The organism is Bacillus sp. ABA4_010, assembly GCF_056159105.1.
This window is the reverse complement of sequence record NZ_JBSWUN010000003.1, coordinates 2,476,490-2,533,206: the sequence shown is the minus strand read 5'-3', so window position 1 is coordinate 2,533,206 and position 56,717 is coordinate 2,476,490. Positions and strand designations below refer to the sequence as shown.

The window sequence follows — 56,717 nt, the reverse complement described above, 5'->3', positions numbered from 1 at the left end:
TGTTTTTAATTGATACATCCAAACTCGAAAAAAGCGTGACGTACGAAACGCTTATGGCTGTTCCGCGTTTGTTGAAGCGAAATTATTTCGATTTTTCACAGTAAAAAAGTGAATTTTCCTTCTTAATAAGAGGGGAGATTCACTTTTTTATTATGTACATTTCATTCACAAGCGGTTCTTTACACCTCCTAAGTGGATGCATAGAGGTTCATGTAAATAATTTGGCATGACCGCTCTTTGGTCATGTCGAATGTTCTAAATCGATTTATATAGTTGCTTTGCTTTTCGATTTTTGAAACTTTCCTACCCATTCATCCGTAAAATATTTAAAGAAATAGAAAGGAAGCTTAAAAATATGACCGTATTGCGAAAGAATGCTGCCGGCCTTTTGGCTATTCTGTTTTTATTGGCTGGCAAGCTGAAATGGGTGCTTGCACTCTTTAAATTTGCTAAACTATCAACGCTCGTTTCCATGCTCCTCTCGTTTGGTGCATATGCGATGCTGTATGGGTGGAAATTTGGGGTTGCCCTTATTTATCTTTTATTTGTGCATGAAATGGGGCATTTAGTCGCGGCGAAGCGAAAAGGCATTGCCACATCTCCGGCTGTCTTTATTCCGTTTATGGGAGCGGTCATTGGCATGAAGGAACTCCCTAAAAATGCAAAAGATGAAGCTTATATTGCATATGGGGGACCGTTATTCGGCTTGCTTTCATTTTTGCCGGCGGTACCGCTTTATATGTGGACAGAAGATCCATTTTGGGCGATGGTTGTCGGATTAGGCGCGTTGCTGAATCTCTTTAACCTTCTTCCAATCTCTCCGCTGGATGGAGGACGGATTGTGACTGTCTTATCTACGAAAATATGGTTTGTTGGACTTTTAGCATTAATTCCACTCATGATTCTCGACCCGAGCGCTATTTTAGTTTTAATTTTTATCGTTGGACTCATTACGTGGTGGCAGCGTGTACGAGAAAATTATGAACGAGCTGTTACGGAAGAAGAGTTAACGGTGTTGGCAGAAATTCAATCTGTCTATGCACGTATGGAACAAACGAAAAGTATGTATGAACCTGTTCGTTCAGAAGAATGGAACGAGTATAAAGGCCGAATGTGGGCTGCTTATCGATTAAAACGAAAACAAGTTCAGCTTCAAGCTGAAAAGGTGAAATCCTTCCATATTCCATTCATTCAAGATGAAAAGAAGAAAGAAAAAGCACGTTTGCAATTCCAACATGAACAGTATCAACAGCTGATTCGTGTATTAGAAAATGAAAATGAGTGGGAAAAAGATTACGAAGAAATGATTCAAACCCAGCAAGAGATAGAAGAAAGAAAGAAAAAAATCGAGAAGCTCAAAACGTATTATTTAACAACGCCAAAAGAGAAATGGCTTGGTTTACTTGCTTATTTATTACTGCTTGTCATATTAGGAGGATTTTATCTGTACGGAACGAATATCATGACGGAAGCAGGACCATTTATAAGCTAACCATTTTAAATAAGCTATTAAGCTGATGAGGGACCTGTCATGGGAAAGTGTACTTGTATGCTATTCCAATGACAGGTCCTTTTTAACAATTGGAGTAATTCAATCCTTTCCCAAATGAAGGAAGGGTGTCTTTTCTTTCTTATTATAAAATGAACGGTTAACATGAAAGATTATCAAGTTAACCGTTCATTTTGCTGAGGCGGTCTGAAAAGGGAGATGTAGCCTTACTTTTTCTCTGTTTTATCATTTTGATCTTTATTATGCTTATTCCCTTTACTGTTATCTCCGCTTGTAATTTCGGCTCCCATTTCGACTAATTGGTGCTGGAGCTTTGGGTTGCTTTGATTTTGACTTCCGCGGTTATATTTTTTCGTCATCGTTTGTTTCACTCCTCTTCAAAAGTAGGCAAAGCATCTAAGTTATTGGAACGATCATGATCTGGATTACTGCGGATGTATGTTTCCCCATCCTGCCTGTAAATGTATTGACACCTTCAATCAAACCGGCTTCAACTTGCTCCAGTGCTTTATCATACGATAGAATTCGTCCTGAAGATGTTTTAAATTGCTGTAAATCACTATCGGCCTTTTTTTGCACGGCAATAAAGGTTTTTTTCATCCAACGTCATCCCCTCCTGTTCTACATTAGGTTGAGGTGTTCGCGGTAAAATTATGCATGAAAAGGGTTTGAAGAGAGTAGGAGCGAATAGATGAAAAATAAGAAAGGAGTTGACAAGGATGAAGTTTGAATGGCATAAGGAAGCGAAAAAACAATGGGATGGCCGAGCTGATTTTTGGGCGAAAAACAGTCAAGAGATGTGGACGGAAGGAAGCCGAAAGACCATCATCCCGTTTTTGAAACCATACATCAAACAAGGAAGCATGATGGTAGATGCAGGATGCGGAGATGGATTTGGTTCATATTTATTGGCAAAGGAACAATATGTCGTGACAGGTGTCGATTTGTCAGATGAAATGATTGAAAAAGCGAAAGCTAACATGAAGGCCGATTCTTTAACGTTTGTACAGGGGGATTTGACGAATCTTCCGTTTCAGTCTAGCTCTGTTGATGCCGTAATGGCGATTAATTCGTTGGAATGGACGGAAAAACCGATTGACGCTTTGAATGAATTAAAACGAATTGTGAAAGAAAAGGGCCATGTATGCGCGGGAATTTTAGGACCGACGGCGCATCCTCGAGTGAACAGCTATCGCCGCCTTTACGGAGAAAAGGTTATCATGAATACAATGATGCCATGGGAATTCGAGCGATTGGCGGAAGAAAATGGCTGGGAAGTGGTTGGAGGCCATGGTGTGTATAAGCGAGGAGTCGATGAGAACATGCTCGCGAACTTATCAAAGGAGTTGCAGCAATCATTAACATTTATGTGGGTATTTATGTTGCAAAAGACATCAAGCTGACGAAACAAGTCATGTAGTATAAAAGAAAGGATTCGCATTTGATTAGAGATTTTCTCCATAACGTACACTTTGTACGGGGAGGAAATCTCTTTTTTTCGTTTACATGAAATTTACATGAAGTTAATGAAAGTTTACATGTAGTTCATTTTGGTTTAACTTTTGTTTTATATATTTATACATGTGAAACAAAACTAAATAAAACTAAAACAAAAAAACGGAGGAGAAACAATGACATTACATGTTCTCGCAAAAAGTACATTAGTTGGGGTTTTATCGTTATCTTTATTTACGGCTTGTTCACAAACAGAAACAACGTCAAACGAAGAAGGAACAAAACCAGCAGTACAGCTTTCATTAGAAGAAATTACTCAAAAAGCGAAAGAAGAAGGCGAAGTTGCGAGTGTCGGTATGCCAGATTCGTGGGCAAACTGGGGACAAACATGGAACGATTTGAATACGAAATACGGCTTAAAGCATCAAGATACAGATATGTCGAGCGCAGAAGAGTTAGCGAAGTTTGAGGCAGAAGGTGAAAATGCAACAGCGGATATTGGAGATGTTGGTGTGAACTTCGGACCGCTTGCAGAGGAAAAAGAGTTAACGTTGCCATATAAAACATCTTATTGGGACGAAATTCCAGAATGGGCAAAAGATGATGATGGGGACTGGATTGTTGGCTACCAAGGAACCATTGCTTTTATAACCGATAAAAACAATGTAAAAGATGTGCCAACATCTTGGGAAGAGTTAGCGAACGGCGATTATAAAGTAGCGATTGGCGACGTTATGAAAGGTGCACAGTCACAATTTAGTGTATTAGCTGCGGCGATGGCAAACGGCGGAGATGAAGCTAACATTGAACCTGGTCTTGAATACTTTGCGAAGCTGGCGAAGGAAGGACGTTTTTCGACAACGGATCCATCTGTTGCAAATTTAGAAAAAGGTGAAATTGATGTAGCAGTTATATGGGATTTCAATGCGTTGAATTATCGTGACCAAATTGATAAAAACCGTTTTGAAGTAAGCATTCCGGAAGAAGCATCTGTAATGAGCGGATATGCAACGGTTATTAACAAGCACGCGAAACACCCGCATGCGGCCATGCTGGCACGTGAATACATTTTATCAGATGAAGGGCAAGCAAACTTAGCACGTGGATATGCACGCCCAATTCGTGACAACGTAGAGCTTCCAGAAGATGCAAAAAGCAAGCTTCTTCCAAACGAAATGTATGAAAACGCCAAACCGGTAGGCGACTTCAAAGTATGGGAAGAAACAACGAAGAGATTGCCACAATTATGGCAGGAGAAGGTGCTTATTCATGTCAACTAATCGTGTAATTATGGTCATGCTGGATGGCCTTCGCTATGACACGGCGATTGAACAAATGGGCTATTTAGGCCATCTTGTTGAAAAGGGAGCAGCCGCTCGCTATAAAGTGAAGTCAGAAGTACCGAGTATGTCTAGACCGCTTTATGAAGTGCTACTGACAGGAACACCTCCAATTGAAAATGGCATTACATCAAATAGTGTCGTTCGGTTATCAACAGAAGAAAGCATTTTTCACTTAACAAAGCAAAACGGATTAACAAATGCAACGGCTTCGTACTCTTGGGTAAGCGAGTTGTATAATAAAGCACCATTTAATCCATATGAAGATCGCATTCAGCATAATTCGGATATGCCTATTCAGCATGGAATCTTCTATTGGGAAGATCATTATCCAGATACGCATTTGTTTGCAGACGGTCATCATTTATTAGAAACGATTCATCCGGATTTCCTTTATATTCATTCCATGAATATTGATGATGAAGGACATAAGCATACAGCAAACTCACCGCAATACCGAACAAGTGCGATTCAAGCAGATGTCATTTTAGCAAATATTATGCCTAAATGGCTTGAAAAGGGCTATCAAGTAATCATTACAGCCGATCATGGGATGAACGATGATGGTCAGCACGGCGGGATGAATGATGATGTGCGCAATGTTCCGCTTTTCATCGTATCGAATAAAGTAGCACCGGGCATTTACGAAGAAGAAGTACCGCAATTAATGGTCGCACCGCTTGTTTGTCATCTATTAAACATTGAACCATCGAGCAAGATGCATCCACTCTATTTGCCTGGATTAAAAGATTAAAAGCATTGAATTATTGAAATGAAGCGTCCTTGCATCTGTTAGGATGTCGGGACGCTTTGGATAGAGAGGGTGTTAAGAAATTGAACGCAGCGAAAAACCGTTTCGTCATTTTATCGATTATGCCAATGGCTGCATTACTTGGTGCTTTTTTATTTGTTCCGCTGTTGGCCATGATTGCAGGGAGCTTCACAAAAACAGGGGGCGGAGCATGGACGATTGGGCAATACAAAGAGATTATGACAAATGCGTATTATTATCAAGCGATTAAAAACAGTATACTTATTTCGTTGAGTGCCAGTGTTATTGGAATTATTGTATCAATTATGGCGGCTTATTCGATTACAAAATTAAAGATAGCCACCCAAAAACGTGTGTTAATGCTGATGAACATGACCTCCAATTTCTCTGGTGTTCCATTAGCCTTTGCTTACATTGTTCTTCTTGGAAACAGCGGATTGTTTACGATTTTGTTTCATGAATTAGGAATCGATATTTTTAATGAGTTCAATTTATATTCTTGGAGCGGTCTTATTCTTCTTTATGTGTATTTTCAAATTCCAATGGGCATCATGCTGCTTTATCCCATTTATCACGGAATTGCAGAGGAATGGAAACAAGCTGCCCATTTATTAGGGGCTTCAACATGGCAGTTTTGGGTGAAAATTGGTCTTCCGTTCATCTTGCCAGGTGTGGCTGGAACGTTTAGCACTTTGTTTGCGAATGCGATGGGAGCGTATGCAACGGCTTATGCACTTGTTGGAAGCAGTTTTAATTTAGTTCCAATTCGAATTGGGGCGCTCGTTTCAGGTGATATTTTCGCACAGCCTGAACTCGGGAGCGCGCTGGCGGTGTTATTAGGAGTCACCATGACATTCGCCTTAATTGTGAATGAATGGCTCATGAAAAAAGTGAGGAGAGATTTACAATGAATCGTCGAGTAAACGGACATCAAGTTGTCATAGGAGTAGTGATGGCCTATTTGTTTTTACCCCTTGCTGCCACATTGCTTTATGCACTTTCGACAAAATGGAATACAACCATTTTGCCAGAAGGGTTGACATTCAAATGGTTTGTCCAATTGTACAGCGATCCGCGCTTCATTGATTCGTTAGTACGAACACTTATCCTAACTATTGGAACAATGGTATTAGCCATTTTTATTATGGTACCGGCTGTATTTACAGTCATCGTGTATCTTCCTCGCTATGAAAAAACTCTTCAAATCCTCGTAATGCTTCCGTATGCCATTCCAGGCGTTGTTGCGGCGGTAGGGTTAATCCGAGCTTATTCAGGAGGACCTGTACCGATGCTCGTGGTATTAGTCGGTTCCTATTTCGTATCCATCTTGCCGTTTATGTATCAAGGGATTCGAAATAGTTTGCGGGCTGTACAAGGAAAGGTATTAGTAGATGCCGCTGAATTGCTCGGCGCGACAAAGTCGCAGGCGTTTTGGAAAGTTATTGTTCCAAATATTCTACCAGGAATTTTCGTCTCGTCACTGCTATCGTTTTCGATTTTATTTGGTGAATTTGTACTGACAAATTTACTTGTAGGCGGCCATTTTGAAACAATCCAAATTTATTTATACCGCCGCATGTCCGAGAGTGGTCATTTATCTAGTGCGATTGCGGTTTCTTATTTCTTACTTCTTGCTATTTTAGGAAGTGTCATAGTCATGATGAACAAAAAAAGAGAGCGACATATTAGCTAGGAGGATATCGTACAGATGAGTTATTTAACAGTTCAGCAAGTGTCTCATTCTTTTCACGAACAAAAAGTATTAAAAGAACTGGATTTATCGATTGAAAAAGGAGAACTTATTACGCTTTTAGGACCGAGCGGATGCGGAAAATCGACACTGCTTCGAACAATTGCCGGTTTAATGATTCCAGAGAGTGGCACGATTGCCATTGATGGAAAAGACGTGACAAGATTGGAGCCGAAAGAACGTGAAGTTGGCATGGTGTTTCAATCGTATGCATTATTTCCAAACATGACGGTTTTTGATAATATCGCGTTCGGTTTAAAGATGAAAAAGTTGAAACGGGATGTTATAAAAGAAAAAGTGAAAAACATGGTAGAGCTTGTTGGGCTGAAAGGAAAAGAGCAGTCATATCCGCGGCAATTGTCAGGGGGGCAGCAACAAAGGGTGGCACTTGCCCGTTCATTAGTCGTGGAGCCAAAAGTATTATTACTGGATGAACCGTTAAGTGCACTTGATGCACAAATTCGTAAAAGCTTGCAAACACAATTACGAAACATTCAGAAGGAATTAAACATGACGACGATTTTTGTGACGCATGACCAAGAAGAGGCGATGGCGATTTCAGACCGCATTTACATTATGAACGGAGGTCAAATCGCACAAGCTGGGACACCGCATGAATTATATACAAAACCAAACAGCGAGTTTGTTGCGCGTTTTATGGGGAACTACAATGTATTAACGAAAAATGATGTAGCAGAGCTTTTTGGTTCTCAGTCTTCATTTAAGGGGGAACTGTTTGCATTGCGTCCTGAAGTGATTAGCCGTCAAAAACAAGATGCCTTTTTAACAGTAACAGGAAAAGTGGTCAGTGTGTCTGTGCTTGGAAACATTATGGAATATGAAACAGCGTGCGGCGATGTCCGTTTAAAGGTGGAGGAGCTGCACAGTACGCATGGCCTCATGAAGCAAGGAGATGTACAGCAGTTTTATATAAATCCAAAGGATGTGGTGACATTACGATGATGTTATCTTCTGAAGAGAGACGACATGAAATTTTACAGTTGCTACAAGAGCATGGAAAGATTTATGTCAACCACCTTGCCCAAAGTTTAGATGTTACGCCTGAAACGATTCGAAAAGACTTGACCTTTCTTGAAGAACAAAAGCTATTAAAACGAATACATGGCGGAGCCATTCCATATACGTATCAATCCCATGAACCTTCTTTTGAAAAAAAGAGAACAATCAAGCATGAAGAGAAGAGAAAAATTGGTGAGCGTGCGGCAATGCTCATTGAAGATGGCGATATAATTGCCATTGATGTCGGAACAACAACAGTGGAACTAGCAGCTGCCATTGAAGGAAAACACGACCTCAAAATTATTACAAATTCGTTAGCGGTTGCCAACGTCCTTTGTCAATCTCTCGATCAAAATAAATTTGACGGGAAGGTCGTAGTGCTTGGTGGAACGTTGAGTGAACAACAGCAATCATTCACAGGGTCTATAACGTGTGAGATGTTGTCACAATTTCGGGTAGATAAAGCGTTCATTTCATGTGTCGGGATTACAGAGCAAGGTGTAAGTGATACAGATATAGAGGAAGTGCAAGTGTCAAAGAAAATGATTCAAGTAGCGAGGGAGTCGTTCATTTTGGCGGATTATTCAAAACTCGATACAGATTCATTTTGTATGATTGCACCTCTTACAGAGTTTTCTGCGATTATTTGTGACAAAGTGTGTACAGAAAGATGGGCAACGATTGCTGAAGCAAACGAATTAACATGGATATGTGCGGAGGAAATGGAACATGAAAGTTGATTACCATATTCACCTAGAAGAAGGGCCTTACTCAATGGGGTGGCTAACACGAACACATGAAGCATACGAGCATTTCACTTCTCCAACTGAACCGAAACATTCACGAAAATGGTTAAAGCAAGCGGTTGAAAGGCTGTACAAGCGAATGGACCGAGGGTGTTATTCAGAGGAATGGCTCGATCTTTATTTAGAAGAAGCGCTTCGTAAGGGGATAAAAGAAGTCGGGTTTGTTGATCATTTGTATCGATTTAAAGAAACGAGAACGTATTTCGAACAGTTTATGACCTTAGATGACAGCGAGCTCGGTCAGATGCAACGAAAGTGGCTCGAGCATGTTATGACTGAAACGATGGCTGATTTTTTTGATACGATTGAACACTTAAAAGAAAAATGGAAGCAAAAAGGTGTCACTTTACGTGTCGGTATTGAAGCGGATTATTTCGTTGGGGGAGAAGAACAGTTAAAAGAGCTGCTGGCACCGTATGATTGGGACTACGTCATTGGTTCCGTTCATTTTATTAACGGCTGGGGATTTGATAATCCGGAAGCAAAAGAGAAGTTTGAAGAATATGACCTTCTTGCACTTTATAGCCATTTTTTCTCAACAGTGGAACAAGCGATTCGTTCACAGCTATTTGATTTTGTTGCACACTTAGATAACTTGAAAGTATTTAAGTATCGCCCAAATGAAAGTTTGCTAGTGTCACATTATGAAAGAATAGCAAAAGCTTTAATGGAAACCAATACGGCGACTGAAATCAATGCGGGTCTATTTTATCGCTATCCAATTAAAGAAATGTGTCCGAGTCCATTATTTTTAGAAAAGCTTCTTCAAAAAGGTGTGCCGATCACTTTATCATCGGACTCTCATTTTCCAGATGATTTAGGGAAGTATGTAGCTGAACATGCAGCGATGTTAAAACAGTTAGGTGTAAAAGAAGTGGCCACTTTTGAAAGAAGAAGGCGAATCATGAAAATGATGGAATGAAGATGTAGTACTATTTACGAGAGAATAAAAGCAAAAGGAAATATTGCTGCAACCTGATTGGTACAAGAAGACAAGTAGTGTACGGTTTGGCGTGTACTTTTGATTTGCCTGCTGTCAAGCATTGACTTCCCTGTTAGTTGAAGTTTATAGTGGAGTTTAAGCTAATACTGGTATATTTCTTGATTAGGTAACTATATCGACTGATTTAGAAAGCCCGATATGACGTAAGATAGTGATGTCAAACTTTCTAACCTTTGAATGATTATTCAGGAGGTGTGAAGAGCCTCTTGCAAACGCCCTTCCATTAAATAAAGCGGTGTCGAATCATGAAGTGAAATATAGACGGGAAATATACTGCTTTTTTGTTAGGGGGAAGTAACGATGATGAGCAAATCGAAAGGAACAATTGAAGCGGAAATAAGCAAGGCTTTGACCCAATGGGAAAAAGATTTTCTTGGACGAGGGTCTGTATCGGTTAAGGCAGATATTTTACGCGATATGATTATCGTCAGTTTGCGTGGTATTTTAACACCTGCGGAATACTCGCTTTGTGAAACGAAAGAAGGAATTCTATCAATCAAAAAAGTTCGTTCGGATTTGATTGAATTAGGAATAGAAGATTTACAAAAGATTATTTTTAACATTACTGGAGTGGAAGTGAAGAGCTTTCATACGGATATCAGTACAAAAACCGGCGAACGTATTATGGTGTTTAAACTAGAGGAAGAGCTGGAGAAGAAATTTTAAAAGTGACTGTTGCAAGAAGTGCTGTTTGAAAAATTTGTTTTTTTTCAAAGGGCACTTCTTTTGTGTACAGAGATGGTAGTCAGTCTTTTCATCTTTTGTTCAGTTCAGCTATCCTTGACAAGCTTTTACGTTTACTTGAGTTGTCACAAATTAGTTATACAAAAGTCACAGATTAGTCAAACAATAAGTCGGAAGGAACTAGTGTTATTCGTTACAATATACTTGTGAAGTGGTGAACAATCACTCAAGTCATCAGATGACATGATGATATGTTTAGGGGGGATATTTATGACAGAACTATTTTTAGCAAGGCTTCAATTTGGGGCGACGACGATTTTCCATTTTTTATTCGTGCCGATGTCCATCGGGCTCGTATTTATGGTTGCTTTAATGGAAACGTTCTATGTCGTGAAAAAACAAGAGATTTACAAGAAAATGGCCAAATTTTGGGGGCATTTATTCTTAATTAACTTTGCAGTAGGGATCGTGACAGGGATTATCCAAGAATTTCAGTTTGGAATGAACTGGTCTGAGTATTCTCGGTTTGTTGGAGATGTATTTGGAGCCCCGCTGGCTATTGAAGCATTGCTTGCCTTTTTCATGGAGTCTACGTTTATTGGGTTATGGATTTTCGGCTGGGATCGATTATCGAAAAAGGTTCATTTAATGTGTATTTGGCTTGTATCGTTCGGTACGATGCTGTCCGCTCTTTGGATTTTAGCAGCCAATTCTTTTATGCAAGAGCCCGTAGGATTTGTGATGAGAAACGGCCGAGCAGAAATGACTGACTTTTTTGCATTATTAAAAAACCCGCAGCTACTAGTGGAATTTCCGCACGTTATTTTTGGAGCGTTAGCGACCGGTGCGTTCTTTATCGGTGGAGTAAGTGCCTATAAACTATTAAGAAAGCAAGAGGTTGAGTTTTTCAATAAATCCTTTAATATGGCGATGGTAGTCGCGTTAATTGCTGGATTGGGTGTAGCTTTCAGCGGTCATTCGCAAGCACAGCATTTAATGGAGTCACAGCCAATGAAAATGGCAGCAAGCGAAGCTTTATGGGAAGATAGCGGCGATCCGGCAGGTTGGACTATTATTGCTGGAATTGATGTGGAAAATCAAAAAAATAAATTTGAACTAACCGTTCCTTATGCGTTGAGTTATTTGGCGTATGAGAAATTTTCGGGAGAAGTTCCAGGGATGCTCACGCTCCAAAAGGAATATGAAGAAAAATATGGTGAAGGAAACTACATACCGCCGGTAAAAACCACCTTTTGGAGCTTCCGAATTATGGTTGGCGCAGGGCTTGTGATGATTTTAGTTGCCATGATGGGGATTTGGTTCAATTTCCGTGAAACATTAATGGAAAAGAATATCTTTTTAAAAATGATGGTAGCCCTTATCTCTTTCCCGTTTCTCGCGAATACCGCAGGCTGGATTATGACAGAAATTGGCCGTCAGCCATGGACGGTGTTTGGACTGATGACAACATCTGCTTCCATCTCACCGAACGTGTCTGTTCAATCACTGTTATTTTCATTTATTGCGTTTACGACTGCTTATTTAGTTTTAGCCATCGTACTTGTGTACTTATTTATCCGAGAAATTAAAAAGGGAACCGAGTATCATTATGCTGTAAACGATATGAACGTGTCTGTTGATCCGTTTGATAAGGAGGTCTTTCAATAATGGAATTGAGTGAGCTTTGGTTTATATTAGTGGCCGTTTTATTTATCGGATTTTTCTTTCTGGAAGGCTTTGACTTTGGAGTGGGAATGGCCGGTCAGCTTTTAGCGAAAAACGACATGGAACGTCGCATTCTCATTAATACAATCGGTCCTTTCTGGGATGCGAATGAAGTGTGGTTATTGACAGGAGGAGGGGCCATTTTTGCTGCTTTTCCTCACTGGTATGCGACGATGTTTAGTGGTTATTATATTCCATTTGTTTTTGTTCTTCTTGCTTTGATTGGTCGAGGGGTCTCTTTTGAATTTAGAGGGAAGGTTCACAATGAAACATGGACGAGAACATGGGATTGGGTGATTTTCTTTGGAAGCATTTTGCCGCCGTTTTTGTTTGGTGTCTTGTTTTCAAGTCTTCTGAAAGGAATGCCAATTGATGATTCGATGACATTGAGAGCCGGTTTTACGGATTATGTCAATGTGTATTCAGTGGCAGGAGGCGTGACCGTTACGCTGTTATGCTTCTTTCATGGACTCTTGTTCCTTACATTGCGTACAGTCGGTGATTTACAAAGACGAGCACAGCAGTTGGCAGGGAAAATCGTATATCCTGTGCTCGCTTCACTTGTTGCGTTTGTCGGGTTTTCTTATATGGAAACAGATTTGTTTACGTATAGAGGCGCAGTGACTTTGCCGATGGTTGGCTTAATCGTTGGGTGCTATGTGCTAACAATCCTCTTATTGAAAAAACAGCGTGACGGCTGGGCATTTGGAATGAGTGGAGCCGGAATTGCGTTAACGGTCGGTATGATTTTTGCTGGTCTGTTTCCTCGTGTCATGATTAGTTCACTTGACAGTATGTATGATTTAACAGTGTACAATGCGGCATCAGGTCCTTACTCGCTGAAAGTGATGACCATTGCGGCTCTTACGCTGCTGCCGTTCGTGCTTGGTTATCAAATTTGGAGTTATTACGTATTTCGTAAGCGTGTCGACGGGAAGGACATGATTTATTAATGGGTAAACAATTATTTCAATACAGCGGCATGACAACCATGCTGATGGTTCTTATCGTATTGACCATTGTTCAAGGGGTGTCTATCATTCTGCAAGCCATTTGGCTTGCAGATGTAGTCACACATCTGTTTCATCAAGGATCTCTAGAAGATGTTTCTCGTGCTATTTTGTTCTTCTTTCTTGCGTTTCTTGTGCGCTATGCGATTCATCATTTGAAGCAGAAAATCGTCTATCGATATGCTGTGAACATAGGAGCGGACCTGCGTAAAAGAGTTCTTGACAGCCTTTTTTACATGGGCCCGCGTGTAGCCAAAAAGCTGGGCACAGGAAATATTGTCACCTTACTACTTGAAGGGGTGTCTCAATTTAAACAATATGTAACGTTGTTTTTACCAAAGATGGCGAATATGCTCGTGCTTCCTGTCATGATTGTTTTGTATATTTTTATAAAAGATCGTACATCAGCCATTATTTTAGTGGTAGCGGTTCCTATTTTAGTCAGCTTTATGATTTTACTCGGCTTAGCAGCTAAGAAAAAAGCAGATAAGCAATGGAGCATGTACCGAATTCTTTCTAATCATTACGTTGATTCGCTTCGAGGACTGGAAACGTTGAAATATTTAGGGCTCAGCCGTTCTCATACCGAAAAAATTAACAATGTGAGTGAACGATATCGAAAAACAACAATCGGGACATTGAAGGTGGCGTTTTTATCATCGTTTGCGATGGACTTTTTCACGATGCTATCGGTTGCGACGGTGGCGGTGTTTTTAGGGCTCCGATTAGTGGAAGGAGAATTAATGCTTGCGCCAGCTTTGACGATTTTAATTTTAGCGCCAGAATATTTTCTTCCGATAAGAGAGATTGGCGCCGACTACCATGCAACCTTGAACGGTCAAGAGGCAGGTAGAAAGCTGCTAGAAATTATCTCTAGGCCTCGCTTTAAAGAGGAAGTGAAAAAGCCGATTCCAAATTGGGGCGAACATGAAAACATGAAACTGGCTTCCATTGTTGTCCAACATGAGAAAGAGGGGAATCCGTCACTAAATGGGGTGGATTTGTCTGTACAAGGTTATAAAAAAATTGGAATTGTTGGAGAGAGCGGTGCGGGGAAATCGACGTTAATTGATGTCATTGGCGGGTTTGTTGAGCCAGTTTCAGGGACGATTGAATTAGGGGGACAATCATTTGTTCATTTGCAAAAGGAAGAATGGCAAAAACAGCTTATTTACATTCCACAGCACCCCTATTTGTTTCAAGGTTCGCTTTTTCATAATATTACATTTTACAGTCCTGATGCTCGGGAAGAAGACGTACGTTGGGCGGCAGAGCAAGCTGGTTTATCGGAATTGTTGAACGAACTGCCGAACGGTCTGCAAACGCAAATTGGCGAGGGAGGGCGTTCCCTTAGTGGCGGGCAATCACAGCGGGTAGCGATTGCACGCGCTTTTCTTGAAAATCGCCCGATTCTTTTGCTCGATGAACCAACGGCCCATCTTGATATAGAAACAGAATATGATTTGAAGGAAAATATGCTGTCTCTCTTTTCAGGAAAGCTCGTCTTTCTCGCTACGCACCGACTTCATTGGATGCTAGATATGGATTATATTTATTTTTTAAAGAAGGGAAAGATTGTGGAAGAGGGAACACATGGTGAGTTGATGAACAAGAAAGGCCATTATTATGAGATGGTCAAAACACAAATGGGTGATTAAGAATGAAGGAAAAAGAATGGATTGTTCCATATATAAAAGAAAATGCTCGCTTGTTAACGCTCGTGATTTTATTGGGACTGTTTACAGTGTCTGCCGCCGCTGCATTAATGTTCACTTCAGGTTTTCTCATTTCAAAGGCTGCGACCAGACCGGAAAATTTATTAATGATTTATGTTCCGATTGTAGCGGTTCGGACGTTTGGAATTAGCAGAGCTGTTTCCCGCTATGTGGAGAGGTTAGTCGGTCATGATGTGACTTTGAAAATATTGTCAAAAATGAGGTTGAAAGTGTATGAGCTTATTGAACCTCGAGTGTTGTCGCCATTTTCTTCGTTTAAAACAGGCGATGTGCTCGGTCTTTTAGCAGATGACATTGAACGCCTTCAGGACATTTATTTAAAAACCGTTTTTCCAGGTCTTGTTGGGCTTTTCCTTTATATTTTATCGATTACGGCACTTGGGTTTTACTCATGGCCTTTTGCTTTAGTAATGGCCGTTTATGCAGGAGTACTATTATTTTTATTTCCATTTGTGTCGTTGCTTGTGACGAAATTAAAGGTGAAAAAACTAAAAGCCGGCCGTCACCACTTATACGGACGGTTAACTGATGCGGTGCTCGGAATAAGTGATTGGCAGTTTAGTGGGCGTCAATCGGATTTTATTAGCGAATATGAGCAAGAAGAGCATAAACTGTCACTTTTAGAGTTGAAACGTGCTCGCTTCGTCAGATGGCGGAATTCAATGGCGCAAGGAGTAGTCGCACTCATGGTTGTCACGATGCTTTGGTGGACAGCTGGAGAAAGTGCTTCTGGTCAGTTAGCCTATACGCTTATTGCGGCATTCGTTCTCATTCTTTTTCCGCTCACAGAAGCTTTTTTACCGCTGGCCGATGCCGTCAGTGAAATCCCAGCATATGAAGATTCGATGGAGCGACTGTCTCGTTTATCGTCGTCAGCTGTTAATTCAAAATCACCAGTCCCTTATTATAAAGAGACTTTTAGAAAAGAAAACGGAACGATGCTGGAATTTCACGATGTCTCTTTTCAATATGAGGACCATCCAACTATTAACCGAGTAACCTTTTCGTTAAAGAACGGTGAAAAAACCGCCTTGCTTGGACCGAGCGGATCGGGAAAAACGACAATTTTAAAGTTAATTGAGGGAGTGTTGTCTCCAACTGACGGAGCCGTTACGATGAATGGAGTGGCAACTGAGAGAATGGGTGAGGATATATCGAATTGGGTGGCGGTGTTAAATCAGCAACCACACTTATTTGATACAACGATTCGAAATAATATCCGATTAGGAAAACCAAGTGCGACGGATGAAGAAGTGTATTGGGCTGCTAAGCAAGTCAAGCTTCATGATTACATTGAATCACTTCCTGATGGGTATGAGACGCCGATGCATGAGACCGGGATGCGTTTTTCCGGCGGTGAACGTCAGCGCATCGCTCTTGCCCGCATTTTGCTTCAAGATGCACCGATTGTTGTTTTAGATGAACCGACCATTGGACTTGATCCATTGACGGAAAAAGAATTGATTACGACCATTTTTGATACGTTAAAAGATAAGTCTGTTTTATGGATTACCCATCATTTAGCCTTCATCCATTTAACCGATCAAGTCGTTTTTCTTGAAAAAGGTAATATTGTACTGCAAGGCACCCATGACCAGTTATTGAACACGAGTGAAAGATATGAGCGCCTTTATCAGCTTGACCGTCCATTTTATTAAGGGAATGGGCTATGTAAGCAATTGAAGCCGATGCGTACGCATCGGCTTTTCTTCTGTAACGATCATGTTTGACTTTTACTCCCACACATATGGCGTTTCTTGATACACGTAGTAGTTCAGCCAGTTCATGAATAGCAAATATGCATGAGAGCGCCAAGTTTTGACCGGCTTACAGGTTGGGTCATTTCCAGGAAAATAATGGACCGGGGCCTGTGCTTCCATGCCTTTTTGAAGGTCGCGTGTGTATTCTTGCTGCAATGTTTCCGCATCGTATTCTGGATGACCAGTAATAAAAATGAATTTTTCATCTTTAGACATGACAAGGTAGACGCCAGCTTCATCCGAATGGGACAATAACATTAAGTCAGGGTGCTGCTCGATTTCGTCTTTGCGAATGTCTGTATGGCGCGAATGCGGCGAGAAAAATTGATCATCAAGTCCGCGCAACAGTCTAATCGGTTCGTCTGCTAGATGGTGACGGAATACACCGGAGCATTTGTTCGGTAAAGGGTATTTTTGAATACCAAAGTGATGATAAAGCCCGGCTTGTGCTCCCCAGCAAATATGTAAAATTGATGTGACATTGGTACTGGACCAATCCATAATTTCGGCAAGTTCGGGCCAATAGTCGACATCATCAAAATCTAGCTGTTCAACGGGAGCACCTGTAATGATCATGCCGTCATATTTTCGATGTTTAATTTCATCAAACGTTTTGTAAAACTGATTAAGGTGAATTTGACTCGTTGTTTTCGTCTCATGTGTAGCTGGATAAAGCAATGTAATGTTCACTTGCAGCGGGGAGTTGCCGAGCAGCGCAGCAGCTGAGTCTCCGTTTTTTCTTTCTCCGGCATTAAATTTAAAATCACAATATTTAATGGACGGATATCTTGGGAGACAGCACGAAGATCATCCATCACGAAAATACGCTCTTTTTCTAAAATTGCTTTAGCGGGCAAATCCCGTGGGATATTAATGGGCAATCCTAAAACCTCCTTCTAAGCGTGGGGTGTAAAATAATATATACATTATAAGAATATACAGAAAATTAAGCAATCATGTTTATTCCAAAAATTGATTCTTTTTTGTCCAACCTTGAAATGGAACATGTTAAAATGAGAGCGCATGAAAGCAAGAAGAAATGGGAGGTTGAGAGATGATTATTGCATCTACATACAAAAGTGATTTACAAATCGCTCAAGAAGCCAATATAAAAAAAATAATGGATATCGCAGGGCAGCTTGATTTGACGGAGGAAGAAATAGAGCCGTACGGACATTATAAAGCAAAGCTGTCCCTTAATATATTAAATCGTTTACATAACAAAGAAGATGGAAAAGTCATTTTAGTGACGGCCATTAACCCAACGCCTGCTGGTGAAGGAAAATCAACGGTAACCGTCGGATTAGGGCAGGCACTCAATCGCCTAGGGAAAAAGGCTGTCATTGCTATGAGAGAGCCTTCTCTTGGTCCAGTAATGGGCATTAAAGGAGGGGCAGCAGGAGGCGGTTATTCGCAAGTTATTCCGATGGAGGACATTAACCTTCATTTTACCGGTGACTTTCATGCGATTACAGCCGCAAACAATGCGCTTTCTGCTTTCATCGACAATCATATTCATCAAGGAAATGAACTTCGCATCGACACACGAAAAATTTCATGGAAGCGTGTTGTCGATATGAATGACCGTGCTTTAAGGCAAGTAGTCGTTGGGTTAGGAGGTCCGGTCCAAGGGGTTCCGCGTGAAGACGGTTTTGACATTACTGTTGCATCGGAAATTATGGCTGTATTCTGTTTGGCAACAGATATGAAAGATTTAAAGAGACGCCTAGCTCGCATTGTCGTTGCTTACAATATGGACGACGAGCCGGTAACAGTAGCAGATCTTGGGGTAGAAGGGGCGCTAACTCTTTTATTGAAAGATGCATTAAAACCGAATCTTGTCCAAACGTTGGAGCATACACCTGCTATTATTCATGGAGGACCGTTTGCGAATATTGCGCATGGTTGCAATAGCGTGATTGCGACAAAAATGGCGACTAAGCTCGGGGAGTATGTCGTGACAGAAGCAGGGTTCGGAGCCGATTTAGGGGCTGAGAAATTTTTAGATATTAAAGCGCGCATGAGCGGGATGAAACCAGCAGCAGTTGTGATTGTTGCGACCATTCGAGCATTAAAAATGCATGGGGGCGTGCCAAAAGAGCAATTGTCAGATGAGAATGTCGAGGCGCTGCAAATAGGAATAGCCAATTTGAAAAAACATATGGAAACGATTCAAGCATTTGGTTTACCGTTTGTAGTAGCCATTAATCGATTTGTGACAGACACGCAGGCTGAAATTGACGCACTTTTAGCTTGGTGTCAAAATGAGCAAGCACCTGTCGCTTTAACGGAAGTGTGGGAAAAAGGTGGAGAAGGTGGCGTTGAGTTAGCAGAAAAAGTAATGGAAGCAATCGATAAAGGAAAGAATGAGTTCGCCCCGATTTATGAGACGTCTCAATCGATTGAACAGAAAGTAGGGGCCATTGCCAAAATTGTGTACGGAGCTGACGGTGTTGAATTTTCTGCTAAAGCGAAGAAGCAAATGGTGCAATTTGAGCGGCACGGGTGGAGTAACTTACCGATTTGCATGGCAAAGACGCAATATTCCTTAAGCGATGATCAAACGAAGTTAGGCCGCCCTTCAGGGTTTACAATTACTATTCGGGAATTCAGGCCGTCAATCGGAGCCGGCTTCTTGGTTGCGTTAACTGGAGCCATTATGACAATGCCAGGACTACCCAAAAAACCGTCTGCGCTTAATATGGATGTTGATGATGCTGGACGTGCAGTTGGAATTTTTTAAAAGGACTGAAGATGATGTTTGATCCTATTGTATTTGATAATTTAAAAGTTGTGGTTGAAGGAGAAGTGTATGAATTAGATTTAGAGGGGCGTCTAGCTGTCGTCAATCGAGAGGACTATGTCGATTTGGCACGCTTTTCACGTGTATACCGAATTTCCTTTAAACAACATGATAGCATGACAGCCAAGTTGACGTTAAAAACGCACATTAATCACATTCATGCCGAGCTGACTGAGAATGAAAAAATAAAGCCAGGTTGTTTAATTGAAATTGCGTTTGCGTTATCGCAAACAAGTCCGTTTTCTGAAACGCAATGTGCAAACTATGAGAAACGCCTTCGCACTATTTGGGGGAAAGAACGAACCATCGAACAGCGTGTCAGCCATGTTGTTGGGACGAATCGCTATGAAAACGAAATGAGTATTAAGTTTAACCGTTATATTTATGAAGACCAAGTAGATGATATTGTAGAAATGATTGAGTATATGTCGGAAACGTTGGAACAGTTTCAGTAACGTATTGAAATGAGTGATAAAAGCATTCATTTTTGCATTTTGCCAAGATGCCGATACACTAAAAGAAATGCAATGAAGAATGACTGTCAGCAATTCATTCTTTACTAGTTGGAATAGGAGGAGGCAAAAATATGAGTGTTTATTCGTATTCGGTTCAAACGATTAAAGGGGAAGAAGTTTCGTTCGAACAATATAAAGGAAAGATTCTCTTAATTGTGAACACTGCAAGTAAATGTGGATTTACCCCCCAATATAAAGGACTTCAGGAGCTTTATGACAAGTATCAAGATCAAGGTGTGGAAGTGTTAGGTTTCCCTTGTAACCAATTTGGCGCACAAGAACCTGGTGGAGAACAAGAGATTGAATCATTTTGCGAACTGAATTATGGGGTTACATTTCCGATGTTTGCTAAAGTAGATGTTAAAGGAGAACAGGCACATCCGTTGTTCACTTATTTAACAGAGCAAGCTCCAGGCCTTCTCGGCTCAAAAGCGATCAAATGGAACTTTACGAAATTTTTAGTGAATCAAAAGGGAGAAGTAGTGAAACGTTTTGCGCCACAAACCGCTCCTGCTGATATTGAAAAGGATATTGAAGGTTTAATGTAGTGTCCTGCTTTAAAGCGTGAGCGATTCAGTAGCACACTCAAAATTGTACGATTGGTTTCTTTCTGATGAGCCAAAAACACGAAAAAGGCAGGACTCCCTGTCTTTTTCGTGTTATTAAAACAGTTCGCCTTTTCCCCATGACTCGGCAATTTGGTCCCCCTTTTGTTACGAAGAAGGATCAGGATCCATGCTCATCCATTTCGCTTTTTTTCCTGTATTGAACGTTTTTTATAGGTTAAGCAAGGGGGAAAGTGTAAAGGAAAATCCTTCTCAGTCTGCTTCTCCAATAAATGATTTTTTCATGATACAATAACGATACATAAAAAATAAGATGGTGTTTAGTCACTATATTAGCTTTCGAGATTGGCGACGTTAGTACATATTAAAGAACAAGAATGAGGTTTGAGAATGAACAATGATATGATTCAACTTACGGAAGAATGGGTAAAACAAAAGCTTGCGTATGATCATAGCGGTCATGACTGGGAACATATCAGAAGGGTGAGGGATAATGCGCTTTACATTGCCAAACGAGAAGGAGGGAATGTGCTTGTTATTGAATTGGCCGCTTTATTACACGATGTAGTCGATGATAAAGTTGTCAACGATGTGGAAGCGGCTTACTTGGAGTTGACCCAATGGTTGCACAAACAAGGGATTGCTTCAGCGGTAGTAGAACAAATTATACATATTATTTCGACGATGTCCTTTAAAGGGGGCAACCGCCCGCCGATGAGCACACTGGAAGGGCAGATTGTTCAAGATGCCGATCGTCTGGATGCCATTGGAGCCATTGGAATTGCCCGCACCTTCATGTATGCCGGAGCAAAAGGCACTGTCATGTACGATGATGCGGTATCAGTCCGAGAGATGATGACGGAAGCAGAATACCGTCATGGGAAAAGTACGGCGATCCATCATTTTTATGAAAAGCTGTTAAAGCTGAAAGACTTAATGAATACTGATACAGGTAAAAAATTGGCGGCAGAGCGTCATCAATATATGGAACAATACGTACAACAATTTATGAAAGAATGGAATGGATTGCGATGAAAATGTTAACAGTAGAAAACATGACGAAAACGTATGGAGAAAAAGAGCTTTTTCAAAGCATTTCTTTTACGATTTCCGACCAGGAGCGCGTTGGTTTAATAGGGGTAAATGGGACAGGGAAATCGACTCTTTTAAAGATTATTGCAGGGTTGGAATTTGCTGACTCTGGTGATATCACGCATTCAAAGGATTATCATATTAGCTACTTAGCTCAGCAGCCTGAGTTTGATGAACAGCTTACAGTTATTGAACAAGTGTTCAGCGGAGATAGTCCGTTATTGAAACTATTGAAAGATTACGAGCTGGCTTTATATGACCTTGAGCGCGATTCAGCCAATGAACAATACCAAGCTGCACTGTATCGAATTCAGCAAAACATGGATGCGATGAATGCGTGGGAAACGAATTCAAGTGCTCAAGCCATTTTGACAAAGCTCGGCATTACTAATATGCGTCAAAAAATGGGTGAGTTATCAGGCGGACAGAAAAAAAGAGTGGCACTTGCTCAAGTATTGATCGAGACACCAGACTTGCTCATTTTAGACGAGCCAACGAACCATCTTGATTACGAAACGGTCAAATGGCTGGAAGAATATTTAGCTCGCTATCAAGGTGCGCTGTTGCTTGTAACGCATGATCGTTATTTTTTAGATGCAGTTACAAACCGCATTTTTGAACTTGATAAAGGGACGATATATAGTTATGCAGGAAACTACGGAGCCTTTTTGGAAGGAAAGGCGCTTCGGGAAGAACAAGAGCAAGCCACCCAGTCAAAACTTCACAATTTATACCGAAATGAACTTGCGTGGATACGTCGAGGAGCGAAGGCGCGAACAACGAAACAAAAAGCGCGAATTCAACGCTTTGAACAATTAGAGTCGAAACTGGACCGTTCCCAGTCTGATAAACTGGACATGAGTTTAGCAGGAAGTCGCTTAGGGAAAAAAGTATTTGAATTTAACGAAGTGCAAAAGTCGTACGGAGAGAAAGTCATTTTACGCAATTTTACTCATATTGTGAAAAAAAGCGATCGTGCTGGTATTGTAGGAGCGAATGGAAGCGGAAAATCGACTCTGTTAAATATGATTGCAGGGCGAATTCAGCCGGACAGCGGAGAAGTCGATACAGGACAAACCGTTAAAGTGGCGTACTATACGCAAGAAAATGATGATATGAATTTAAATCAGCGCATGCTGGATTATATTAAGGAATCTGCTGAAGTCATTCATACGACAGATGGAAAGGTTCTCTCGGCTTCGCAAATGCTGGAACGCTTTTTATTTCCATCACATACGCATGGAACACCTTTACGCAAGTTGTCAGGTGGGGAGCGCCGCCGCCTTTACTTATTAAAATTACTAATGACAGCACCGAATGTCCTCTTGCTGGATGAGCCGACAAACGATTTAGATACGCAAACGTTAACTGTGCTTGAAGATTATTTGGAAGAGTTTCCTGGTGTTGTGCTGACAGTATCCCATGATCGCTATTTCTTGGATAAAGTAGTTGATTATTTGCTTGTGTTTGAAGGGAATGGGACAGTTTCAACTTATTTTGGCGCTTATACCGATTATTTGGAAGAAAAGCTTCAAAAACAATCGCAGATTGAAGCGGTGCCGAAAGTGAAGGAAGAGAAAAGTAAGCAGGCGGAGAAAACGAAAAAACGCAAACTTTCCTATAACGAGCAACGAGAGTGGGACACGATTGAAGATAGCATTGCCGAGTTGGAAGAAAAACTAGAACAAATTGCAGCGGAAATTGAAGCGTCCGGAAGCAACTATGAAAAAGCGCATAACCTGATGCTGGAACAAGAGCAGATGAATGCAGAACTGAGTAAAATGATGGACCGCTGGGCAGAGCTATCAGAACTGGTAGAAGAAATGCAGAGCTAATGATGAAAAGAGGGGGCGTGGGACGTAACGTAGTTCAGCAAAGTCTTCCCCCTCTCTCTTTAATCGCGTTGTTAGACTTCCGTTTTTAAGATGTGCTACAATTTTGATGGAATGATGTGTTTGGCTTAGACGTGCATATGAGTCAAACATTAGCGCTAAACTTTCAGATAGATATAAAAAGAAAAGGAGACGCGATTATGAAAATCAAATCAATCGAGCCGACTCCAAGTCCAAATACGATGAAAATTAATTTAGACGAAGAATTATCGGGCGGCAAAAGCAATAATTATAATGAAAAAAATGCAGACGGCGCTCCGCCGGTTATTCAAGATATATTGAAAATTGAAGGTGTAAAAGGCGTCTATCATGTTGCTGATTTTTTAGCGGTAGAACGCAATGCGAAATTTGACTGGAAGCAAATTTTGCCTCAAGTCCGCTCTGCATTTGGAGAGGAACTTTCAGAAACAAATGGTGAACAGGACACGTTAAACGACCATTTTGGTGAAGTGAAAGTGTATGTGCAAATGTTTAAAAACATTCCGATGCAAGTTAAGCTAACAGATGACTTAACGGAAGAACGTTTCGGTTTGCCAGAGCGTTTTAAACAGGCGATTGTTCAAATGCAAAGTGCATCCGATAATGTAGTGTTGGAGCGAAGCTGGAAAGAGCAAGGAGTCCGTTATGGGGATTTGAAGGATATCGGTCAGGAAGTTGTCGATGAACTGGCTGCTGCTTATCCTCAAGAACGCCTTGATCGACTCGTTCAATCGGCAAAAGCGGAACGAGAAGGTGAAAAGAACACCCAACCGCGTCCAGCATACGATGTGACGATCGAGATGATGAACGAAGAGGACTGGTCAAAGCGTTACGCACATTTGGAGCAAATGAATCCGACGGTCAATGATTTACCAGTGCTCGAAAAAGCTCTTCATGATGAAAAAGCATCTATTCGCCGATTGGCTACTGTTTATTTAGGGATGCTTGAAACAAAGGAAGTTCTTCCTTATTTATATGAGGCCTTAAAAGACAAGTCCGTCACGGTGCGCCGAACAGCGGGGGATTGTTTGTCAGACTTAGGCTATGAAGAAGCTATTCCGGCAATGTGCGAAGCTTTAGCTGATCGTAACAAACTCGTTCGCTGGAGGGCTGCTATGTACTTATATGAAGTGGGAGATGAAACGGCGCTCCCTGCTTTAAAAGAAGCAGAACATGATCCAGAGTTTGAAGTGAGCCTCCAAGTCAAAATGGCCATTGCTCGGATTGAAGGTGGAGAGGAAGCAAAAGGGTCTGTATGGAAGCAGATGACGGAATCAAGAAAAGCATAAACGCAATCCCCCGTCAGTGAATGTCGGGGGGATTGCGTTTATGCTTACCGAACACTAAATTCTAGTGGTTGCATCGTTTCGGAGATGACAATAGGCTGGTAACCTGCTTTTTCAGTGAAGGCAATAATGTGATCAAGTGCTTGGACTGTCACCGACTTGTCATGAAATAACACAATAGGAGTTGTTTTCGATTGCTCCAGTCGATTAATTTGCGGAAGGACATTGTGAATAACTTGCGCAGGTGATTTGGCATTCCAATCTAGGCTGTCCACATTCCAGTCCCATAGCTGAAGGCCAGCTGCTTTTAGTTGTGAGCGATGTGGCTCTTTTAAATAAGGAGCACTTCCGAAAGGAACACGGATAAGCGTGCTGTCTATTTTGGTAATGGCCTTTAAAGTGTCTTTACATTGTTGCATCTCCTGCAAAGCCGATCCATCATGAGCATAAATTTTATGGAGGTTGTGTGTAACGCCATGACACCCGACCGCATGGCCCTCTGCCGCTACCCGCTTCGTAATATTAGGAAAGCGTTTCATTTGTCCGTCTAACATAAAAAAGGTTGCCTTCACATTAAATTGTTTCAGAATATCTAAAATATAAGGTGTATCCGTCGTAGGGCCGTCATCAAACGTGAAATGAATGGGCTTTTGAATCCGCTGTTCGTTTTTGTCTAAGGTAGTGGATAAAACCTGAGGGTAATGTAAACTATTAATCTCTTTTTTTAATTCCTCTATATCGGAGGTTTGTTTTTGTGGGAGAGAAGCTGGTTGAATATGCCACTGCTCTTTTGCTTTTCCATCTTCAGTAGTCGAAGAGAAAATAAAAAATAGAACTAAAAGTAAAGTCCCTACGGCGGCATAAAACGGTTTTTTTGGTTTAGGGAGCCGTTTCATTAAAAAAATCCTTTCTACTTATGTAATATCTTATACTTCCATAATAGTATACTTTAATCTGTAATCCTAGTAGCGTTTAGTAAATTATGTTTATTTATGTTGAATTAAGTCGAACGAACTATATGAATCAATCTAGCACATTGGGCATGTCATGCCCAATGTGCTTAGGTGAACTTTTGAATGATTATTCAGAAGGTCTAAAGAATGTGTTGTGTACACCCCTCCACCAGTTAAATAGAATATATAGGAATTTATCGTTATTAAAGTAGTTCTTATTATAAAAATGAATGGTGTATCATTGCATTTTTTTGTGTATTTGTAGTATGCTTTTACCGTCAAAGGAATAGGAGGAATGTTGATTATGTCAATGGCATATGAAGAATATATGCGTCAAATGGTGAAGCCGATGCGTGAGGAGTTAACACGTGGCGGGTTTAAAGAATTAACTACTGCTGAAGAGGTAGAGGAATTCATGGAAAATGTAGAAGGTACGACATTTGTTGTTGTGAACTCGGTCTGCGGGTGTGCTGCTGGTTTAGCTCGTCCCTCTGCAACTCATGCGGTTTTGCATACTGAAAAGAAACCAGATCATCTTGTAACCGTATTTGCTGGTCAAGATAAAGAGGCGACAGCTAAAATGAGAGAGTACTTTACTGATTTAGAACCATCCTCTCCATCCATGGCTTTATTGAAAGGGAAAGAGGTTGTTCATTTCATTCCTCGACACGATATCGAAGGACAGGCGATTGAAATGATTTTTGAAAATATCATGTTGGCGTTCGATCAGCACTGTGAATAGACAGATTTCTAAGACCAAATGGATGTGGGCAAAGAGCTCACATCCATTTGGTTTATTTGATTCCTGAAAAAGTCTGATGTAGTCTTTTAAGAAAACGGATAAATGTGAAGGGAGAATGTCACCGCACATGACGTTAAGTCGAAGGGGTTAAAAGGTTAAGGAGGAAAAGTATGATTGTCACAACAGCGGGACGCACAAATGAAGAGATGATAGTAAAAGCGCAGAGTGTCGCTCAAGAATTGCATGTCCCCTATGTTCGGCGAAATAAGGAGGCTGTTAAGGATCTTCAAGAACAGGAAGAAGCAGATGTGCTTGTTGTAGGGAAAAATCGTTTGGAAATCCACCTAAAGGGCGGAAGTGAACCGATTTTTTTTCACCCTAACTCTTCCATGTTTCGAGCCAAACGGGTGATGGGGGGAGAAGCCGATCCATTTTTAGAGGCAGTTCAATTAGAAGCAGGCATGAGTCTACTTGATTGTACAGTAGGCTTGGCATCTGACAGCATCATTGCCAGTCTTGCAACAGGAGAAAAGGGACGAATTGTCGGATTAGAAGGAAACCGATTTCTAGCTTATCTCGTTAAACACGGTCTTCAAGAGTGGAGTACTGATTTACTGGAAATGAACGAAGCAATGAAACGCATTCAAATCGTTAATAAAAATTACGAAGCATATTTACATTGCTGTGAAGATAATAGTTTCGATGTCGTATATTTTGACCCAATGTTTCCAGAGAAAATTGAAGAGTCAAATGGCATCAAAGGATTAAGACAAGTAGCTCTCTATTCTTCTTTAACGGATGACGTCATCAAAGAAGCAAAGCGTGTAGCGAGAAATCGTGTTGTCTTGAAAGATCATTGGCAAAGCCCGCGTTTTGAGCAATTTGGCTTTAATGTGCAACGCCGGAAAACAGCTAAATTTCATTTTGGTGTCATGGAGCTCCGTTAATCTCACTCTTTATGCCTACCTTTTCATAGTTGTAAGCAGAAAAGGGAAAGCTAAAGATGGAGGTGACAACATGGCTAAACGTAAAAAAGACCACTCGAAATCAGAGCTAAATGCACCGAATGTACAAGGGCAAGGAACGACAACGTCAGAAACAGGTGCAGTGATGAAAGATTCTTCACGGATGAAGCAAGCACAAACGAAGCGATGATAAAAAAGACTGATGAAAAATGAACAATTTCTTCATCAGTGTCTGGAACCCTCTTTCACAATCCAGCAACAACGGCGATTGTGAAAGGGGGTTTTCAATTTAAGTATAAACATCCGTTTATGAGTGAGCTTTTTATAGGAGGTACCTAATCTGTGAACGTTAAAACTACGAAATAAATAAGCAGTAGTAGACTGGAAGCAATATAAACTGTATCCATCGTTTCACTCCTTTTCAGACTGTCAGTTCTTTATAAAATAAATGTACACTAAATACATTTATTTTATGCTGACGGATATTTAGTGTTTACCCTTTACACAGCCTCCGTGAATGGACTGTATAAAGGGTAAATTTCCTCTTAGTCCACTTTATATAATCCTCTATGAATTTTTTTCTGAACATGCGAATAAAAACATGAAACTTTTTTTCGTTTTATTCGTCTATATAAGATAAATAAGACAAGCTGTTTTAGCCTTTTGTTCAATTTAGGAGGGGATATGAACTAAAAATGTGAACGTTTCTGAACATTTCATTTATTTGCGGTTTCAAAATATGTAAGCGTGTTAATATACTCTATATAGATGGATCTAGTAAACTGCACATGTCGAAAGAATTGTCATGTGTAGTTTGCTAGACCTAAGCGTTTTCTACGGTTGGCGACAGACGCTTAGATGAACCTTTGAGAGCCCGTGCTAAGTAAAGCGGCTATATAAATCCGATTAGGAGATTAGTTGATTACGAGGTAGATAGGAAAGGATGAAGACGTATGCGTATGCCAAAATGGATGCGAAAAACGTTAATAACGTTAATAACGGTTTGTACATTTGGACTTGTGACGCCCCCGCATTATTTATATATAGATGAAGTAAAAGCAGATAAACCGACAAAAGCAGGATACATACGCCAGCATGATCCGCAACCTGTCGTTCAAATATTGGAGCAAGAACCGGAAGCCCCCATTTATGATGCAGATGCCTTTATTGATTTTGCCATTGAAGAAGCGGAGCGACAATCGTTAGAGAAGTTCGGTACTAAAATTGCTCCAGTGATTGAAGATGAATTCAAAGATGTCATTCTTCCAGAGATTGAAAAGGTTTTATCGGAATTTGCGGCTGAATGGCCGGAAGAACAACTTCGGGGTTTGCAGATTAGTGAAAAGCCGGCAGGTGGATATGGAGAAAAGATTTTTCATGTTTATAACAGGGAAACAGGGCAAGATGTCATTCGTTTTCATGTGAGGCGTGATCATCCACCTCAAGATGGTTATTGGTTTAATTTCCATTATCATACATGGGAAGACGGCTTTCAAAAGCATTATCCATTAGGCGACATTTATTGGGATGTGAATACGCCGCCTAAATGGCTGAATTAAACATAAAATCCTTTCTGCCAAGGCTGTCTGAAAAGGAATCCTTTTTAGGCAGCCTCTTACATAACTTTTTCTAAATATTACAATCTCTTACTCAGAAGTGATTATGATACAATGATAAAACAATAGAGTAAGAGAGGGAGTTGGCGATGAAAACGAGATACGTGCTGTGTTCATTGCTTCTATTGCTGTTATTACCTACGGTTACGTATTCTTCATATGAACAAGATGGACTAGCCTTGAAGAACAGTGCGATCTTTCGCGACATTGTGTTTCAACGAAGTGAAAATGCTCCACTTCTAGGGGAATTGGTGTATGTACCTAAAGAGATATTTGACAACAAGGAAGGGATTAAAATAGTCGAGCGGCTTTCTGGAATTAATCCTGTTGTGTTAAAAGGGATGCGAGAAAAGCAGCTTCGTATTAAATTGTTTACAGGGAAGTTAACCGATCAGTATGCGTTTTCCCATCTTAAAGGGGTTAAGCCAAGAGGATATAGTGAAAATGGCCCGACATGGGATTTTGTCCCTGGGGCTGGCGGTTCAAAGATGGTGTATGTCCGAATTGGAAGCAGCTCGAAAGGACAGGGGCACGGTTCAGTGAATTTGGAGCTACATGAGACGGCACATACGATTGATAAATATGTATTGAATGAAATTAGGAACCATCCGGATTTTTTAGCGGCATGGCAAACAGAAAGGGAACAGCTTTTCCCTGGAAGAGGTTATTTTTTAATGTATCCGGAAGAGTATTTTGCGGAAACGTTTGCGATGTTTTATTTTAGTCGCTTAACAAGAAATCAATTGAAAGAGCGCGCTCCTAATACGTACCATTTTCTTCAAAAAACGTTAGAGCAGACAGATAAAGCATTCTTGCGAGTAAAGAGAAGGAGTATAGAAAAAGGCTGATTCAAAAGTATATTTTGAGTCAGTCTTTTTTTTGTCATGTAGACAGGCTGTAGATGAATAAACCTAAAGTAAACGCTTATGTAAAAGAGGTGTCACCATTGCCAAAACAACAAAAGAACGACTTTACTCGAATGAAGTCATATGAGCCTTTTCATAGCCGATATGACCCTTGTAAGCCAATTGGGAAAAAATATTATTCAACGCCGCCGAATCTTTATATAGGATTTCAGCCACCGAATCTGCAGCAGTACAGTCCAAAAGAAGCGTTGAAAAAAGGGACTTTATGGCCTGCTTTTTGGGATGACTATCAAAATCCATACGAAGATAAAAGGGGGCGTGATGGATGAAACAGTTGTCCGAAGAATATTATCGAAGCTTAGAGGAGATTCAGGCGGTTGATTTTGTGCTCGTGGAATTAACGCTTTATTTAGATACACATCCAAATGATTACCAGGCATTACAGCAATTCAATCAATATGCTCAGCAAAGCATGCAGCTTAAACGAACCTTTGAAGTGAAATTTGGCCCTCTTCAGCAGTATGGGAACAGTTATACTGATGCGGATTGGAGCTGGGGCACAAGTCCGTGGCCGTGGCAAGTATAGGAGGAATTACAAAATGTGGGTTTATGAAAAAAAACTTCAGTATCCAGTAAAAGTAAGTACGTGCAACCCAACACTTGCCAAGTATTTGATTGAACAGTACGGGGGAGCAGATGGCGAACTTGCAGCCGCACTACGCTATTTAAATCAACGGTACACCATTCCTGATAAAGTGGTGGGGCTTTTAACCGATATCGGAACAGAAGAATTTGCTCATCTTGAAATGATTGCAACGATGATATATAAGCTGACCAAAGATGCGACGCCAGAACAGTTAAAAGAAGCAGGGCTGGCTCCACATTATGTGAATCACGATAGTGCATTGTTTTACCATAATGCCGGGGGAGCGCCTTTTACAGCAACGTATATTCAAGCAAAAGGTGACCCGATTGCAGATCTTTATGAAGATATAGCGGCTGAAGAAAAAGCAAGAGCGACGTATCAATGGATTATTGATATGTCAGATGACCCAGATTTAAACGACGGCTTACGTTTTTTACGAGAGCGAGAAGTTATTCATTCCCAGCGTTTTCGAGAAGCGGTTGAAATTTTGAAAGAAGAACGTGACCGTAAGAAAGTGTTTTAAGAGGATAATCCGCCATGAACATCCACCGTTCATTGGCGGTTTTTTCTGTCATAATTAGGAATTATCCTGCTGTTTAACGGCACGTTTCAACAAATCTTTTAGGCGAAGGGTTGAAATTAACAGGTGATAGATATACTATTTTAATAGTCAGAAAAATAGGTAAAAGAGGAGTTTCTACATGAGCACATTTATTCAAGACAAAATGAAGTCTTTTCAAGACAATTATCAAAATCGTGGCAGATTATTAATTAGCTGTCCTGACCAGCCTGGGATTGTCGCGGCTGTTTCTCAATTTTTATTTGAACATGAAGCCAATATTGTGGAGTCCAGTCAATATTCAACAAACCACGAGGGCGGCACATTCTTTATGCGAGTAGAGTTTGAATGTGAGCAATTAAAAGAGCGGGAAGAACAGCTCGAAGCAGATTTTCAAAATATTGCTGGGAAATTTGGGATGCAATGGAACTTTACATATGGATACCATGTAAAACGCACGGCTATTTTCGTTTCTAAAGAGCCGCATTGTTTGCTTGAATTGCTTTGGGAGTGGCAGAGCGGTGATTTAATGACTGATATTGCTCTTGTCATTAGTAATCATGAAGATTCACGTGAAGTAGTAGAGTCGCTTGGAATTCCGTTTTATTATATTCCGGCAAATAAAGAGAACCGTCAAGAAGTGGAACTGAAGCAACTTCAACTGTTAAAAGAGCATCAGATCGATCTCATTGTTCTTGCTCGCTATATGCAAATTTTAACACCTAACTTTGTTGCGGCACATCCGAGCCGTATCATTAATATTCACCATTCATTTTTACCAGCATTTGTTGGAGCGAAGCCATATGAGCGTGCATATGAGCGCGGGGTGAAGTTAATTGGAGCAACATCGCATTATGTAACGGACGAGCTTGACCAAGGGCCAATTATCGAGCAGGGGATTGAGCGTGTAAATCACCGAGATAATGTAGAGTCATTGAAGAAAATCGGCCGTTCCATTGAGCGTAGTGTATTGGCAAGAGCTGTGAAGTGGCATTTAGAAGATCGGATTATCGTTCATCAAAATAAAACAATTGTATTCAATTAAAAAAAGACCCGTTTGGGTCTTTTTTTAATTGACTGGATGGATGAGGAGATTATGCCGATTTAGCTAGAATCAATCTCTCATGTCGTTTAAAATAGAAAGGAACGTTAATTAAAGGATGTGTATGTGTTGAAGCAGTATTTGGATTTATGCAAACATGTATTAGAGAACGGAACAAAGAAGGAAGATCGGACAGGTACGGGAACAATTAGTACATTTGGCTATCAAATGCGCTTTAATTTACAAGATGGTTTCCCTGTCATTACGACGAAAAAGCTGCATTTAAAAAGTATTATCCATGAGCTTCTCTGGTTTTTACAGGGAGATACGAATGTGAAATATTTACAGGATAACGGTGTCCGAATTTGGAACGAGTGGGCAGATGAAAACGGGGAATTAGGACCTGTGTACGGGCATCAGTGGCGTTCGTGGCCAACAGCGAATGGAGAACAGATTGACCAAATTTCGAACTTAATTGAGCAAATTAAACATAATCCGGATTCCCGCCGTCATATCGTCAGTGCGTGGAATGTAGCAGATGTCGATAACATGGCTTTGCCGCCATGTCATTGCTTATTCCAGTTTTACGTAGCGGATGGCAAACTTTCTTGTCAGCTTTACCAGCGTTAATAATGAGCGCCTTTACAGAGAAATCTGTATCGAAAACCTTGCTAAACGGGGAAACTCTTTTCAAAGACAATCCCGTGCTAAATTTTATTTTTTGTAGGTGATGTAATGAAATCTACAAAGAATAAATAAACGCCGAACGACTATCCCACAATGGGAGTAGAATCCAAGCGATGGGGATTCGAAATGCAAGGGGTCTCTAAAAGAGATCGTGATATAGTCTCATCCCTATGGTGACATAGGGCAGCCGAATTAGGCGGATTAAGTGTAGCGAACTTAATTGAAGATCATGTCAGCTGACGTATTTTTAGGAGTGCCATTCAATATTGCGTCATATGCGTTGTTAACGATGATGATTGCACAAGTATGTGATTTAGAACCGGGTGAATTTATTCATACATTTGGCGATGTGCATATTTACTCCAATCACGTAGAACAGGTGAAATTACAGCTAACGCGTGAACCGAAAGAACTTCCGCAAATGAAAATTAATCCAGAAGTTACATCAATTTTTGATTTTAAATTTGAAGATTTTGAGCTCGTTAATTATGAAGCACACCCACATATTAAAGGCGAGGTGAGTGTATGATTTCATTAATTGCCGCAATGGATCAAAACCGTTTAATTGGCCAAAACAATGATTTGCCATGGCGTTTGCCGGCCGATTTGGCATATTTTAAAAAAATAACGATGGGGAATACCATTGTGATGGGCAGAAAAACGTTTGAATCCATTGGCAAACCGCTTCCCGGTCGTGAAAACGTGGTGGTAACGAGCCAGGAAGGTTATGAAGCAGACGGTGTATCCATCGTTCATTCCATTGAAGAGCTTCTTCAATTAAATAAAGATGGAGAAGAGCTGTTTGTAATTGGCGGGGCTCATCTATATGAGCAAACATTGCAACAGGCAGATCGCCTTTATTTGACAGAAATTCAAGAGGAATTTGAAGGTGATGCTTATTTTCCGGCTCTCGATAAGCGTGAGTGGGAACTTAGTTCAAAAACAGAAGGTATAAGAGATGAAAAAAATCCGTACCTTTACTTCTTTACGGTGTATAACCGAATTAAATAATGTTTCGTTTTACCGATAATACCATCGAGCATGAACAATTTGCTTGTTCGCGCTCGATGGTATTTGAAATTTGAGATGAGAAATTCGGAGGAGCAACATGATACGATCGATTTATTGGTTTATGTATTTTTTCGGTTTTTTAGTGTACAGTTTGCCTTTTTTACGGAAGGTAAAAGAGCTGCCTGCATCCATGAGTGTAGAGGAGCGTGACCGAAAAATTCATGAAGTGCCGAAACGGTGGGCACGAGATTTAGTCAACTTAACAGGTTCGACTGTAACGGTTAAGGGAGCGGAGCATATACCTGAAGGACCTGTGTTGTTTGTAAGTAATCATCAAGGAAATTTTGATATTCCAGTATTGATGAGCTCAATTGAGAAGCCGTTTGGATTTATTTCAAAAGTGGAAGTGAAAAAAATTCCGCTTGTACCGAAATGGATGGAAGTGATGAATTGTGTCTTTATTGACCGAAGTAATCGCCGTCAATCGATTCAGGCCATTAAAGATGGTATTCAAACTTTACAGGATGGGCATTCGCTTGTTATTTTTCCGGAAGGAACGAGAAGCAAAGGGGGGCCTGTTTCTGAGTTTAAAGGAGGCGGACTTCGGATGGCATTCGATGCGAATGTGCCGATTGTCCCTGTTACGATTCAGGGCACGTATAAAATTATGGAACAAAATAAATTCGGTTTTACACCGGCCCATGTAGAAGTCATCCTTTCTAAACCTTTTGTCAAACATATGGAAGAAAAAGTAGACAGCAAGGAAGCGGCTCGTCTTATTCGAGAAACAATTGTAGAGAAGTTAGAGAAAGCTCATAAATGAAGAAAAGGAGTGTTGTCATAACGCCTAAACATTTCAAAAAATAACTGTTTTTCCGTTTCATAGAAAATGGACTAGATTTTCGTAACGGTCCATTTTGTGGGTCTGTTGGCGAAGACGAAAATCTTCTTCGCCAACAGACCCTTTTTATTTTTAAAATTGTTTAAAAAATTAGAAAAAACACTTAATTAAATCTTATTTCGTGATATAATGTACAAATCATAAGGGAAAAAGAGGAAGGAAGTTGAATATGGGACAACAAGTTGAAAACAAAGTGAAAGCCGTTCATTTGGAGGACATTTTGATTGCAAATCAAATGATCAAAGATGTCGTCATTCATACTCCCTTACAGCGAAATAATTTATTGTCCGAACGATATGAGTGTAATGTTTATTTGAAACGTGAAGATTTGCAGGCTGTTCGTTCGTTTAAACTACGCGGTGCGTACAATAAAATCAAAAAACTGAGCGAAGCAGAGCTTGTGAACGGGATTGCTTGTGCGAGTGCAGGGAATCATGCGCAAGGAGTGGCTTATGCTTGCCGTCAACTTGACATTCAAGGGAAAATTTTCATGCCGAGCACGACCCCAAGACAAAAAGTGAATCAAGTGCAGTTTTTAGGTAAGGACAATGTCGAAATTATTTTAGTTGGTGATACATTTGATGATTCGTACGAGCAAGCGATTGCGTGCAGCAATGCGGAGAGCCGAACATTTATCCACCCATTCGACGATGTTGACGTGATTGCCGGACAAGGGACGGTTGCAGTTGAAATGCTGAATGACTGTGAAGAGGACATTGATTATGTCTTTGCAAGCATCGGAGGAGGTGGACTCATTTCAGGAGTCGGCACCTACATTAAAAGTGTGTCTCCGCAAACAAAGCTAGTTGGTGTAGAGCCGAAAGGTGCACCAAGTATGAAGGAATCGATTTTACGAGGAGAGGTCATCCCTCTTGAGAAAATTGATCCATTTGTTGACGGCGCAGCTGTGAAAAAAGTGGGGACCATTGCTTATGACATCAGCAAGGAAATTGTCGATGATATTGTCGTTGTTCCAGAAGGGAAAGTATGTACAACCATCTTATCTCTCTATAATGAAAATGCGATTGTAGCGGAACCAGCTGGAGCGATGCCGATTGCTGCATTAGATGCGTACGCCAATGAAATTAAAGGGAAAACAGTTGTATGCATCGTAAGCGGAGGGAACAATGATATTGGCCGGATGCAAGAAATTAAAGAGCGATCAATGATTTATGAAGGGCTCCAACATTATTTTATTGTCAATTTTCCTCAACGTGCAGGTGCATTAAGGGAATTTTTAGATGAAGTGCTTGGACCAAATGATGATATTAGCCGGTTTGAGTATACGAAGAAAAATAATAAAGACAGCGGGCCTGCATTAGTCGGAATCGAATTGAAATATAAAGAAGATTATTTTTCGTTAATCGATCGGTTGAATAAAAAAGGATTTCCTTTTACTGAAGTGAACAAAGATAGCAATTTGTTTCATTTACTTATTTAAACTTAAAACAGTGCGGCTTTCCAAACGGGAAAGTCGCATTGTTTTATTCATACGGTGAAACCGTGGGCTCCCTTTTTTAGTCGCATTGATAGCGAAATTTAAAAATGAATCCAACAGAAAAAGACAATATTCGTGTTGGAAGTAAGGTATAATATAAAAAACGGGTGAAAAAGAGGATTGATATTTTGCTATTGAAAAGCCTAGAATTTAAACATGTAAATGGGCAGAAGGTAAAAATCATTGAAATTCCTGTAATGGAGGATGATCACACTTATCGGTTCATGATTTCAATTCGGCTTGAGTCATTGATAAAAACCATTCACTATAATCAAACCCCGAAAGCAGTATATTCGTTTAAAGAACATTTAAAACGAGTGCTGACGTGGAAACAGTATGAACGTATTTTTAAGGAGACGGTCTTAAAGAATAACGCCTAAGTAAAGAGTCAATGTGAAAAGTCGGAAAGAAGAAATGAAAGCGCCTTCTTTTCGGCTTTTCTTTTTGTTTCGTCTGAACGGGTGGTAAGATTTTTCTTTTCTATATAAAAATGTAAAAGCGAAGACATTGCTGTTTTAGGTTGCCCACATACGTTGGAACAATTGCCTCGCCTTATACTTGATAAGCCCGCCAACCATCCGTTGGAGGGTTTTTAAAAATGAAAATCCGCTACAACAGAGCGAAGCGATTTTCTTTCTCGTTTGTTTTAGAGATGGTATAATAAGGCTCAAGTTTTTGTAAGAGGTGAAAAGATGACTAAAATTAAAATCATTACTGATTCAACGGCAGATTTATCAGCGGAGGAAGTTGAACAGTATGGCATAGAAGTCGTTCCATTATCAATTGTTATTGATGAAGAAAGCTTTTTAGATGGCGTACATATTACACCGAAGCAGTTTCTTGAGCGCATGGCTTCATCTAAAGAACTGCCGAAAAGTTCACAACCACCTGTCGGAAAGTTTGTGGAAGTATATGAAACCTATATTAAACAAGGCTATGACATTATTTCCATCCATATGACAGGTGGCATGAGTGGGACAGTACGTTCTGCGGAGAGTGCGGCTCAAATGGTAGAAGGCAATGTGAAAGTTATTGATTCTATGTATATATCCAGAGCGCTAGGTTTTCAAGCGATAGAAGCGGCAAAGATGGCTGAACAAGGAAAAACAATAGAAGAAATCATGAAACGCCTCGAGGAAATTCGTACAAACACTTCTTTATTTGTGGTAGTTGACACGCTTGAAAATTTGATAAAGGGTGGCAGAATTGGACGCGGACAAGCGTTTATTGGTTCATTATTAAATATTAAACCGATTGCCTCTCTTGAAGATGGTGTCTATAATCCTATAGCAAAGGTACGTAGCCATTCTCAAGTTGTCAAGTATTTGACGAAAAAGTTTGAAGAAGAAACGGCGGGGAAAACGGTCAAAAAAATTGGACTGGCACATGCAGAAGGCTTAGAACTTGCTGAAAAACTTAAGCAATCGCTTATGAAAACGACTGGATATGTTGACTTTCCTATTGGCTACACGACACCTGTAATCTCCACACATACAGGAAAGGGAGCTATTGGTTTTATGTATTATGCTGAATGAGAAAAACTCCTTGTTTTAAGGAGTTTTTCTCATTCACTAGTAAAGTCACAAGCGTACTGGCTTATAATGTTTTTACACAATGAATATTTTTAATTTTTGGAAATATGATATAATTTTATCGTAATAAGACATATAGGAGATTGAGTGGTGAAAAATTTGAGGACGTATTTGAAAAATTTGAGTGTGTTTAACAAAACGGTTCTATTTTCCACCTTTATTGTTATTTTAGTAGGGTTAGGAACAGCCTACATTAGCTACCAAACTCAAAAAAACGCCATTCAGGAGGTACTATCGAATCAAGCGCTCGGCACGGCAAATTTATGGAAAAATACTTTGTCTATTCAAGATATTCAAATAGCAGCACGTGAGCAGCCACAATCTGATTTTTATACACAAAAGATTAAACAAACCATTCAAAAAATTAGCACCGATCAATCTTCCTACTTTATCGCTTCCATTTTGTTAGCGGAACCAATGGACGATGATAAGATAAAAGTATTAGCGACCGGAAGTGAGCAAGTTGAAGCGGGATTAGGAGAAAAGCAGGTTTACACCGCTTCAAAAGAATTCATGAGTGCTTATAACCGTACTCTTCGCTTAAAGACACCTTCTTATTCCAACGTGTACGAGGATTCGTTTGGTACATGGATTACGGGATATGTACCCATTATGGATGAAAATCAGAACGTAATAGCCGTATTTGCCATCGACATTGATGCGAGTTTATTAATAACGTATCAGCGAAAGCTCATTGCGTCACTTGTTGTAAGCTGCATCATCTTATTTACTATCATTATTTTTTTCCAAGACTGGGGTTTAAGGAAATTGATGTCCCCGCTGAAAGAACTTCTAAACGGTATTCAGCAAGTAAGCAGAGGGAACTTTCAAGTACGTATGAGGCAAATTGATAAATCTGAAATTGGAGATATAAGCTGGCAATTCAATGAAATGACGAAAAAACTGCAAATATTGTTTGACCAAGTAGCGGCTACGACAGAACACTTTGGTGAAAAAGTGAATCCGAAAGAGCCGCTGAAAGGAATTGAAAAAGCCATTGATGAAATGGAAATGATTATTGAACGGACAAAGCTTCAAAAAGAGCTCCAGCGTGCAGAAAAATTAAATGCGATTGGCCAACTAGCCGCCTCTGTCGCGCACGAAATTCGAAATCCGATGACGGTTGTCAAAGGTTTTTTGCAAATTTTTCAGCAAAAGGAAAATTTCACCGAAGATGAAAGAGGCTATGTGGAACTGATGATTAATGAAATGAACCGTGCAGAACTTATTATTAATGACTATCTTTCACTGGCCCGTCCCGATATGGAGCATAAGGAGAGCATCGATTGTGCTGCTTGTTTAACAAATTTAGTAGAATTGCTGTCCTCTTATGCTTTGCTGACAAATAATATTGAAATTGAGCTGGATGTGAGTCAACAAGTGCATGTCAAAGGAAGCAAAAATGAATTAAATCAAGTGCTCCTTAACATTATGAAAAATGGAATTGAGGCAATGAAAGATGGAGGAGTATTAAAGGTACAGCTGTCGGCGGATTTAGAATTTGTCCATATAACCATTGCTGATACTGGAATTGGTATGTCACATGAAGAACTACAGCGACTTGGAACTCCCTTTTATTCATTGAAAGAAAAAGGGACAGGAATTGGCATGATGGTTTCTTACCAGCTCATTGAGAAAATGAAAGGTAAAATTACCGTAACGAGTGAAAAAGAAAAAGGAACGACTTTTATTGTATCGCTCCCTCGTCTGTTTCCTCCTTCTCCAAATGAAAATGCCATTGCCTAATAAAATATGGATTTAATAGGAAAAGAAGTTTTGACAGTCAAGTGAAATAGGTTTTCACCATTTTTATAGTTTGTTAAAATGGAAAAAGAGGTAAAAATTTAACAAACAGGGAGCATGAGCGTAGTGATAAAAAGAAGGATGAAAACCATATTTATACTAATGTCAGCAGCCATTCTACTAACCGCATGCGGTTCGAAAATTCCTGATCCGCTGAACTGGAAGGTGGATGATTTCACCTATACAGATCAACAAAATAATGCTTTCGGTCTTTCAGATTTAAAAGGGAAGGTATGGATTGCAAACTTTATTTTTACGAACTGTGAAACAGTTTGCCCGCCGATGACGGCAAATATGGCTAAATTGCAGCAAAAAATGAAAGATGAAGGATTGGACGTAAACTTTGTTTCATTTAGTGTAGATCCTGAAAATGATACACCAGAAGTGTTGACAGAATATATGAAAACGTACAACGCAGACTTAAACAATTGGCATCTATTAACAGGATATGAACAAGAACATATTGAGCAGTTTGCGTTAAAACAATTTAAAACCATTGTGCAAATGCCAAAGCAAAGCAATCAAGTTATTCACGGGACGGACTTTTATTTAGTTGACCAAGAAGGAATGGTTATGAAAACATACAGCGGCGTATCAGATACACCGTACGATGAAATTATTGAACATGTCAAAGCCCTTCAGTAATTAGCGATTTACATAATAAAATGGATGTGTATAATAAATGTACATGTCCATTTTTTTATTGGTTGAATTGTCGGCGTAAGCTCTACTTAATGAATAAAATGAATGTAGTGTTTAATTAAACATTTTAAGATAATATGATAGCGAAATTAAAGTGAAACTTAGACAAAACGTAGGTGTTTTTTATGAAGAAAAAATGGTTTTATGCCTTCATCTGCACATGCCTTCTTACGGCGTGTTCATCACCCGCTTTTTTAATGAAAAATGCTTCTGAAATACAAAAAAAGCAGGCAAACCTTGAAGTAAAAGCTCATATACCGAAAGATTTCTTTCCAATTGATTTGAATATAGTTGCAATTGGTGATTCTTTAACAGAAGGGGTTGGAGATTCAAGTAAACAAGGGGGATATGTGCCTCATGTAGTGAACTTTATTTCCGAACAAAAAGCGGTGGCGGATGTTAGTGTCACTAATTTGGGGAAACGAGGAAATCGGACGGATCAATTACTTGAACGCTTAAATCAAGAGGAGATTGCCGCCCAAATAAACCGTGCGGATATTGTATTCATGACGATTGGTGGAAATGATATGATGAAAGTCGTTCGGGACTTTTTTTATAATATTTCTCTTGAAACATTTGAGAAGGAACAAAGCAAATATGAAAAAAGATTGTCACAAGTGTTAAGTCGTATGCGTCAGTTGAATCCAGATGCTCACATTTATTTAGTTGGTTTTTATAATCCCTTTTTACATTCATTGAAATCAGTCAATGAAATTAACGTTATTGTCAAACAATGGAATGAAGCGAGTGAAAAAGTGGCGCAGCGTTATGAGGATGTGACATATGTAAGTGTGGAAGATGTATTCCAAGTGCAGGACTCCTTATTGGCAAAAGATCAGTTTCATCCGAACAAAAAAGGGTATGAATTAATGGCACAAAGAATTAATGAATATGTGTTGGAACAGCAAAGCGAGAGAAATGGGCTCGAATTGCCGAAAACGGAAGAGGAGTAAGGAGTTAGTAGAATGAAAAAGTGGAAATGGTTATTTATTAGTCTTTTAGCCGCGAACATCGTGTTTTGGATTATTGTAGGTGGACTGGCTCTACAACCTTCTAAAGAAAAGGAACTTTCTCTACAGGAAACGACGGGAACGAAAGCGGTATCCTTAGGGATTACAGCGAAGAAAGAAGATTTAAACATCATGATCAATGAATATTTACAAAAAGAATTTAATAAGCAACCTTTAAACTATGAAATTCGTTTAACGGATAAAGTGGAAGTATACGGGACGATTGAAGCGTTCGGCAATAATCTTGATATTACGATGGATTTTGAGCCGGAAGTGCAAAGTGATGGCAACCTTGTATTAAAGCAAGAATCGTTATCAGTCGGTCAGTTGAGCCTTCCTGTTAAAACGGTGTTGAAATATGTGAATAATAACTTCTCATTGCCTCAATGGGTTCAAATTAATTCAAAGGAAGAGTCCGTGTACGTTGCTTTACAAGAAATGAAATTGAAAAGTGATTTTCGAGTAAAAGTAAAGAAATTTGATTTAAAGAAAAACGATATTGAATTTACGTTAACAGCTAATTATTGAATAGGCACATATGAAAAACACGATGGGAGCTAGGCTGCTCATCGTGTTTTTCTATGCTCGAACAATCACGGTTGCGCTAATATTGAGCAATTAATGCTTCTAAGCTAGGTTTGCCCGCCAGAAGACCAACAGCATAAATCGTGTAGGAACGATTAGGACGCAAACGGATTGGGGGAAGTTCTAAAACAACTTTGTCTGTTCCAGCAGCACGAACTTCCAGATTGACTGTCATAGGCGTTAATGGCAAGTAATCTGTCACTTCTTTAAACGTCACGTCAGCGAAGACGACGTCTCCATTTTTTACTGCAATATCAACTGCTGGAGCATCAGGTGATAGGTGAATAAATCGCACTTTCGACTCCCCAGGAGGAACATCTCCATTATCATAAATAAACAGTAAATCAAGATCAGCAAGCTTGCCGACAGCGGCTACCGTATATTTTTGCCCGTTGTTAAAGGTGAAGGTTCCGCTTAATACGGGTTTATCTGTTTGACCTGCAGGATAAATGTCTATTTGATATCGGCCCGCGTCCGGTAGAGGCAAATAATCTGTTTCTTGCTTGTAAGTAAGGTGGCGAATGATGCGCTTTCCATTTAAGTATACATCCACGGATGGTGCATCTGGAGAGGCGTGGAAGACACGTACCATCGGCTGTGTATGATTTGCATCGTTCTTGGAACGGTGCGCATTCGTCATCATTTTATTCATATATGTTAGATGTTTTTGATAATACATGATATGAAGACGTGGATCAGAGTATTTATAGTAGTTTGCGAGCAAATCGTACATGAGGGCTTTCTGGTAATACTTATCCATTATTAGATCAGCTCCTTTTAAATGGATTTTATTTGTATATGTGGAAAGAAAAAGTGAATAAGGTACGTAACAAATATATGCATATGAATCAAACATATGATGTGTTTTTACAGATGGGCGCAATAACCAATTATACAGTGCAAACATAAGATGAGAATGAACAGAACCTTCATAAAGCAGGAGTGGCTGTCAAGAGAGGAAGCAAGGACAGTGAAAGCAGGATGAAGGAGGAAAAGGAGTGGGAGTATGCGCGCCTTTTATTTGACGCTAGTTCGCCTCATGATTATAGGCATTCTTCTTATATTAGTACTAGGTAGCTTTACGACATATACGGTCGCTGTTGATCATGTAGAAATGTTTTTATATAAGTGGACGGAAAAAGAGAAAACGGTTAAACGAGAGGGAGGGGTGGAGCATGAATAGTCAAAGAGCGAATCGTTTTTTTTCCATATTTCGATATATGCTTGTTATATATGTAGTTATCTTTTCGTGGCTATTTGTGACGCTCATTCCAAGTGTGTTCGGGTTTCGCGTTAGTGTTGTTGAGCAGGCACAGGAGGGCAGCGCCGATATTCCAACAGGGGCGATTATTATTTCTAAACCATTAGAAGAGGGCGGAAATTTTTTTAGAAAATTTGCGGTGAAGGAAAATAACATCGTAAATGAGAAACAGGATGATGAAAGAGAAATTCCGTTCGTCGTTGAGACAAAACTGAATTCACAAGAAATAAAGCAGGGAGAATACCTGTATTACATTCCCTTTGTTGGATATATAGTAGAACCACTTAAACAATCGGTCATTCCTTTATTTATGTTGTTCATATTTCTTTACTTCTTTACTTATAGAATACAGCAGCCTAAAAGCTAAAGGAAACTATATAGAGGTTGTCCTTAATAATTCGGCACCTCTATTCAATTGAGAAGCATCACAAACGTTGATCCAGACAACTTGAGTTTTCCCGCAAAGGTTAGAAAATGTGACACGACTGTTCTTTGGTCATGTCACATTTTCTAGGTCGATTTATATAGAAAAACATTTTTGATAATATTTCCATAAAAATAATGCAAAATTACATATTCCCATATTATACTAGTAGATAGGAACTCGCAAATGAGGGTGAATATATGGGGAAATTCTTATTTCAAGAGTTATTTAATGTTTCGATTGTTCCTACGCTTGTTATGAAGCGAAGCGGGGAAATCTTATTTGTTAACGATGCATTTCTATTATTGCACCAAGTGGATCGAACTGAGCTTATTGGACGAATTTTCCGTGAGGTCGAACAGTTGCTATCGGTCTCAATAGAGGATTTCACTGAGGTTATGAAAAGTGATGGGAAATTTGATCTCGTTAAAACAAATGTTCATGGACAATCTTTACATATTTATATGCAGTGTCTTCATATAGAAGAATATGAAGAACCGCTATTTGTCATGCAATGGAATGAATTTTCGTATAACATCCAAAAGCAAGAAGAAATTATTCGGAAAATGAAGCAATACAAACAATTCATTAAGCAGAGTCAGGACGCGTTTATCGTAACAACTGACGGGATTATTCGATATATGAATCCAGCAGGGGTGCGCCTTTTTGGGGGAAAAGAAAAAGAAGAGTTTATAGGAAAACTTTTTTGCGATTTTGTTCATCCTAGCAATGCTTCCGTTGTACAGGAGCGAATGAATCGATTAATGCTTGACCTTCCAATTGAGCCGAGAGCAGAAATGAAGCTTTTGACGGAGAAAGGTGTCGTCTTCATTGAGTCTTCTGCCACCAAAGTAACGTTTAAAGGGAAAGAGGCTATTCAATATTTTATTCGGGACGTTACGGACCGAAAACATTATGATGAGATGCTGAATAAATCGGAAAAATTGACCATCGTCAGCAAGCTTGCGGCAGGAGTTGCGCATGAAATTCGAAATCCTATGACAGCGATTAAAGGCTTTATTCAGCTTTTGAAAGCTTCGAAGCAATATAACGAAGAGTACAGCGATATTATGCTTGAAGAACTAAATCGGGTTGAGTCTATTATTCATGAATTTTTAACGCTGGCAAAACCGAAAAGAGAGAGTCAGTATGCTCAAACGAGCTTAAAGCAGATTTTACAGCATGTGACGTTACTGTTGGCGACACATGCTAGTTATAAAGATTGCCAAATTAATACGATGTTTCCAGATGAATCTGTTGAGATTAGTGGTGAAGAAAATGCGCTAAAGCAAGTGCTAATTAATGTTATTCAAAATGGATTAGAATCGATGTCAAAAGGGATTGTAACAGTCATGCTGGAGAAGCTGGATGATGCTGCGAAAATTACCATTCAGGATGAAGGGTGTGGGATAAAGGAAGAAGATCTTTCCCGTATTGGAGAGCCGTTTTTTTCCACGAAACCTGCTGGCACCGGGCTAGGCTTAATGATTAGTTACCGCATTATCGAGCAACACAATGGTCGTATGGAAGTATTTAGCAAAGTGGGGGAAGGAACGACCGTCGAAATTCTTCTCCCGCTTATAAAGGAAAACGTTGAAGTTTAAGAAACGACAACGTTTTCCTTTTTGTTTTTTCTAGAAAAGATTGATGCTACTACTTGTGATTCTTTAATAAGTCTCGAATTTCAGTCAATAATTGTTGATCTTTTGTTAATGAAGGTGCAGCTGGAGCATCAGCTTTTTGTTCTTTTCGCTGCATTCTTTGATAAAAACGAACGAACAAGAAAACGGAAAACGCAATAATAAAGAAGTCGACAACACTTTGTAAAAAGGCTCCATATTGAATGACGGCAGCGCCAACTTTAAAACTGAGTTTGGAAAAATCGACTCCTCCAAGTAAGAGACCGATTAAAGGCATAATTAAGTCGTTGACAAGGGATGTGACAATTTTTCCGAAGGCGGCTCCGATAATCACCCCGACAGCCAAATCGATGACATTGCCTTTTACAGCAAATTTTTTAAATTCATTCCACATTTTTTGTACCTCCAAGTATAGTGAACAGAAAAAAAGTCCTACCTGTATTATATAGAACCTGTCTAAGATTTCAAATTTTCCAACTTTAAGGAACAGCGTAGTAAGCTAATGAACGTCGGTAGGGCTCTATTGTTGGAAGTTTCCATTATTTTTCTTCTAAAGGCTTATCCGTCCGTTATAAACCTGTTCTTTTTCTATATAAATATGAATAACAGTTCTCCTTCCTCTTATAAAGCATATACAAAATCCCTGGACGAAAGATTTCTCCGCTATTTGTTCCCATGCAATGAAACGATGTTCTTTAGCAATAACCAATTCCATTATGTCAACATATAAAAATAATAAGTGTTTTCCTGTTCTTCTGGACAGAGCTAGTCCATAAGCACGGAGTGAACCGTCTCGTAATCCAGAAAAAGATAAAGATACCTCCTGGATGAACAGCTATGTTGCATTTCCAAGGATAGAAGGAGGAGATTTTGTTGCAAGAAGACTTATATAAACCGAAGCGTCATTGGAAAGACGTGGAGTTATGGAGCAAGGTGAGTGAAGAACAATGGAACGATTGGGTTTGGCAATTGACCAACACCATTCGAACGTTAGATGATTTGAAAAAAGTAATTCAGTTGACACCAGAAGAAGAAGAGGGTGTCAAAGTATCAACGAAAACGATTCCGCTGAATATTACTCCTTATTATGCCTCATTAATGAACGAAGAAGATCCTCGCTGTCCAATTAGAATGCAGTCTGTACCAATTGGAAAAGAGATTGACAAAACAAAATATGATTTAGAAGATCCTCTTCATGAAGATGAAGATTCTCCTGTTCCAGGATTAACCCATCGATATCCCGATCGTGTCTTATTTTTAGTGACCAATCAGTGCTCGATGTATTGTCGTTATTGCACACGGAGGCGTTTTTCAGGGCAAATTGGAATGGGGGTTCCCAAAAAACAGTTAGATGCAGCCATATCTTATATTCGTGAAACACCGGAAGTTCGTGATGTGCTCATTTCCGGAGGAGATGGTTTGTTAATTAATGACCATATTCTTGAATACATTTTAAAAAATTTACGAGCCATACCTCATGTAGAGATTATTCGGATTGGGACGCGTGCCCCGGTCGTTTTTCCGCAGCGCATTACTGAAAATTTATGCAGCATTTTAAAGAAATATCATCCCGTTTGGCTAAATACCCACTTTAACACGTCCATTGAGATAACTGAAGAGGCAAAGCAGGCGTGTGAAAGATTGGTTAACGCAGGTGTGCCGGTAGGGAATCAGGCTGTCATTCTGGCTGGAATTAATGACAGTGTCGCGATTATGAAACAGCTGATGCATGATTTAGTGAAAATACGAGTTCGCCCGTATTACATTTATCAGTGCGATTTATCAGAAGGAATCAGTCATTTTCGAGCTCCTGTTTCCAAAGGACTTGAGATTATTGAAGGATTGCGTGGTCATACGTCTGGTTATGCAGTACCGACCTTTGTTGTAGATGCCCCTGGAGGAGGGGGGAAGATTGCTTTACAGCCGAACTATGTCGTGTCTCAAAGCGCGGATAAAATTGTGCTGAGGAATTTTGAAGGTGTGATTACGGCTTATCCAGAACCGGAACATTATGTACCAGGAAGAGCGGATGATTATTTTAAGACCATTTATCCGCAAGCTGATGAGAAAAAATCGCGAACGGGAATATCGGGTTTGATGACGGATGATGTGTTTACTTTAGTTCCTGAAGGTTTGAAGCGGCTTCAACGCCGCAAAACGTATGAGAGTGATCCGAAGCATGCTTCCTTAAAACAAAAGCGGGAAAAGCGTGATGAATTGAAGGAGAAAAAGTTTCAGGCACAATTAAAAAAGACAGGAGAAAAGGAAGAAGATAGCGACAACGCATCATCTTAAAAGGAGGCATGGAAATGGAGTGCTTATGGTGTGGGGAAGATGGAGGAATCAGCGGGCTGGCGACGGTGTATTCAGAACTGCCTGATGGATCCCGCCGCATTGAATTAAAAAGCGTCCCGTCTGTTAAATGCTCCTTGTGCGGTGCAGAATATCAAGAGGAGGATGTGGCGGAAAAAATTGAAACACAACTTTTGTTAGTGGAAAGCAAATATTTACCACTTTCTGTAGAGTATGAAGATTTTTTGAAACTGCCAAGGTGCTTGAAACGGAACTATTTAAAATAGATGCTGCCATGTACAAGGAAAAACCGCCCTCTTCTTTAACTGAAAGATGGCGGTTTTTATAAGTAAGTACCTTTGTAGAGACATAGCGAAGCCGAGATGAAAATTTATGCGTTTACCGTTTGATAAAGCGCTTGATATGCTTCGTACAGCTGTGTTGTCACAGGTCGATTGGATGGAAGTGTATGGCTGTCGATTTTGGCTATTGGCATAATTTCAACAGACGTGCTTGTGAAGAACGATTCATCAGCAGAGAGGAAAAAGTCAACGTCCATCTCCTTTTCAACTACTTGGATGCCAAGGCGTTGAGCGCATGTCATGACCGCTGATCGTGTAATCCCGTGAAGAATTCGCTTTGTTGCAGGAGTCGTATAGACAATTCCGTCTTTTACAACGAAAACATTGCTGCTAGATCCTTCTGTGATGGCACCGTCTCGAACAAAGATGGCTTCATCATGGCCAGCTGAAACGGCTTTTTGTTTAGCGATAACGTTCGGCAGTAAATTTAGTGATTTAATATAACAGTTCGCCCAACGTTCATCTTCAAGAAGTGTGACGGATGCACCAGATACTCTTTTCTCTGGTGACACTTGCCTTGCTTCGCGAATTGTCATAGCAAACTCGGCAGGAACATCAGGGAAAAGGTGATTACGCGGAGCAATTCCTCGAGTAATTTGTATGTAGATTTCCGCTTCTTTTAGCTCGGACTGCTGTAATCCATCTGCTACAATATCTATTAACTGTTGACGAGTGAGCGGCATTGTCATCATAATCTCTTTGGCACTGTTTTCGAGACGAATTAAATGCTCTTCCATCATGAACGGGACTCCGTTGTAGACACGAATCACTTCGTATACTCCATCTCCAAATTGATGGCCGCGCTCTTGAATCGGAACTACTTTGTCATTAATATCAATAAATTTTCCTCCGTAGTAAGCAATTTCCATAACTTTCTCCCCTTTTCTAGTATTGATGCGTGGTGAATAGTAGATGACGCCAATGAAACAAAATGAGTTTAATGAGTTTGAGTTACATCAAGCATAATAAAATACAGAACAAACTTATCATAAAAATTTGAAAAAATAAAACATTTTATTTTAAAGACAGGTGTATTTTTTTAGAAATAAAAAAAGGAGAGCAGCTGCAGCGCTCTCCTTAGTGTGAGTGGAAGCATGATTTGTTCCGTTTATAGACAAAAAGTTGATTAAATAAATGTCCGTTTTAAAGCCATAGACAGTTTTGTTAGTCTGTTCTTCGGAAGCATAAATGTGATGAATAACTTTAGTATCGTAAGACCGTAGTCGATGAGTTTACTTCCGGTTAATAAGGTGACGACGACTGCTAACATTGTCAACAAAACGAAGTCCCATGATGTATGCAAGCTTTTGGCGTAATCCGTAGTGAAAAACCATTTCAAAATAAAGCCGTGAAGCAAGTATACATATAACGAACGCTGGCCAATGTTTGTGAACATGAGTGGTTTAGCTGGGATTAAAGCCATAAAAGCAAAGGATACTAAAATCGAAACAGCATACTGACCTGCGCGAATTAAAAATTCTCCGTGGTCTGTATACATATTCGTGCCGTACAGCATATCTGTATATTTAGTATCTTGTAGAAAATAATAGGATGAAATAAGGGTTAAAATGAGCACACCACTCGAGAATATCCTTCCGTTTAGCGAGCATAATTTGCGGAAAGGATTGTCTTTCTGTGATAAATAATAGCCTAATAAGAAAAACGGGAAGAAAACAAACATTCGGCTGATGCTTAACACTTTTTCAAATCCTTCTAAATCGATGTAACCTATTCCAAGTCCTAGCCCTAATGACCATCCCATTCCAAGCCACATAGGCCAACGCGCGAAAAGAGGAAGCATCAGCTTCCAAAACATTAAACTTAATAAAAACCACATTGCCCACCTTGGAATAAAGTATTGTAAGGTGAACGTTTGATGGTCATAGATGGCATTGTAATAAAAGGTATAAATGGTCTGGAAGATTAAATATGGCACTAAGACTTTTGTAAAAATCTTTTTGTAATAGCCTTTCTTTCTAAAGTTTTTCGAAAAATAGCCTGACAATAAAATGAAGACAGGCATATGGAAAATAAAAATAAAGTGATAAAGTGACAAAACTTGGTCGTTGCTCGTTCGATAAGGTGAAATCGTATGTCCGAACACGACAAGGAAAATCAAAATAAATTTGGCGTTATCAAAATATGCGTTTCGTGTATTCATAATAGTTAGTTATTACCTTGAAGGTTAAAAAGGTAAACCTCCTTTTCAAACTTTTCCTTTCATCTGTCCAAAAGTATAGCCTCAACGATTATATAATATAACCGTTGAACGGCATTTTGTCCAATAGATGTTTTGGAGGAAGAAATCTATGGAAATCGTTGATATGACAGCTTTGTATAGAAAGGAAGAAAGAACAGCTAACATTTGTTTCAGAAACTTTATTCATTTTTAATGAAGGTGTAATAAATGAAATGAAGAAACTTCTGCCTAATGACCATGTTAAATCCGCTGTTTTGCAGGAGTGTGATCATGAAAATGTCTTGAACAATAAGTGAAATGATGCGTTAATAGATTAAATAATATAACCAAGAAGAAACAGGGAGGATACATATGAAGTCGTTTTACCATTACATGATGAAATATCGTCATAATCGAGGGGGAGATCCAATCGGGGAACTTGCACGGGGAGCTTACAATGATCATAGTTTTCCAAAGTCTTCGACCGATTATCATGAAATTAGCTCCTACTTGGAGATGAACGGTCATTATTTAGAAAGTATGTCCGTGTTTGATCAAGCATGGGAGATGTACGAAAACGAGCAATAGAAACCGTTTGTTTTCGAAAACTGTTTGAAAGAAGTTCAAAAACCAATTATTTGTGAAGCATATGTGGTTACACAAACCGTTTTGAAAAGGGTGTCAGGAAAGTCACAGTTTGGGCTTTCCTGACACCCTTTTTCTATACATTTTTCTGGTCCTTCTTTATCGCGATTTTGCATTTGTTGCATATACTATCGTAACTTCTTTAGTACACGTTAATGGCTGCGAAGGGGGTGCACGGATGGCAAAGGGGAAGAAGCCGAAGTTTAAAATTGGTGATACAGTTGTCATTACAATATACGGAACAGTAGGCACCATTACAGACATTAAAATAATGGATGGAAAGTTTGTTTATGAAATTAATGAAACGGAAGGCCTTTTTTTAGAAGAGTCACTTCAGTTTTTAGAAGGTTACGAAGGTAAGATTTTAATACAAGAGAGAGTCGAAATTGAGTATCAGTTTTTTTTCGGTGATCTTGTGCAAGTATCCAATTATGGAGAAGCAATCTTTAAGATCATCGGCATCCGAACTGAGATATGGCGCTATCATGAGGATGCATGGGAAGACGTTGTTTATGAGTTATCAAGAGTGAGTGATGGAGAGTGGCTGGAGGCAAGTGAAGAAGAGCTTATTCTCGTCTCTCCACATGATAAGGCAGAAAAATATCTTCAAAATGTCGAGATTTTGTACTTAGGGAAAGAAATCAAGAAAACGGAGCTGTTGCCAACTATGAAAAAAGCAAATGAACAGCCAAAAGACCGAGAGCGCGTAGTGAAGGAGAGAGATGAAATCATTAATGGACTGTTGGATGTGTATAACGATTATGAGACGTTATACAATATGTTTCAGGATGATGAATATTTAGAAGTAATGAATCTTGTATTAAAGCATTTGAAGAAAATGACTGATCAATTAAACAAGGGTGAACAATGATTAAGAAAAGAATTGAAATAATAAATAAATGGTAAACGGGCAGGCCACTACGTATAAAAAGATGTGCAAGGTTTTTTCCAGCCATTCATCAATCATCTCATGATCTAGAAGATAAACAATGAGTGACAGGATGGACTGGTTTTCTTTTTGAGTTGCCGTATGCTGATCGTATAGTAAGTCTGTTTCCTTTTCGATTACTTTCATTGTTCATTCCTCCTGTACATGCATTTTACTAGATTGTATGACTGCACAAGAGAGGTTTAGAACAGCAAATGGACAAGCTATATAAAATGTTTGCCATATTTTAGACATACATTGAAAGCTTTGAACATACATCTTTACAAAGGGGTGATGTTGTGAAAGAAATCGAAGTAGTGATTGATACCGAAGAAATCGCAGAGTTCTTTTACAATGAACTAGTAAAGCGAGGATTTGTACCAGCAGAATACGAATTAGAAGAGCTTGCAGACATTACGTTTGATTATTTGCTGGAAAAATGCATCATTGATGAAGAAGCTGATGCAGATCTCGATTAATGAAAAACGAAAACAACGACGAGGGTAACTCGTCGTTTTGTTTTTGGTTCTTGTTCGCATGAAAGTTATCGCTTTGCCTTTTAAAAAGAAAGTAGTGGAGAAAAATGGTCTTTAATAAGAAGAAGAGATTGAAGACCTTTGAAATGCTCGTCTGTAATATCTGTTTTTGTTACAGAAGGAATGGTGAACCAGTTTTTTTGTATAGGGTAGCGGCAAAACCAATCGGAGCGGTCTAAAAATGTATGGTTCACCTCTTCCCATGCTAAGTGAAGAGGCGGACTGTAAATTTTGCGGATGCGTTCTTTTTTTAATGTGAAACAAGAAGGGGCATAGTCCATTCGCGAGCCTGTATGAGGATGTTGCTTGGCAAATTCGACAGCTTTCCTTTTTATGCTGTCGTTACCAAAAAGAAGACTATACAGTTGTTGGCCAATTTCAATTCGTTTTGAAATCGATTCAAAATATTGAACAGAGGTTCCTGATAAACGGATATTTTCTTGTTCATAATAAGGCAGTATGACTTGGGTAAATCCAAATACATTTTGCAATGCATATTGCCATGTATTCAATACGTTTTTCGAGTAAGAAGAAGAGATAAGCCGCTGTTCAATATAATGTTGCTCATTAATAATGAGAGACAGTGCAAGAAGATGGGCATTTTGGTGCTGCCAATAATGGTTCCACATAACAGACATGAATTTGGAAATGGAAAACGCTGGTAATAGGTGGAAGAGATTCCGCTTTTGCTGTTTGCTTTTTTCATACAGCAAAAGCTGGGGAAAGGCGTCGTGGAAAATAAGGGCATTAGCACGTTCAAAAAAATGAAAAAAGGCTTGCTGTTTAGAAGGAGGGAGGAATTCTCCCGTTAACTCTCCTTTTAAATCTGTCATATGATAACCTCCGTTGCGGGAAACAAGGTGAGCGAGGAAGGCCCAATGAATTTCTGGATTTCGGACAAAAAACTCCCAGTATGCTTCTGTACGTGTGATGTTATTGAGGTTCCTATGAGCGGATGTAGTGCGAATTGACTTTACGATATCAATATCGTTGCCTGTAATGATAAGCGGAGAGCAATTTTTTGTCGGTTCTATTTTTATCGTTGAATATACATGCTGCAAATCATCGTATTGTTTTTGGGTAAGGACGAAAGCAGAGGCTGTAATTTTTGATTTAGGAAACAGAAGTTGGAAGGAAGAGAAGAAGGGTTTCAATATCGTGACCGCCTCCTTTTTCATTGTGATGGTTAAAATTTTTTTGCGGGTAAGAGAATAAAAGTGAAACTTTCCAAAAATGTGTGCGTATATTTACATACAGATGATTGAGGAACTATTCTCGCAAATAAGTTTATTCTAATGAAAAGAGGGACATTATGCTAAAGAAAATCTTGAAATCCATTATCGGCAGCCATCGTCACTACAGTAGCAGTGATTATCGGAAGCATCGTTCATATAAAAACGCTCGTCACTACAGCAGCAGTGACTATAAAAAACATCACCCATATCAAAGACCGCATCACCATGGGAGCTACGGCCATCATCATTATAAGAAAAAGCATAAAAGCGGCAGTTTTTTTTCTAGCTTCTTCAGCAGTTAAGGAAGGATAGAAAGTGAATCATTTGGTCGAGCGAATTTACACGGCAGTGATTGACCGCCCGATGAAAAAAGGGACAATCATCGCTAATCGATATGCTATCAAGCAAGTACTTGGAATGGGGAGTTATGGCATTTCGTATTTAGCTACTGATGTAACGAATCATGGCGAGGTAGTAGTAAAACAGGCACGCAAAACAAAGTTTAAGACAGAAAAAGGAAAAAAGGCTTTCGAATATGAAGCGACATTGCTTCAAGTTCTGTCTCATCCTAATATCCCATCTCTTCATAATGTAATTCGAAATGAACAAGGCTATTTTATCGTGATGGACTATATTCAAGGAAAAACGTTTGAAGACTTAATCTTCCAAGAAGGACGCTCCTTTTCTGATAAAGAAGCCGTACAAATTGTGTTGCAAGTTTTGCATATTACAGCTTATTTTCATAAACAAGGAATCGTTCATCGGGATTTGCGAATTCCAAACATTTTAAGTGTTGAAGGTGACATTTTTGTCATTGACTTTGGGTTGGCGCGCTTTTTACATGATGAGCCAGAGGAAATGGAACCTGAATGGATCGAAAAGCAGTTGATGAGAGCGATAAATGTGCAAAGTGATTTCTATGCACTTGGGCATTTTATGTTGTTTCTCCTTTATTCTAGCTATGAATCTGAGTCGGAGGTTGAACGAAGCTGGGAGGAAGAGCTGGATTTATCTCCATCTTTAGTCCGAATTATTCGAAAAATGCTTCAGTTGGATTTGCCTTATGATGGGATAGACGCCCTTACGACAGAGTTGATGAATTACTTGAACGATAAAGAGAGTGGGAGGGAAAGATATGGCATTATTCAATAAAGTATTGGCTCAAATTGGTATTGGAGCGGCGACTGTTGATACAAAGCTGGTGAAGGCCCAGTTAACAGCAGGAGAAAAAATTGAGGGAACCGTCGAAGTATACGGGGGAAATACGGAACAGCATATTGATTCTATTTACTTGCGTTTGTATACGACGTATGTCCGAGAAAAAGATGATAAAAAAGTAAAAGAAAATGTCATTTTGAATAGTTTTAAGATTAATGATCCATTTACGATTCAGCCAGGTGACCGAAAAGACATTCCTTTTTCCTTTGACTTGCCTATTGATACACCTGTGACGATGGGAAATACGCGTGTATGGGTAACGACAGGCCTTGATATTAAAAATGCCATCGATCCTCGCGATATCGATCATGTGGAGGTGTTGCCAAGCCCTGTCATCCAAGCATCCATCAATGCAATGAATGATATTGGATTTCGCTTACGTCAAGTAGAATGCGAAGAAGCGCCGCGCCGTATCCGTCGTCGTTTGCCGTTTATGCAAGAGTTTGAATTTGTTCCAACAAAGGGCCCTTTTTATGGGAAGCTAGATGAAGTAGAACTAACCTTCTTACCAGATGGTCCTGATCGATTTGAGGTCTTTATGGAAGTAGACCGACGCGCCCGTGGGCTGTCTGGTTTATTTGCAGAGGCGCTTGATATGGATGAATCCATTGTGCATTTTCAAGTAACCAATCACGAAATTCCACGAATTAAGCAAATGCTTCAAGAAGTCATTCAGCGATACAGTTAAGCTTGTTTCGTATAAATTCTCTTCCTTCACGCATATTAAAAGTATGTGAAAGGAGGAGGTAGTATGTCACATAAACGAAGCAACCAAGCGCAGCAAAAAGCAATTATTAAATCAGAACGAACTCAACCGGAGTTTTCCAATGAGTTTGTAGCAAATCAAGCTCCTAAACCGGAACATTATAAAGGAACAACAGAAAAATAACGAGAAGTCAAAAAGCATGCAGAGAAATATTGCATGCTTTTTCAGTCGAAGGAAAGAGTGTTACATATGAAAAGACGCCATTTTTTATTTATTATCATTTCTATCGTCCTTTTTTTTCTTCTTGCTTTCACATATAAGACGGCTTTTGTGGAAAGGCTTGATTTAGCTGTCACACTAGCGGTGATGAATATTCGAACGGAGGCCTTGACGGAATTTTTTACGATTATTACTCATATTGGGGGATGGAAGGTAACGGCCCCCTTTTGGTTTTTGTTAGGTGTTCTTTTATTAGGATATCGACAAGGGAGAGCCTTTGTCTTTTTGACCGTTGTGTTTTGGGGATCAAGAACACTGAATTGGGAATTGAAAGAACAATTTGGACGACTACGCCCAGACATGGAACAGCTTGTAGAGGCTGCCCATTTTAGTTTTCCAAGTGGGCATGCTATGAATTCCATGGCATTTTACGGGGCAATCTTTTTTCTTGTCCATGTGTACATCCAAGAAAGAAGAGCTATCCGTGAGTTTCTTTCAGTTTTTCTCGTGCTGCTCGTGTTATTAATTGGATTTAGCCGAATTTATTTAGGTGTGCATTATTTCACAGACATAGTAGCTGGTTACAGTGCTGGATTTGCTTTTATGTATAGTATGTCCTGGCTTGTTCGGCAAAAATCATGATTAAAATAAGATTAAAAAGAGGAAGAAGGGGATATATAACAATAGAGCATCAGAAGGAGGAAGACATCATGATTCAATCATTTAGAAAGCTGTTTATAAATCGCTTGCATATGCAAATGGATGAATCCGCATCAGCAGAAATCGTCCAGTTTGGAAAGCAAATAAAAGGATTACCTATTCATGAGCAAATTCGGGTTTTATTTTCCAAAATTCCGAGATTTTATGGACATGTGCATATGGAACTATTGACGATATTAAGCGGAACGTTAGGATATGTGACGGAAACATTTGTACTTCAGACATTAAAGGAGTTAGGTTGTGTTCCAGTGATAAAAACGTCTATGTTGTGCGGTCCGCGTACATATGAACTGAACCTTGCCGGAGAATTAGAGCTCTTTTCCGATTTGTCGGTAACATGTTCAAAAGGGGAGGTTCTTTTTATTTCAGTTCGGTGTACGAAATATGATTTAATCAGTGATTCCAGCTTGAGGCTCATTTGTGAACGCATTGAACAAAAGCTAGTCACACAATTAAAGGAATATAAGAAT

The 56,717-nt window shown here is 39.7% G+C and carries 62 protein-coding genes and 3 pseudogenes (2 of these 65 running past the window's edge); 55 read left to right on the top strand and 10 right to left on the bottom strand.

The window, feature by feature from the left end; all coding sequences use genetic code 11:
* Positions 1-104 carry the end of a YokU family protein gene (locus tag ACXAEO_RS13795; RefSeq protein WP_474881970.1) on the top strand. The gene continues 175 nt to the left of window position 1, outside the view, so the window shows 104 of its 279 coding nt (coding positions 176-279); its start codon lies beyond the left edge, outside the window; it ends in the stop codon at positions 102-104.
* A gap of 251 nt (positions 105-355) precedes the next feature.
* Positions 356-1,492, top strand: a complete 1,137-nt coding sequence (locus tag ACXAEO_RS13790) for a site-2 protease family protein (RefSeq protein ID WP_474881968.1) — start codon at positions 356-358, stop codon at positions 1,490-1,492.
* Positions 1,493-1,716: 224 nt separating this feature from the next.
* On the opposite strand, the gene ACXAEO_RS13785 is transcribed toward ACXAEO_RS13790, so the two are convergent.
* Together ACXAEO_RS13785 and ACXAEO_RS13780 are read right to left on the bottom strand one after the other, a co-directional pair.
* Positions 1,717-1,869: a hypothetical protein gene (locus ACXAEO_RS13785; RefSeq protein WP_474881966.1), complete on the bottom strand. Its 153-nt coding sequence runs from the start codon at positions 1,867-1,869 to the stop codon at positions 1,717-1,719.
* A gap of 86 nt (positions 1,870-1,955) precedes the next feature.
* A pseudogene (locus ACXAEO_RS13780) lies at positions 1,956-2,110 on the bottom strand (DUF3892 domain-containing protein); the annotation flags it as partial.
* Positions 2,111-2,229: 119 nt separating this feature from the next.
* Between ACXAEO_RS13780 and ACXAEO_RS13775 the strand changes: the two are divergent.
* From ACXAEO_RS13775 to cydC, 13 genes are all read left to right on the top strand, one after another.
* Complete coding sequence (locus tag ACXAEO_RS13775) at positions 2,230-2,913, top strand: class I SAM-dependent methyltransferase (RefSeq protein ID WP_474881964.1); 684 nt, start codon at positions 2,230-2,232, stop codon at positions 2,911-2,913.
* Between the two features lie 228 nt (positions 2,914-3,141).
* Positions 3,142-4,245: an ABC transporter substrate-binding protein gene (locus ACXAEO_RS13770; RefSeq protein WP_474881961.1), complete on the top strand. Its 1,104-nt coding sequence runs from the start codon at positions 3,142-3,144 to the stop codon at positions 4,243-4,245.
* Complete coding sequence (locus ACXAEO_RS13765; RefSeq protein ID WP_474881957.1) at positions 4,235-5,059, top strand: alkaline phosphatase family protein; 825 nt, start codon at positions 4,235-4,237, stop codon at positions 5,057-5,059. Before ACXAEO_RS13770 ends, ACXAEO_RS13765 begins: the two co-directional genes overlap by 11 nt.
* Before the next feature lie 119 nt (positions 5,060-5,178).
* Entirely contained in the window at positions 5,179-5,988 is an 810-nt protein-coding gene (locus tag ACXAEO_RS13760; RefSeq protein WP_474884160.1) for an ABC transporter permease, read from the top strand.
* The gene (locus ACXAEO_RS13755; RefSeq protein WP_474881955.1) at positions 5,985-6,770 is read left to right on the top strand and encodes an ABC transporter permease; all 786 of its coding nucleotides are present in this window, start codon (positions 5,985-5,987) and stop codon (positions 6,768-6,770) included. The genes ACXAEO_RS13760 and ACXAEO_RS13755 overlap by 4 nt, the downstream gene beginning before the upstream one ends.
* A 15-nt stretch (positions 6,771-6,785) precedes the next feature.
* On the top strand, positions 6,786-7,790 hold the full coding sequence (locus tag ACXAEO_RS13750) for an ABC transporter ATP-binding protein (RefSeq protein WP_474881953.1): 1,005 nt from the start codon (positions 6,786-6,788) through the stop codon (positions 7,788-7,790).
* On the top strand, positions 7,787-8,587 hold the full coding sequence (locus ACXAEO_RS13745; protein ID WP_474881951.1) for a DeoR/GlpR family DNA-binding transcription regulator: 801 nt from the start codon (positions 7,787-7,789) through the stop codon (positions 8,585-8,587). The genes ACXAEO_RS13750 and ACXAEO_RS13745 overlap by 4 nt, the downstream gene beginning before the upstream one ends.
* Entirely contained in the window at positions 8,577-9,575 is a 999-nt protein-coding gene (locus ACXAEO_RS13740) for a histidinol phosphate phosphatase domain-containing protein (protein WP_474881949.1), read from the top strand. Before ACXAEO_RS13745 ends, ACXAEO_RS13740 begins: the two co-directional genes overlap by 11 nt.
* A gap of 384 nt (positions 9,576-9,959) precedes the next feature.
* Complete coding sequence (locus ACXAEO_RS13735) at positions 9,960-10,322, top strand: Na-translocating system protein MpsC family protein (RefSeq protein ID WP_474884158.1); 363 nt, start codon at positions 9,960-9,962, stop codon at positions 10,320-10,322.
* 288 nt (positions 10,323-10,610) lie between these two features.
* Positions 10,611-12,008 (top strand): cytochrome ubiquinol oxidase subunit I, encoded by a 1,398-nt coding sequence (locus ACXAEO_RS13730; RefSeq protein ID WP_474881947.1) that lies wholly within the window; start codon positions 10,611-10,613, stop codon positions 12,006-12,008.
* The gene (gene cydB / locus ACXAEO_RS13725) at positions 12,005-13,018 is read left to right on the top strand and encodes a cytochrome d ubiquinol oxidase subunit II (protein ID WP_474884156.1); all 1,014 of its coding nucleotides are present in this window, start codon (positions 12,005-12,007) and stop codon (positions 13,016-13,018) included. The genes ACXAEO_RS13730 and cydB overlap by 4 nt, the downstream gene beginning before the upstream one ends.
* Positions 13,018-14,733: a thiol reductant ABC exporter subunit CydD gene (gene cydD, locus ACXAEO_RS13720; protein WP_474881944.1), complete on the top strand. Its 1,716-nt coding sequence runs from the start codon at positions 13,018-13,020 to the stop codon at positions 14,731-14,733. Before cydB ends, cydD begins: the two co-directional genes overlap by 1 nt.
* A gap of 2 nt (positions 14,734-14,735) precedes the next feature.
* On the top strand, positions 14,736-16,469 hold the full coding sequence (gene cydC, locus ACXAEO_RS13715) for a thiol reductant ABC exporter subunit CydC (protein WP_474881940.1): 1,734 nt from the start codon (positions 14,736-14,738) through the stop codon (positions 16,467-16,469).
* Positions 16,470-16,544: 75 nt separating this feature from the next.
* Here cydC and metA read toward each other — a convergent pair.
* Positions 16,545-17,452: pseudogene (gene metA / locus ACXAEO_RS13710) on the bottom strand (homoserine O-acetyltransferase MetA).
* 173 nt (positions 17,453-17,625) lie between these two features.
* On the opposite strand from metA, the gene ACXAEO_RS13705 reads away from it, so the two are divergent.
* The 6 genes from ACXAEO_RS13705 to ACXAEO_RS13680 all read left to right on the top strand — a co-directional run bounded on the left by ACXAEO_RS13705 (position 17,626) and on the right by ACXAEO_RS13680 (position 24,707).
* On the top strand, positions 17,626-19,314 hold the full coding sequence (locus tag ACXAEO_RS13705) for a formate--tetrahydrofolate ligase (protein ID WP_474881938.1): 1,689 nt from the start codon (positions 17,626-17,628) through the stop codon (positions 19,312-19,314).
* An 11-nt stretch (positions 19,315-19,325) separates the two neighbouring features.
* Positions 19,326-19,829 carry a hypothetical protein gene (locus ACXAEO_RS13700; protein WP_474881936.1) on the top strand — a complete coding sequence of 168 codons (504 nt, stop codon included), beginning with the start codon at positions 19,326-19,328 and terminating at the stop codon, positions 19,827-19,829.
* 131 nt (positions 19,830-19,960) lie between these two features.
* Complete coding sequence (locus ACXAEO_RS13695) at positions 19,961-20,437, top strand: glutathione peroxidase (protein WP_474881934.1); 477 nt, start codon at positions 19,961-19,963, stop codon at positions 20,435-20,437.
* Positions 20,438-20,845: 408 nt separating this feature from the next.
* On the top strand, positions 20,846-21,490 hold the full coding sequence (locus ACXAEO_RS13690) for an HD domain-containing protein (protein WP_474881930.1): 645 nt from the start codon (positions 20,846-20,848) through the stop codon (positions 21,488-21,490).
* The gene (locus tag ACXAEO_RS13685) at positions 21,487-23,382 is read left to right on the top strand and encodes an ABC-F family ATP-binding cassette domain-containing protein (protein ID WP_474881928.1); all 1,896 of its coding nucleotides are present in this window, start codon (positions 21,487-21,489) and stop codon (positions 23,380-23,382) included. Before ACXAEO_RS13690 ends, ACXAEO_RS13685 begins: the two co-directional genes overlap by 4 nt.
* A gap of 197 nt (positions 23,383-23,579) precedes the next feature.
* The gene (locus tag ACXAEO_RS13680; protein ID WP_474881925.1) at positions 23,580-24,707 is read left to right on the top strand and encodes a conserved virulence factor C family protein; all 1,128 of its coding nucleotides are present in this window, start codon (positions 23,580-23,582) and stop codon (positions 24,705-24,707) included.
* 44 nt (positions 24,708-24,751) lie between these two features.
* Here ACXAEO_RS13680 and ACXAEO_RS13675 read toward each other — a convergent pair whose 3' ends face one another.
* Entirely contained in the window at positions 24,752-25,600 is an 849-nt protein-coding gene (locus ACXAEO_RS13675) for a polysaccharide deacetylase family protein (protein ID WP_474881923.1), read from the bottom strand.
* Positions 25,601-25,961: 361 nt separating this feature from the next.
* Here ACXAEO_RS13675 and ACXAEO_RS13670 point away from each other — a divergent pair, with 361 nt between their 5' ends.
* The 20 genes and pseudogenes from ACXAEO_RS13670 to ACXAEO_RS13575 all read left to right on the top strand — a co-directional run bounded on the left by ACXAEO_RS13670 (position 25,962) and on the right by ACXAEO_RS13575 (position 41,825).
* Entirely contained in the window at positions 25,962-26,399 is a 438-nt protein-coding gene (locus ACXAEO_RS13670) for a BrxA/BrxB family bacilliredoxin (protein ID WP_474881921.1), read from the top strand.
* 170 nt (positions 26,400-26,569) lie between these two features.
* Positions 26,570-27,346, top strand: coding sequence for a class I SAM-dependent methyltransferase (locus tag ACXAEO_RS13665; protein WP_474881919.1), 777 nt, complete (start codon positions 26,570-26,572; stop codon positions 27,344-27,346).
* A gap of 70 nt (positions 27,347-27,416) precedes the next feature.
* The gene (locus ACXAEO_RS13660; protein ID WP_474881916.1) at positions 27,417-27,554 is read left to right on the top strand and encodes a YuzL family protein; all 138 of its coding nucleotides are present in this window, start codon (positions 27,417-27,419) and stop codon (positions 27,552-27,554) included.
* Positions 27,555-28,323: 769 nt separating this feature from the next.
* Positions 28,324-28,923 carry a YpjP family protein gene (locus ACXAEO_RS13655; RefSeq protein WP_474884154.1) on the top strand — a complete coding sequence of 200 codons (600 nt, stop codon included), beginning with the start codon at positions 28,324-28,326 and terminating at the stop codon, positions 28,921-28,923.
* 146 nt (positions 28,924-29,069) lie between these two features.
* Positions 29,070-29,828 carry an anthrax toxin lethal factor-related metalloendopeptidase gene (locus tag ACXAEO_RS13650; protein WP_474881913.1) on the top strand — a complete coding sequence of 253 codons (759 nt, stop codon included), beginning with the start codon at positions 29,070-29,072 and terminating at the stop codon, positions 29,826-29,828.
* Between the two features lie 131 nt (positions 29,829-29,959).
* The gene (locus ACXAEO_RS13645; RefSeq protein ID WP_474884151.1) at positions 29,960-30,175 is read left to right on the top strand and encodes a spore coat associated protein CotJA; all 216 of its coding nucleotides are present in this window, start codon (positions 29,960-29,962) and stop codon (positions 30,173-30,175) included.
* Positions 30,172-30,432: a spore coat protein CotJB gene (locus tag ACXAEO_RS13640; RefSeq protein WP_474881911.1), complete on the top strand. Its 261-nt coding sequence runs from the start codon at positions 30,172-30,174 to the stop codon at positions 30,430-30,432. The genes ACXAEO_RS13645 and ACXAEO_RS13640 overlap by 4 nt, the downstream gene beginning before the upstream one ends.
* Before the next feature lie 13 nt (positions 30,433-30,445).
* Positions 30,446-31,015 (top strand): spore coat protein CotJC, encoded by a 570-nt coding sequence (gene cotJC, locus ACXAEO_RS13635; protein WP_474881909.1) that lies wholly within the window; start codon positions 30,446-30,448, stop codon positions 31,013-31,015.
* Between the two features lie 178 nt (positions 31,016-31,193).
* Complete coding sequence (gene purU / locus ACXAEO_RS13630) at positions 31,194-32,096, top strand: formyltetrahydrofolate deformylase (protein WP_474881907.1); 903 nt, start codon at positions 31,194-31,196, stop codon at positions 32,094-32,096.
* Between the two features lie 126 nt (positions 32,097-32,222).
* Positions 32,223-32,720: pseudogene (gene thyA, locus ACXAEO_RS13625) on the top strand (thymidylate synthase); the annotation flags it as partial.
* Between the two features lie 289 nt (positions 32,721-33,009).
* Positions 33,010-33,309, top strand: coding sequence for a thymidylate synthase (gene thyA, locus ACXAEO_RS13620; protein ID WP_474881905.1), 300 nt, complete (start codon positions 33,010-33,012; stop codon positions 33,307-33,309).
* Positions 33,306-33,791, top strand: a complete 486-nt coding sequence (gene folA / locus ACXAEO_RS13615; RefSeq protein ID WP_474881902.1) for a type 3 dihydrofolate reductase — start codon at positions 33,306-33,308, stop codon at positions 33,789-33,791. Before thyA (ACXAEO_RS13620) ends, folA begins: the two co-directional genes overlap by 4 nt.
* Before the next feature lie 97 nt (positions 33,792-33,888).
* Positions 33,889-34,614: a lysophospholipid acyltransferase family protein gene (locus ACXAEO_RS13610; RefSeq protein ID WP_474881900.1), complete on the top strand. Its 726-nt coding sequence runs from the start codon at positions 33,889-33,891 to the stop codon at positions 34,612-34,614.
* A gap of 247 nt (positions 34,615-34,861) precedes the next feature.
* Positions 34,862-36,133 carry a threonine ammonia-lyase IlvA gene (ilvA, locus tag ACXAEO_RS13605; RefSeq protein WP_474881897.1) on the top strand — a complete coding sequence of 424 codons (1,272 nt, stop codon included), beginning with the start codon at positions 34,862-34,864 and terminating at the stop codon, positions 36,131-36,133.
* Between the two features lie 185 nt (positions 36,134-36,318).
* Complete coding sequence (locus ACXAEO_RS13600; protein WP_474881895.1) at positions 36,319-36,570, top strand: DUF2535 family protein; 252 nt, start codon at positions 36,319-36,321, stop codon at positions 36,568-36,570.
* Positions 36,571-36,882: 312 nt separating this feature from the next.
* On the top strand, positions 36,883-37,725 hold the full coding sequence (locus ACXAEO_RS13595; RefSeq protein ID WP_474881893.1) for a DegV family protein: 843 nt from the start codon (positions 36,883-36,885) through the stop codon (positions 37,723-37,725).
* 147 nt (positions 37,726-37,872) lie between these two features.
* On the top strand, positions 37,873-39,528 hold the full coding sequence (locus tag ACXAEO_RS13590; RefSeq protein ID WP_474881891.1) for an ATP-binding protein: 1,656 nt from the start codon (positions 37,873-37,875) through the stop codon (positions 39,526-39,528).
* 138 nt (positions 39,529-39,666) lie between these two features.
* Positions 39,667-40,230, top strand: coding sequence for an SCO family protein (locus ACXAEO_RS13585; RefSeq protein ID WP_474881889.1), 564 nt, complete (start codon positions 39,667-39,669; stop codon positions 40,228-40,230).
* 182 nt (positions 40,231-40,412) lie between these two features.
* On the top strand, positions 40,413-41,240 hold the full coding sequence (locus ACXAEO_RS13580) for an SGNH/GDSL hydrolase family protein (protein ID WP_474881886.1): 828 nt from the start codon (positions 40,413-40,415) through the stop codon (positions 41,238-41,240).
* A gap of 12 nt (positions 41,241-41,252) precedes the next feature.
* Positions 41,253-41,825: a YpmS family protein gene (locus ACXAEO_RS13575; protein WP_474881882.1), complete on the top strand. Its 573-nt coding sequence runs from the start codon at positions 41,253-41,255 to the stop codon at positions 41,823-41,825.
* A 76-nt stretch (positions 41,826-41,901) separates the two neighbouring features.
* On the opposite strand, the gene ACXAEO_RS13570 is transcribed toward ACXAEO_RS13575, so the two are convergent.
* Complete coding sequence (locus tag ACXAEO_RS13570) at positions 41,902-42,642, bottom strand: DUF4397 domain-containing protein (protein WP_474881879.1); 741 nt, start codon at positions 42,640-42,642, stop codon at positions 41,902-41,904.
* A 246-nt stretch (positions 42,643-42,888) separates the two neighbouring features.
* Here ACXAEO_RS13570 and ACXAEO_RS13565 point away from each other — a divergent pair, with 246 nt between their 5' ends.
* From ACXAEO_RS13565 to ACXAEO_RS13555, 3 genes are all read left to right on the top strand, one after another.
* Positions 42,889-43,065 carry a hypothetical protein gene (locus ACXAEO_RS13565; RefSeq protein WP_474881876.1) on the top strand — a complete coding sequence of 59 codons (177 nt, stop codon included), beginning with the start codon at positions 42,889-42,891 and terminating at the stop codon, positions 43,063-43,065.
* On the top strand, positions 43,058-43,510 hold the full coding sequence (locus tag ACXAEO_RS13560; protein WP_474881873.1) for a hypothetical protein: 453 nt from the start codon (positions 43,058-43,060) through the stop codon (positions 43,508-43,510). Before ACXAEO_RS13565 ends, ACXAEO_RS13560 begins: the two co-directional genes overlap by 8 nt.
* Positions 43,511-43,767: 257 nt before the next feature.
* On the top strand, positions 43,768-45,171 hold the full coding sequence (locus tag ACXAEO_RS13555; RefSeq protein WP_474881869.1) for an ATP-binding protein: 1,404 nt from the start codon (positions 43,768-43,770) through the stop codon (positions 45,169-45,171).
* Between the two features lie 49 nt (positions 45,172-45,220).
* Here ACXAEO_RS13555 and mscL read toward each other — a convergent pair whose 3' ends face one another.
* Positions 45,221-45,601 (bottom strand): large conductance mechanosensitive channel protein MscL, encoded by a 381-nt coding sequence (mscL, locus tag ACXAEO_RS13550; protein WP_474881866.1) that lies wholly within the window; start codon positions 45,599-45,601, stop codon positions 45,221-45,223.
* A gap of 479 nt (positions 45,602-46,080) precedes the next feature.
* On the opposite strand from mscL, the gene kamA reads away from it, so the two are divergent.
* Together kamA and ACXAEO_RS13540 are read left to right on the top strand one after the other, a co-directional pair.
* On the top strand, positions 46,081-47,502 hold the full coding sequence (gene kamA, locus ACXAEO_RS13545) for a lysine 2,3-aminomutase (RefSeq protein ID WP_474881864.1): 1,422 nt from the start codon (positions 46,081-46,083) through the stop codon (positions 47,500-47,502).
* Between the two features lie 14 nt (positions 47,503-47,516).
* Positions 47,517-47,786, top strand: a complete 270-nt coding sequence (locus ACXAEO_RS13540) for a YokU family protein (protein ID WP_474881862.1) — start codon at positions 47,517-47,519, stop codon at positions 47,784-47,786.
* 104 nt (positions 47,787-47,890) lie between these two features.
* Here ACXAEO_RS13540 and ACXAEO_RS13535 read toward each other — a convergent pair whose 3' ends face one another.
* Both ACXAEO_RS13535 and ACXAEO_RS13530 read right to left on the bottom strand, forming a co-directional pair.
* The gene (locus ACXAEO_RS13535) at positions 47,891-48,730 is read right to left on the bottom strand and encodes an aminotransferase class IV (RefSeq protein WP_474881860.1); all 840 of its coding nucleotides are present in this window, start codon (positions 48,728-48,730) and stop codon (positions 47,891-47,893) included.
* Positions 48,731-48,987: 257 nt separating this feature from the next.
* Positions 48,988-50,022, bottom strand: a complete 1,035-nt coding sequence (locus tag ACXAEO_RS13530; RefSeq protein ID WP_474881858.1) for an acyltransferase family protein — start codon at positions 50,020-50,022, stop codon at positions 48,988-48,990.
* 390 nt (positions 50,023-50,412) lie between these two features.
* Between ACXAEO_RS13530 and ACXAEO_RS13525 the strand changes: the two genes are divergently transcribed.
* Together ACXAEO_RS13525 and ACXAEO_RS13520 are read left to right on the top strand one after the other, a co-directional pair.
* Positions 50,413-50,628 carry a YozE family protein gene (locus tag ACXAEO_RS13525; protein WP_474881856.1) on the top strand — a complete coding sequence of 72 codons (216 nt, stop codon included), beginning with the start codon at positions 50,413-50,415 and terminating at the stop codon, positions 50,626-50,628.
* Between the two features lie 235 nt (positions 50,629-50,863).
* Entirely contained in the window at positions 50,864-51,556 is a 693-nt protein-coding gene (locus ACXAEO_RS13520) for a hypothetical protein (RefSeq protein ID WP_474881853.1), read from the top strand.
* Here ACXAEO_RS13520 and ACXAEO_RS13515 read toward each other — a convergent pair whose 3' ends face one another.
* Positions 51,557-51,760, bottom strand: a complete 204-nt coding sequence (locus ACXAEO_RS13515; protein ID WP_474881852.1) for a hypothetical protein — start codon at positions 51,758-51,760, stop codon at positions 51,557-51,559.
* A gap of 152 nt (positions 51,761-51,912) precedes the next feature.
* Between ACXAEO_RS13515 and ACXAEO_RS13510 the strand changes: the two genes are divergently transcribed.
* On the top strand, positions 51,913-52,092 hold the full coding sequence (locus ACXAEO_RS13510) for a YozD family protein (RefSeq protein WP_474881849.1): 180 nt from the start codon (positions 51,913-51,915) through the stop codon (positions 52,090-52,092).
* An 80-nt stretch (positions 52,093-52,172) separates the two neighbouring features.
* On the opposite strand, the gene ACXAEO_RS13505 is transcribed toward ACXAEO_RS13510, so the two are convergent.
* Positions 52,173-53,303 (bottom strand): DUF2515 family protein, encoded by a 1,131-nt coding sequence (locus ACXAEO_RS13505; RefSeq protein WP_474881847.1) that lies wholly within the window; start codon positions 53,301-53,303, stop codon positions 52,173-52,175.
* 158 nt (positions 53,304-53,461) lie between these two features.
* On the opposite strand from ACXAEO_RS13505, the gene ACXAEO_RS13500 reads away from it, so the two are divergent.
* From ACXAEO_RS13500 to ACXAEO_RS13475, 6 genes are all read left to right on the top strand, one after another.
* A complete protein-coding gene (locus ACXAEO_RS13500; protein ID WP_474881845.1) occupies positions 53,462-53,686 on the top strand; it encodes a hypothetical protein in 225 nt (74 codons plus the stop codon).
* A 13-nt stretch (positions 53,687-53,699) separates the two neighbouring features.
* Positions 53,700-54,536 carry a serine/threonine protein kinase gene (locus tag ACXAEO_RS13495; protein ID WP_474881843.1) on the top strand — a complete coding sequence of 279 codons (837 nt, stop codon included), beginning with the start codon at positions 53,700-53,702 and terminating at the stop codon, positions 54,534-54,536.
* Positions 54,520-55,290, top strand: a complete 771-nt coding sequence (locus ACXAEO_RS13490; protein WP_474881841.1) for a sporulation protein — start codon at positions 54,520-54,522, stop codon at positions 55,288-55,290. Before ACXAEO_RS13495 ends, ACXAEO_RS13490 begins: the two co-directional genes overlap by 17 nt.
* Positions 55,291-55,353: 63 nt before the next feature.
* Positions 55,354-55,491, top strand: coding sequence for a hypothetical protein (locus ACXAEO_RS13485; RefSeq protein ID WP_474881838.1), 138 nt, complete (start codon positions 55,354-55,356; stop codon positions 55,489-55,491).
* A gap of 66 nt (positions 55,492-55,557) precedes the next feature.
* Positions 55,558-56,169: a phosphatase PAP2 family protein gene (locus ACXAEO_RS13480; protein ID WP_474881836.1), complete on the top strand. Its 612-nt coding sequence runs from the start codon at positions 55,558-55,560 to the stop codon at positions 56,167-56,169.
* Between the two features lie 68 nt (positions 56,170-56,237).
* Positions 56,238-56,717, top strand: partial view of a hypothetical protein gene (locus ACXAEO_RS13475; protein WP_474881834.1) — the 5' portion only. The gene runs 27 nt beyond the window's last position; the window shows 480 of its 507 coding nt (coding positions 1-480); its start codon is at positions 56,238-56,240; its stop codon lies beyond the right edge, outside the window.

Excerpts from the sequence above, each read along its gene's own strand:
- ACXAEO_RS13790 (WP_474881968.1), top strand. The coding sequence starts at position 356 with ATGACCGTATTGCGAAAGAATGCTGCCGGCCTTTTGGCTATTCTGTTT.
- ACXAEO_RS13785 (WP_474881966.1), bottom strand. The coding sequence starts at position 1,869 with ATGACGAAAAAATATAACCGCGGAAGTCAAAATCAAAGCAACCCAAAG.
- ACXAEO_RS13775 (WP_474881964.1), top strand. The coding sequence starts at position 2,230 with ATGAAGTTTGAATGGCATAAGGAAGCGAAAAAACAATGGGATGGCCGA.
- ACXAEO_RS13770 (WP_474881961.1), top strand. The coding sequence starts at position 3,142 with ATGACATTACATGTTCTCGCAAAAAGTACATTAGTTGGGGTTTTATCG.
- ACXAEO_RS13765 (WP_474881957.1), top strand. The coding sequence starts at position 4,235 with ATGTCAACTAATCGTGTAATTATGGTCATGCTGGATGGCCTTCGCTAT.
- ACXAEO_RS13760 (WP_474884160.1), top strand. The coding sequence starts at position 5,179 with ATGCCAATGGCTGCATTACTTGGTGCTTTTTTATTTGTTCCGCTGTTG.
- ACXAEO_RS13755 (WP_474881955.1), top strand. The coding sequence starts at position 5,985 with ATGAATCGTCGAGTAAACGGACATCAAGTTGTCATAGGAGTAGTGATG.
- ACXAEO_RS13750 (WP_474881953.1), top strand. The coding sequence starts at position 6,786 with ATGAGTTATTTAACAGTTCAGCAAGTGTCTCATTCTTTTCACGAACAA.
- ACXAEO_RS13745 (WP_474881951.1), top strand. The coding sequence starts at position 7,787 with ATGATGTTATCTTCTGAAGAGAGACGACATGAAATTTTACAGTTGCTA.
- ACXAEO_RS13740 (WP_474881949.1), top strand. The coding sequence starts at position 8,577 with ATGAAAGTTGATTACCATATTCACCTAGAAGAAGGGCCTTACTCAATG.
- ACXAEO_RS13735 (WP_474884158.1), top strand. The coding sequence starts at position 9,960 with ATGAGCAAATCGAAAGGAACAATTGAAGCGGAAATAAGCAAGGCTTTG.
- ACXAEO_RS13730 (WP_474881947.1), top strand. The coding sequence starts at position 10,611 with ATGACAGAACTATTTTTAGCAAGGCTTCAATTTGGGGCGACGACGATT.
- cydD (WP_474881944.1), top strand. The coding sequence starts at position 13,018 with ATGGGTAAACAATTATTTCAATACAGCGGCATGACAACCATGCTGATG.
- cydC (WP_474881940.1), top strand. The coding sequence starts at position 14,736 with ATGAAGGAAAAAGAATGGATTGTTCCATATATAAAAGAAAATGCTCGC.
- ACXAEO_RS13705 (WP_474881938.1), top strand. The coding sequence starts at position 17,626 with ATGATTATTGCATCTACATACAAAAGTGATTTACAAATCGCTCAAGAA.
- ACXAEO_RS13700 (WP_474881936.1), top strand. The coding sequence starts at position 19,326 with ATGATGTTTGATCCTATTGTATTTGATAATTTAAAAGTTGTGGTTGAA.
- ACXAEO_RS13695 (WP_474881934.1), top strand. The coding sequence starts at position 19,961 with ATGAGTGTTTATTCGTATTCGGTTCAAACGATTAAAGGGGAAGAAGTT.
- ACXAEO_RS13690 (WP_474881930.1), top strand. The coding sequence starts at position 20,846 with ATGAACAATGATATGATTCAACTTACGGAAGAATGGGTAAAACAAAAG.
- ACXAEO_RS13685 (WP_474881928.1), top strand. The coding sequence starts at position 21,487 with ATGAAAATGTTAACAGTAGAAAACATGACGAAAACGTATGGAGAAAAA.
- ACXAEO_RS13680 (WP_474881925.1), top strand. The coding sequence starts at position 23,580 with ATGAAAATCAAATCAATCGAGCCGACTCCAAGTCCAAATACGATGAAA.
- ACXAEO_RS13675 (WP_474881923.1), bottom strand. The coding sequence starts at position 25,600 with ATGAAACGGCTCCCTAAACCAAAAAAACCGTTTTATGCCGCCGTAGGG.
- ACXAEO_RS13670 (WP_474881921.1), top strand. The coding sequence starts at position 25,962 with ATGTCAATGGCATATGAAGAATATATGCGTCAAATGGTGAAGCCGATG.
- ACXAEO_RS13665 (WP_474881919.1), top strand. The coding sequence starts at position 26,570 with ATGATTGTCACAACAGCGGGACGCACAAATGAAGAGATGATAGTAAAA.
- ACXAEO_RS13660 (WP_474881916.1), top strand. The coding sequence starts at position 27,417 with ATGGCTAAACGTAAAAAAGACCACTCGAAATCAGAGCTAAATGCACCG.
- ACXAEO_RS13655 (WP_474884154.1), top strand. The coding sequence starts at position 28,324 with ATGCCAAAATGGATGCGAAAAACGTTAATAACGTTAATAACGGTTTGT.
- ACXAEO_RS13650 (WP_474881913.1), top strand. The coding sequence starts at position 29,070 with ATGAAAACGAGATACGTGCTGTGTTCATTGCTTCTATTGCTGTTATTA.
- ACXAEO_RS13645 (WP_474884151.1), top strand. The coding sequence starts at position 29,960 with ATGAAGTCATATGAGCCTTTTCATAGCCGATATGACCCTTGTAAGCCA.
- ACXAEO_RS13640 (WP_474881911.1), top strand. The coding sequence starts at position 30,172 with ATGAAACAGTTGTCCGAAGAATATTATCGAAGCTTAGAGGAGATTCAG.
- cotJC (WP_474881909.1), top strand. The coding sequence starts at position 30,446 with ATGTGGGTTTATGAAAAAAAACTTCAGTATCCAGTAAAAGTAAGTACG.
- purU (WP_474881907.1), top strand. The coding sequence starts at position 31,194 with ATGAGCACATTTATTCAAGACAAAATGAAGTCTTTTCAAGACAATTAT.
- thyA (WP_474881905.1), top strand. The coding sequence starts at position 33,010 with ATGTCAGCTGACGTATTTTTAGGAGTGCCATTCAATATTGCGTCATAT.
- folA (WP_474881902.1), top strand. The coding sequence starts at position 33,306 with ATGATTTCATTAATTGCCGCAATGGATCAAAACCGTTTAATTGGCCAA.
- ACXAEO_RS13610 (WP_474881900.1), top strand. The coding sequence starts at position 33,889 with ATGATACGATCGATTTATTGGTTTATGTATTTTTTCGGTTTTTTAGTG.
- ilvA (WP_474881897.1), top strand. The coding sequence starts at position 34,862 with ATGGGACAACAAGTTGAAAACAAAGTGAAAGCCGTTCATTTGGAGGAC.
- ACXAEO_RS13595 (WP_474881893.1), top strand. The coding sequence starts at position 36,883 with ATGACTAAAATTAAAATCATTACTGATTCAACGGCAGATTTATCAGCG.
- ACXAEO_RS13585 (WP_474881889.1), top strand. The coding sequence starts at position 39,667 with ATGAAAACCATATTTATACTAATGTCAGCAGCCATTCTACTAACCGCA.
- ACXAEO_RS13580 (WP_474881886.1), top strand. The coding sequence starts at position 40,413 with ATGAAGAAAAAATGGTTTTATGCCTTCATCTGCACATGCCTTCTTACG.
- ACXAEO_RS13575 (WP_474881882.1), top strand. The coding sequence starts at position 41,253 with ATGAAAAAGTGGAAATGGTTATTTATTAGTCTTTTAGCCGCGAACATC.
- ACXAEO_RS13570 (WP_474881879.1), bottom strand. The coding sequence starts at position 42,642 with ATGGATAAGTATTACCAGAAAGCCCTCATGTACGATTTGCTCGCAAAC.
- ACXAEO_RS13565 (WP_474881876.1), top strand. The coding sequence starts at position 42,889 with ATGCGCGCCTTTTATTTGACGCTAGTTCGCCTCATGATTATAGGCATT.
- ACXAEO_RS13560 (WP_474881873.1), top strand. The coding sequence starts at position 43,058 with ATGAATAGTCAAAGAGCGAATCGTTTTTTTTCCATATTTCGATATATG.
- ACXAEO_RS13555 (WP_474881869.1), top strand. The coding sequence starts at position 43,768 with ATGGGGAAATTCTTATTTCAAGAGTTATTTAATGTTTCGATTGTTCCT.
- mscL (WP_474881866.1), bottom strand. The coding sequence starts at position 45,601 with ATGTGGAATGAATTTAAAAAATTTGCTGTAAAAGGCAATGTCATCGAT.
- ACXAEO_RS13540 (WP_474881862.1), top strand. The coding sequence starts at position 47,517 with ATGGAGTGCTTATGGTGTGGGGAAGATGGAGGAATCAGCGGGCTGGCG.
- ACXAEO_RS13535 (WP_474881860.1), bottom strand. The coding sequence starts at position 48,730 with ATGGAAATTGCTTACTACGGAGGAAAATTTATTGATATTAATGACAAA.
- ACXAEO_RS13530 (WP_474881858.1), bottom strand. The coding sequence starts at position 50,022 with ATGAATACACGAAACGCATATTTTGATAACGCCAAATTTATTTTGATT.
- ACXAEO_RS13525 (WP_474881856.1), top strand. The coding sequence starts at position 50,413 with ATGAAGTCGTTTTACCATTACATGATGAAATATCGTCATAATCGAGGG.
- ACXAEO_RS13520 (WP_474881853.1), top strand. The coding sequence starts at position 50,864 with ATGGCAAAGGGGAAGAAGCCGAAGTTTAAAATTGGTGATACAGTTGTC.
- ACXAEO_RS13515 (WP_474881852.1), bottom strand. The coding sequence starts at position 51,760 with ATGAAAGTAATCGAAAAGGAAACAGACTTACTATACGATCAGCATACG.
- ACXAEO_RS13500 (WP_474881845.1), top strand. The coding sequence starts at position 53,462 with ATGCTAAAGAAAATCTTGAAATCCATTATCGGCAGCCATCGTCACTAC.
- ACXAEO_RS13490 (WP_474881841.1), top strand. The coding sequence starts at position 54,520 with ATGGCATTATTCAATAAAGTATTGGCTCAAATTGGTATTGGAGCGGCG.
- ACXAEO_RS13485 (WP_474881838.1), top strand. The coding sequence starts at position 55,354 with ATGTCACATAAACGAAGCAACCAAGCGCAGCAAAAAGCAATTATTAAA.
- ACXAEO_RS13480 (WP_474881836.1), top strand. The coding sequence starts at position 55,558 with ATGAAAAGACGCCATTTTTTATTTATTATCATTTCTATCGTCCTTTTT.